The organism is Sinomonas susongensis (assembly GCF_005877005.1).
GTDB classification, from domain to species: Bacteria; Actinomycetota; Actinomycetes; order Actinomycetales; family Micrococcaceae; genus Sinomonas; species Sinomonas susongensis.
This window is the reverse complement of record NZ_SSNH01000008.1, coordinates 110,679-167,901: the sequence shown is the minus strand read 5'-3', so window position 1 is coordinate 167,901 and position 57,223 is coordinate 110,679. Positions and strand designations below refer to the sequence as shown.

The 57,223-nt window shown below is 67.9% G+C and carries 50 protein-coding genes and 1 tRNA gene (2 of these 51 only partly in view); 35 read left to right on the top strand and 16 right to left on the bottom strand.

Annotated elements, in window-relative coordinates:
• From acs to aroQ, 13 genes are all read left to right on the top strand, one after another.
• A protein-coding gene (acs, locus tag E6A21_RS12440; RefSeq protein ID WP_171041382.1) for an acetate--CoA ligase crosses the window boundary here: on the top strand, positions 1-463 show its end. It extends 1,505 nt beyond the left edge of the window; 463 of the gene's 1,968 nt are visible here — the last part of the coding sequence; its start codon lies beyond the left edge, outside the window; the stop codon is at positions 461-463.
• A 26-nt stretch (positions 464-489) separates the two neighbouring features.
• Positions 490-2,682: an alpha-galactosidase gene (locus E6A21_RS12435; protein WP_138444473.1), complete on the top strand. Its 2,193-nt coding sequence runs from the start codon at positions 490-492 to the stop codon at positions 2,680-2,682.
• Positions 2,683-2,932: 250 nt separating this feature from the next.
• Positions 2,933-3,067, top strand: a complete 135-nt coding sequence (locus E6A21_RS18305; RefSeq protein WP_281281578.1) for a hypothetical protein — start codon at positions 2,933-2,935, stop codon at positions 3,065-3,067.
• A gap of 30 nt (positions 3,068-3,097) precedes the next feature.
• The gene (locus tag E6A21_RS12430; protein ID WP_138444472.1) at positions 3,098-3,862 is read left to right on the top strand and encodes an SAM-dependent methyltransferase; all 765 of its coding nucleotides are present in this window, start codon (positions 3,098-3,100) and stop codon (positions 3,860-3,862) included.
• A gap of 773 nt (positions 3,863-4,635) precedes the next feature.
• Complete coding sequence (locus tag E6A21_RS12425) at positions 4,636-5,520, top strand: hypothetical protein (RefSeq protein ID WP_138444471.1); 885 nt, start codon at positions 4,636-4,638, stop codon at positions 5,518-5,520.
• The gene (locus tag E6A21_RS12420; protein WP_138444470.1) at positions 5,517-6,233 is read left to right on the top strand and encodes an ABC transporter ATP-binding protein; all 717 of its coding nucleotides are present in this window, start codon (positions 5,517-5,519) and stop codon (positions 6,231-6,233) included. The genes E6A21_RS12425 and E6A21_RS12420 overlap by 4 nt, the downstream gene beginning before the upstream one ends.
• Complete coding sequence (locus tag E6A21_RS12415) at positions 6,233-6,967, top strand: ABC transporter permease (protein WP_246036467.1); 735 nt, start codon at positions 6,233-6,235, stop codon at positions 6,965-6,967. Before E6A21_RS12420 ends, E6A21_RS12415 begins: the two co-directional genes overlap by 1 nt.
• Before the next feature lie 162 nt (positions 6,968-7,129).
• Positions 7,130-9,166: a beta-galactosidase gene (locus E6A21_RS12410; protein ID WP_138444468.1), complete on the top strand. Its 2,037-nt coding sequence runs from the start codon at positions 7,130-7,132 to the stop codon at positions 9,164-9,166.
• A gap of 208 nt (positions 9,167-9,374) precedes the next feature.
• Entirely contained in the window at positions 9,375-10,643 is a 1,269-nt protein-coding gene (locus E6A21_RS12405; protein ID WP_246036445.1) for an ABC transporter substrate-binding protein, read from the top strand.
• 79 nt (positions 10,644-10,722) lie between these two features.
• Positions 10,723-11,631 carry a carbohydrate ABC transporter permease gene (locus tag E6A21_RS12400; RefSeq protein WP_138444466.1) on the top strand — a complete coding sequence of 303 codons (909 nt, stop codon included), beginning with the start codon at positions 10,723-10,725 and terminating at the stop codon, positions 11,629-11,631.
• Positions 11,628-12,542 (top strand): carbohydrate ABC transporter permease, encoded by a 915-nt coding sequence (locus E6A21_RS12395; protein ID WP_138444465.1) that lies wholly within the window; start codon positions 11,628-11,630, stop codon positions 12,540-12,542. Before E6A21_RS12400 ends, E6A21_RS12395 begins: the two co-directional genes overlap by 4 nt.
• A 2-nt stretch (positions 12,543-12,544) precedes the next feature.
• Entirely contained in the window at positions 12,545-13,312 is a 768-nt protein-coding gene (locus E6A21_RS12390) for a DeoR/GlpR family DNA-binding transcription regulator (RefSeq protein WP_138444464.1), read from the top strand.
• 36 nt (positions 13,313-13,348) lie between these two features.
• A complete protein-coding gene (gene aroQ, locus E6A21_RS12385) occupies positions 13,349-13,828 on the top strand; it encodes a type II 3-dehydroquinate dehydratase (protein ID WP_138444463.1) in 480 nt (159 codons plus the stop codon).
• Between the two features lie 10 nt (positions 13,829-13,838).
• On the opposite strand, the gene E6A21_RS12380 is transcribed toward aroQ, so the two are convergent.
• Positions 13,839-15,023, bottom strand: a complete 1,185-nt coding sequence (locus tag E6A21_RS12380) for a MarP family serine protease (protein ID WP_138444462.1) — start codon at positions 15,021-15,023, stop codon at positions 13,839-13,841.
• A gap of 131 nt (positions 15,024-15,154) precedes the next feature.
• Here E6A21_RS12380 and E6A21_RS12375 point away from each other — a divergent pair, with 131 nt between their 5' ends.
• Positions 15,155-15,832 carry a Crp/Fnr family transcriptional regulator gene (locus tag E6A21_RS12375; RefSeq protein WP_043119506.1) on the top strand — a complete coding sequence of 226 codons (678 nt, stop codon included), beginning with the start codon at positions 15,155-15,157 and terminating at the stop codon, positions 15,830-15,832.
• 311 nt (positions 15,833-16,143) lie between these two features.
• On the opposite strand, the gene E6A21_RS12370 is transcribed toward E6A21_RS12375, so the two are convergent.
• From E6A21_RS12370 to sp36, 3 genes are read right to left on the bottom strand one after another with little or no spacing between them, the layout of a single operon-like run.
• The gene (locus tag E6A21_RS12370) at positions 16,144-17,100 is read right to left on the bottom strand and encodes an NUDIX hydrolase (RefSeq protein WP_246036443.1); all 957 of its coding nucleotides are present in this window, start codon (positions 17,098-17,100) and stop codon (positions 16,144-16,146) included.
• Positions 17,084-17,593, bottom strand: a complete 510-nt coding sequence (locus E6A21_RS12365) for a RidA family protein (RefSeq protein ID WP_138444461.1) — start codon at positions 17,591-17,593, stop codon at positions 17,084-17,086. Before E6A21_RS12365 ends, E6A21_RS12370 begins: the two co-directional genes overlap by 17 nt.
• Positions 17,590-17,748, bottom strand: coding sequence for a Sp36 family protein (gene sp36, locus E6A21_RS12360; RefSeq protein ID WP_138444460.1), 159 nt, complete (start codon positions 17,746-17,748; stop codon positions 17,590-17,592). The genes E6A21_RS12365 and sp36 overlap by 4 nt, the downstream gene beginning before the upstream one ends.
• Before the next feature lie 37 nt (positions 17,749-17,785).
• Here sp36 and E6A21_RS12355 point away from each other — a divergent pair, with 37 nt between their 5' ends.
• From E6A21_RS12355 to E6A21_RS12330, 6 genes are all read left to right on the top strand, one after another.
• The gene (locus tag E6A21_RS12355; RefSeq protein WP_138444459.1) at positions 17,786-20,128 is read left to right on the top strand and encodes a transglycosylase domain-containing protein; all 2,343 of its coding nucleotides are present in this window, start codon (positions 17,786-17,788) and stop codon (positions 20,126-20,128) included.
• Entirely contained in the window at positions 20,128-21,126 is a 999-nt protein-coding gene (locus tag E6A21_RS12350; protein ID WP_138444458.1) for a metallophosphoesterase, read from the top strand. Before E6A21_RS12355 ends, E6A21_RS12350 begins: the two co-directional genes overlap by 1 nt.
• A gap of 80 nt (positions 21,127-21,206) precedes the next feature.
• Positions 21,207-23,135, top strand: coding sequence for an ABC transporter ATP-binding protein (locus tag E6A21_RS12345; protein WP_138444457.1), 1,929 nt, complete (start codon positions 21,207-21,209; stop codon positions 23,133-23,135).
• The gene (locus tag E6A21_RS12340; RefSeq protein ID WP_138444456.1) at positions 23,132-24,979 is read left to right on the top strand and encodes an ABC transporter ATP-binding protein; all 1,848 of its coding nucleotides are present in this window, start codon (positions 23,132-23,134) and stop codon (positions 24,977-24,979) included. The genes E6A21_RS12345 and E6A21_RS12340 overlap by 4 nt, the downstream gene beginning before the upstream one ends.
• Positions 24,980-25,078: 99 nt before the next feature.
• A tRNA-Pro gene (locus tag E6A21_RS12335) sits at positions 25,079-25,155 on the top strand.
• A 194-nt stretch (positions 25,156-25,349) separates the two neighbouring features.
• A complete protein-coding gene (locus E6A21_RS12330; RefSeq protein ID WP_171041381.1) occupies positions 25,350-26,156 on the top strand; it encodes a metallophosphoesterase family protein in 807 nt (268 codons plus the stop codon).
• Between the two features lie 190 nt (positions 26,157-26,346).
• Here the strand turns inward: E6A21_RS12330 and E6A21_RS12325 are convergent, their stop codons facing one another.
• Positions 26,347-26,643, bottom strand: coding sequence for a hypothetical protein (locus tag E6A21_RS12325; RefSeq protein WP_212745933.1), 297 nt, complete (start codon positions 26,641-26,643; stop codon positions 26,347-26,349).
• Between the two features lie 153 nt (positions 26,644-26,796).
• On the opposite strand from E6A21_RS12325, the gene E6A21_RS12320 reads away from it, so the two are divergent.
• Entirely contained in the window at positions 26,797-28,053 is a 1,257-nt protein-coding gene (locus tag E6A21_RS12320; RefSeq protein ID WP_138444454.1) for a helix-turn-helix domain-containing protein, read from the top strand.
• Here the strand turns inward: E6A21_RS12320 and E6A21_RS12315 are convergent.
• A complete protein-coding gene (locus E6A21_RS12315; protein WP_138444453.1) occupies positions 28,050-29,003 on the bottom strand; it encodes a phosphoribosylaminoimidazolesuccinocarboxamide synthase in 954 nt (317 codons plus the stop codon). The genes E6A21_RS12320 and E6A21_RS12315 overlap by 4 nt on opposite strands.
• Positions 29,003-30,301, bottom strand: coding sequence for a phosphoribosylamine--glycine ligase (gene purD, locus E6A21_RS12310; RefSeq protein WP_138444452.1), 1,299 nt, complete (start codon positions 30,299-30,301; stop codon positions 29,003-29,005). The genes E6A21_RS12315 and purD overlap by 1 nt, the downstream gene beginning before the upstream one ends.
• A gap of 82 nt (positions 30,302-30,383) precedes the next feature.
• On the opposite strand from purD, the gene E6A21_RS12305 reads away from it, so the two are divergent.
• Together E6A21_RS12305 and E6A21_RS12300 are read left to right on the top strand one after the other, a co-directional pair.
• The gene (locus E6A21_RS12305) at positions 30,384-31,400 is read left to right on the top strand and encodes an asparaginase (protein ID WP_138444451.1); all 1,017 of its coding nucleotides are present in this window, start codon (positions 30,384-30,386) and stop codon (positions 31,398-31,400) included.
• 177 nt (positions 31,401-31,577) lie between these two features.
• Positions 31,578-31,979 (top strand): sterol carrier family protein, encoded by a 402-nt coding sequence (locus tag E6A21_RS12300; RefSeq protein ID WP_138444450.1) that lies wholly within the window; start codon positions 31,578-31,580, stop codon positions 31,977-31,979.
• Between the two features lies 1 nt (position 31,980).
• Here the strand turns inward: E6A21_RS12300 and E6A21_RS12295 are convergent, their stop codons facing one another.
• Complete coding sequence (locus E6A21_RS12295) at positions 31,981-32,748, bottom strand: SDR family oxidoreductase (RefSeq protein WP_138444449.1); 768 nt, start codon at positions 32,746-32,748, stop codon at positions 31,981-31,983.
• A 201-nt stretch (positions 32,749-32,949) separates the two neighbouring features.
• Here E6A21_RS12295 and aceE point away from each other — a divergent pair, with 201 nt between their 5' ends.
• Complete coding sequence (aceE, locus tag E6A21_RS12290) at positions 32,950-35,721, top strand: pyruvate dehydrogenase (acetyl-transferring), homodimeric type (protein ID WP_138444448.1); 2,772 nt, start codon at positions 32,950-32,952, stop codon at positions 35,719-35,721.
• Between the two features lie 118 nt (positions 35,722-35,839).
• On the opposite strand, the gene E6A21_RS17920 is transcribed toward aceE, so the two are convergent.
• The 7 genes from E6A21_RS17920 to E6A21_RS12260 all read right to left on the bottom strand — a co-directional run bounded on the left by E6A21_RS17920 (position 35,840) and on the right by E6A21_RS12260 (position 44,411).
• Positions 35,840-36,010: a hypothetical protein gene (locus tag E6A21_RS17920; protein ID WP_171041380.1), complete on the bottom strand. Its 171-nt coding sequence runs from the start codon at positions 36,008-36,010 to the stop codon at positions 35,840-35,842.
• Between the two features lie 198 nt (positions 36,011-36,208).
• Positions 36,209-39,064, bottom strand: a complete 2,856-nt coding sequence (locus tag E6A21_RS12285) for a molybdopterin-dependent oxidoreductase (protein ID WP_138444447.1) — start codon at positions 39,062-39,064, stop codon at positions 36,209-36,211.
• Between the two features lies 1 nt (position 39,065).
• Positions 39,066-39,947 carry an FAD binding domain-containing protein gene (locus tag E6A21_RS12280; protein WP_138444446.1) on the bottom strand — a complete coding sequence of 294 codons (882 nt, stop codon included), beginning with the start codon at positions 39,945-39,947 and terminating at the stop codon, positions 39,066-39,068.
• Positions 39,938-41,164 carry an XdhC family protein gene (locus tag E6A21_RS12275; protein ID WP_138444445.1) on the bottom strand — a complete coding sequence of 409 codons (1,227 nt, stop codon included), beginning with the start codon at positions 41,162-41,164 and terminating at the stop codon, positions 39,938-39,940. The genes E6A21_RS12280 and E6A21_RS12275 overlap by 10 nt, the downstream gene beginning before the upstream one ends.
• 127 nt (positions 41,165-41,291) lie before the next feature.
• Positions 41,292-42,839, bottom strand: coding sequence for an NCS2 family permease (locus tag E6A21_RS12270; RefSeq protein WP_138444444.1), 1,548 nt, complete (start codon positions 42,837-42,839; stop codon positions 41,292-41,294).
• Between the two features lie 9 nt (positions 42,840-42,848).
• Positions 42,849-43,352, bottom strand: a complete 504-nt coding sequence (locus E6A21_RS12265; RefSeq protein WP_138444443.1) for a nucleoside deaminase — start codon at positions 43,350-43,352, stop codon at positions 42,849-42,851.
• Positions 43,353-43,655: 303 nt separating this feature from the next.
• Complete coding sequence (locus tag E6A21_RS12260; RefSeq protein ID WP_138444442.1) at positions 43,656-44,411, bottom strand: IclR family transcriptional regulator; 756 nt, start codon at positions 44,409-44,411, stop codon at positions 43,656-43,658.
• Positions 44,412-44,605: 194 nt separating this feature from the next.
• Here E6A21_RS12260 and E6A21_RS12255 point away from each other — a divergent pair, with 194 nt between their 5' ends.
• The 5 genes from E6A21_RS12255 (at position 44,606) to E6A21_RS12235 (ending at position 50,592) form a co-directional block, all read left to right on the top strand.
• Complete coding sequence (locus tag E6A21_RS12255) at positions 44,606-45,988, top strand: NAD-dependent malic enzyme (protein ID WP_138444441.1); 1,383 nt, start codon at positions 44,606-44,608, stop codon at positions 45,986-45,988.
• A gap of 74 nt (positions 45,989-46,062) precedes the next feature.
• A complete protein-coding gene (gene aceB / locus E6A21_RS12250) occupies positions 46,063-47,661 on the top strand; it encodes a malate synthase A (protein WP_138444440.1) in 1,599 nt (532 codons plus the stop codon).
• Positions 47,658-49,067, top strand: coding sequence for a DUF6986 family protein (locus tag E6A21_RS12245; RefSeq protein WP_246036441.1), 1,410 nt, complete (start codon positions 47,658-47,660; stop codon positions 49,065-49,067). The genes aceB and E6A21_RS12245 overlap by 4 nt, the downstream gene beginning before the upstream one ends.
• Positions 49,064-49,873 (top strand): bifunctional allantoicase/(S)-ureidoglycine aminohydrolase, encoded by an 810-nt coding sequence (locus tag E6A21_RS12240; protein ID WP_138444439.1) that lies wholly within the window; start codon positions 49,064-49,066, stop codon positions 49,871-49,873. Before E6A21_RS12245 ends, E6A21_RS12240 begins: the two co-directional genes overlap by 4 nt.
• Before the next feature lie 236 nt (positions 49,874-50,109).
• Positions 50,110-50,592 (top strand): SRPBCC family protein, encoded by a 483-nt coding sequence (locus E6A21_RS12235; protein WP_138444438.1) that lies wholly within the window; start codon positions 50,110-50,112, stop codon positions 50,590-50,592.
• 4 nt (positions 50,593-50,596) lie between these two features.
• Here E6A21_RS12235 and E6A21_RS12230 read toward each other — a convergent pair whose 3' ends face one another.
• The gene (locus E6A21_RS12230; RefSeq protein ID WP_138444437.1) at positions 50,597-50,869 is read right to left on the bottom strand and encodes a hypothetical protein; all 273 of its coding nucleotides are present in this window, start codon (positions 50,867-50,869) and stop codon (positions 50,597-50,599) included.
• 157 nt (positions 50,870-51,026) lie between these two features.
• Here E6A21_RS12230 and E6A21_RS12225 point away from each other — a divergent pair, with 157 nt between their 5' ends.
• The 6 genes in view from E6A21_RS12225 to bcp are tightly spaced (at most 46 nt apart) and all read left to right on the top strand, a layout consistent with a single transcriptional unit that may run on beyond the window.
• Entirely contained in the window at positions 51,027-51,830 is an 804-nt protein-coding gene (locus E6A21_RS12225) for a hydroxypyruvate isomerase family protein (RefSeq protein WP_138444436.1), read from the top strand.
• A 46-nt stretch (positions 51,831-51,876) separates the two neighbouring features.
• A complete protein-coding gene (locus tag E6A21_RS12220; protein WP_138444435.1) occupies positions 51,877-52,809 on the top strand; it encodes a 2-hydroxy-3-oxopropionate reductase in 933 nt (310 codons plus the stop codon).
• Positions 52,810-52,822: 13 nt separating this feature from the next.
• Positions 52,823-54,613 carry a glyoxylate carboligase gene (gene gcl, locus E6A21_RS12215; RefSeq protein ID WP_138444434.1) on the top strand — a complete coding sequence of 597 codons (1,791 nt, stop codon included), beginning with the start codon at positions 52,823-52,825 and terminating at the stop codon, positions 54,611-54,613.
• 12 nt (positions 54,614-54,625) lie between these two features.
• The gene (locus E6A21_RS12210; RefSeq protein ID WP_138444433.1) at positions 54,626-55,831 is read left to right on the top strand and encodes a glycerate kinase; all 1,206 of its coding nucleotides are present in this window, start codon (positions 54,626-54,628) and stop codon (positions 55,829-55,831) included.
• Positions 55,828-57,171, top strand: coding sequence for an allantoinase AllB (gene allB, locus E6A21_RS12205; protein WP_138444432.1), 1,344 nt, complete (start codon positions 55,828-55,830; stop codon positions 57,169-57,171). Before E6A21_RS12210 ends, allB begins: the two co-directional genes overlap by 4 nt.
• Before the next feature lie 22 nt (positions 57,172-57,193).
• On the top strand, positions 57,194-57,223 hold the beginning of the coding sequence (bcp, locus tag E6A21_RS12200) for a thioredoxin-dependent thiol peroxidase (RefSeq protein WP_138444431.1). The gene runs 444 nt beyond the window's last position; 30 of the gene's 474 nt are visible here — the first part of the coding sequence; it begins with the start codon at positions 57,194-57,196; its stop codon lies off the right edge, out of view.

Genomic DNA, 57,223 nt, shown 5'->3' with positions numbered 1-57,223 from the left:
CATGTACTTCGCCGGCGACGGAGCGAAGAAGGACAACGACGGCGACATCTGGCTCCTCGGCCGGGTAGACGACGTCATGAATGTCTCCGGCCACCGCCTCTCCACCACCGAGATCGAATCGGCCCTCGTCTCCCACGAATGGGTCGCCGAGGCCGCCGTTGTCGGTGCCACGGACGAGACCACGGGACAGGCCGTCGTCGCGTTCGTGATCCTCCGGAGCGAGGTCGAAATCCCTGAGGGCGAGGACCCGTCAGCGGTCCTGCGCACGCATGTCGGGAAGGAGATCGGGCCTATCGCGAAGCCCAAGCACATCCTCGTTGTTCCGGAGCTTCCCAAGACCCGCTCCGGGAAGATCATGCGGCGCCTCCTCAAGGACGTCGCCGAGGGCCGCGACCCCGGTGACGCGACCACCCTCGCCGATCCGGCGGTCATGCAGCAGATCGCCGCTGACCTCCGGAAGTAGCCCGCGTCGACATCGGAGGCCAGCCCATGGATCCCCTGCATCTCCGTTCCGCGGGTGTCAGCGTCCTGCTGGCCTTCGATTCCGGCGAAGCCGAGGTCGTGCACTGGGGTGCCGACCTCGGCGAAGACCTCCCCGAACTCGGCCTCCTGCGCAACCCGGTCCCGCACTCGGCGCTCGACGTGCCCGTCGTCGCCGGCCTCCTCCCCCAGGCTTCGTCGGGCTGGCTCGGCCGTCCCGCGCTGCGAGGGCATAGGCCGGCGCCGACGGCGGCCGACGACGGGGACCCCGGCTCGGCGTTCTCCCCCGCCTTGCGGGTCGCTGCGGCAGAGGCGATCCGCGGCGGGCGCGGTGCGCGGATCGTCCACGCCGATGCGAAGGCCGGCCTGGAGGTGACGAGCGAGCTCGTACTCGGGGAGGGCGGCCTCCTCGAGATCACGCACGAGCTCGCCAACACCGGGGCCGGGCCATACTGCTTGGACGAGCTGGCCGCCGTCGTGCCCGTCCCCGGCGAGGCCTCGGAGCTCCTCGACCTCACGGGACGGTGGTGCCGCGAAAACCACCCGCAGCGCCATCACATCGGTCAGGGCACGTGGGTGCGCTCGGGTCGCCATGGCCGCACGGGCCACGATTCGTCCCTCCTCGTCGCGGCCGGCACCGCAGGCTTCTCGAACCGTTCGGGCCGTGTGTGGGCGATCCACTTCGGCTGGTCGGGAAACCACGAGCAGTACCTCGATTCGCTCGCCGACGGGCGCCGAAGCCTGGGCGCGGCCGAGCTGCTCGGCTCCGGGGAGATCGTCCTGGCCGCCGGCGAGAAGTACGCGACGCCCACGCTCTACGCGGCCTACTCCGATCGCGGCCTCGACGGAGTGACGGAGAGGTTCTACCGCTGGTTCCGCGCCCGGCCGCAGCACGTCACTTCCGAGGGACGGGCCGGCTACCGGCCTCGCCCGATAGTGCTCAACACTTGGGAGGCGGTCTATTTCGATCATCGTCTCGAGCCGCTCCTCGAGCTCGCGGAGTCGGCGGCGGAGCTCGGCGTCGAACGCTTCGTGCTCGACGACGGCTGGTTCCGGGGCCGCCGCAGCGACGGGGCTGGGCTGGGCGACTGGTACGTCGACGAGACGGTGTGGCCCGAGGGGCTCAAGCCGCTCATCGACGCCGTGACGTCCCACGGGATGGAGTTCGGACTGTGGGTCGAGCCCGAGATGGTCAACCTCGACTCGGACGTCGCCCGCGCTCACCCGGAATGGATCGTCCGGCCGTCCGCACCGTCACCGAAAGACGGCGGGCGTCTCCCGCTGGAATGGCGGCACCAGCACGTCCTGGACCTCGTGAATCCGGATGCGTGGCAGTACATCTACGACCGTCTCGACACCCTGCTCCGCGAGAACGACATCGCATACCTCAAGTGGGATCAGAACAGGGACCTCGCTGAGCACGGCCATGCGGGCAGGCCCTCGGTCCACGAGCAGACGCTCGCCGCGTACCGCCTGTTCGACGCGCTCAGGGCCGCGCACCTGACGGTTGAGATCGAGTCGTGTTCCTCGGGCGGGGCGCGCGTCGACCTCGGGATCCTCCAGCGCACTGACCGGGTGTGGGCCTCGGACTGCAACGACGCCCTCGAGCGCCAGACGATCCAGCGCTGGACTGAAGCCGTCCTCCCGCCCGAGCTCGTCGGCGCCCACGTCGGCCCAACCCATTCGCACACGACCGGCCGCGTCCACGACATCTCCTTCCGGGCGATCACGGCCCTGTTCGGCCACTTCGGCATCGAATGGGACATCCGCAAGGCAAGCCAGGCCGAACGCGAAACCCTTCGACGGGCCATCGCGCTCTACAAGGGGCACAGGCAGCTCCTGCACTCCGGGACGCGCGTCAACGCGGACATCGTCGAACCGAACCTCGCGCTCCATGGCGTCGTCTCGGACGACGGCGGCGAGGCCCTCTTCGCCGCCGTCTCCCTCGGCACGCTCGCTGCCGAGACACCCGGCCGTCTCGGCCTCCCGGGGCTGAATCCCGAGCGCACCTACCGGGTCGACGTCGTCCTTCCGACTCCGGACGACGGCGACTGGAACGACACGTTCATCCAGACCTCGCCTCCCGTCTGGCTCTCCTCGGGCGCCACGGCGAGCGGGCGCTTCCTGGCCGAGGTCGGCATCCCGCTCCCGATCCTGCGCCCGGAGCACGCGATCCTGCTGCGGACGCGCGCCATAAATTAGCTTGTGCTTCCCGGGAGCGGGTGTCACTTCAGTGCCGCTCCTCGACGCTCGAATGTGACGGGCCTTCCGGGCTGCCGGCCGCTCGCGAGTCAGGCATCCTCAGGACTCAGAAGGCAAGACGACGTGCCATGGTGCTCCAGACGCACAGATGGGTTGACAGTTAGCTTTTTTGAATCTTCACTGAATGGGGGCTTACCTCAGGTCCTCAACGGCCGCCAGGTCGGAATAGGCACACATCGAAAGGACAGACATGCTTGAGATCCAGAGCGTTGACTCCGTCGAGGCGGACCTCGAGTCCGCTGAAGAGCTCACCGTCATTCCCACCTACATCCCGACGATCGAGGAGACATTCACAGCTAGTGGAGGTCACCGCCAATTCATGTGACCATACTCACTCTTAGCTGCCGGAGGAAAATTGCGGAAGGTACGCGATGATCTTCGGGTCCCCGATGCCAAGGCCGACCTTTACCTGCTCGGCCTTGGCATCGGAGGATTCGACCAACGAAGTGTCGAAGCAGATGCCATCCTGCGGAATGCGGCCGTCGTCCTTCACCTCACCGCATTCGACAAAGAACTCAGGGAGATTTGCCACGGACGAGTTGAAGACCTGTCCACAATTTATTTCTCGGGAACAGATCCAGCGGAAATCTACGGCGCATTGGCCGACCAGGTCGCCCAGACTGCTATCGATAACCTGGTCCTAGGACACACCTGTTTCTTAAACTACGGCCATCCCCTATTTTTGGTCGATACCTCTTGGATGCTTCTCGACACCCCTGGCCTTCGAGTCAAGGCCGTGGCAGCCACTTCTTTTCTTGACCAACTCATCTGCGATCTCGGGTACAGATTTGACTTTGGTGCACAAATTTACGAAGCAAACTGGTTTCTCAGGACGACCCCCCGCCTGGACCCCACCTTCCCACTGATATTGTCTCAGGTCGGTCACCTCAACAGCGAGCGAATCGAAGTTCGCGACCGTAAACTTGAATGGTTGTCTCCATTATATGATCTGCTAGCACGGACGTTCCCGCCAGAACGGCGTTGTGATTTGATCTTCTCTTCCTATCGTTCCGACATGGCTCCCCAGATCGTTTCTTCGTCAATCAGGGATATCCAGACGATGACCTCATCCGTCCACTCGGGAACAACCCTGCTGGTCCATGGCTCCAGAAGCAAGTAGGCCGAAAATGCTCTGGCTCGACTTCTGGGGTGCCACGGTCCGCGTCGCAGTCCACAACCAGGCGGACTTTACTCATATAGCGTATTACTTCGGTGATCACTTGTCGCAGACCGTCGCATTTCCTGATGTGAGCGTGGAATTTCGCAGCAGAGAACGTTCCTTCTTCCAAAGCGAACCAGATGAACGTGAAATTCACCTTATCGAACACGGGACTGGGCGAGAATGGACGATCGAAGGCGACGATACAATGAATGCCCCTACGCCAATCCCACCCCTTGCCCTGCTTCCTTTGAGAAGTAGGGTACGGACGATCCATGGCGCTGCAGCCGTACATCCCACGGACCCGCAGCGGGCAGTGGTACTGCATGGCCCTTCGACGGCTGGAAAATCAACCTTGCTCCTCGCCCTATTGCGGCGTTCTTGGGCCTTTATGAGCGACGACATCATTCCTGTTTCAGAGGAAAATAGAATCCTACGCTTCACCCGTCCAATCGGGCTAAGAGCCAACTCTGCTGAAATATTGGGACTAGCCACATCCTCGTTTCCCGAGGCACCGCGCTTTGCAACGCCTACAGGCATAACCCGCGCAGTCCACCCGCGAGCGCTTGGCCTCAGCTTGGGGCCCATGTCGTCAGATTGGACGTGGACCGTGACCTTAGTACCCACTAATGAGACGTTCAGGGCGAAACGAACGTTGAGTAGGCATCTCCATCTATGCCTGAATATAGATCGAGACCTCGACCGCGCCGTGAAAGCAATCGAGGAGTTGGCGAATGGAACGTGAACACGGAGAGGCGGAATTCTTTTTGGATTTCTGGGGTGTTAAGGTGCGTGCCCTGTGCCACCCAAGCGACATAGAGGATTTGAAATTCTTCTACGGGAGCTTCGTATCCGCGGAATGCGGTACCCCCGATGTATCCCTACGGCTCCGCTGCAACGGATGGCCATCGCGGGGCTTTTTCGCCAGCACACTTGCGAATGACCGGCTGGAAAAGTCTATAGAGCTCGTGGACCATCATGCGTCTGTTTTCTCTATCGGGCACACGTTTCAAGAGTGGTCGGGGGTTCCATCACCGCTTCCCCCATTCGCCACCAGTCGCCTGCGTGAACGATTAGCGATCTACTCCGGGGCCGCCGTCCGTCTCACAGACGGTCGGATTGCAGCGATCGTGGGCCCCCATTACATAGGGAAAACTTCACTGGTGCTCGCCTTGTGCCAAGAGCATGGAGCGCAACTTGTTTCAGACAGCATAATCGTTATGGACACCAGAACGCAGTCCTGCTTGACATATCAAGTCCCGATCGGTTTCCGACACAGAAGCTTAGACATAATCATTCCGACTCTCGACGCGCTTGACTATAGGCTGACGGTCTCTCGCGACACTGGGCTAGTCGCTCTTGTTCGGCCGGAGGCAATACTCGGAAGGCACAATTCCGCGGGTGGCCCTATCAGTAAACTGATCGTCCTCAAGGCTTCGCAGAACCCGACGGTCGAGATCATGGAGATCGGTCGACCCAATCTAGGATGGTTTACACGGGCCTCGAATGAGGCTATTGAAACCTGCCTGCCAGAAACGGCTCTCGAAATCCACTGCGGCACTCAGACGTCGCCCGCCGAACGCGCAGCAGCGATCAGCGAGGGCGTGGAAACCTTATGAGTTGGCTCATCACCGCAACAGGCCTCACCAAGGAGTACCGGAAGGGGATCGCACCGGCGGTTGCCGACGTCTCCCTTGCGATCGGACCCGGAGAGGTGATCGCCGTCGTCGGCCACAACGGAGCCGGCAAATCGACTCTCTTCGACCTCCTCGGCGGACTCTCACGCCCGACAAGAGGATCAGTCGAGCTGAATGTCGCCCGCCAGGACATCGGCTGGTGTCCCCAACGGGAGATTGTCGACTGGTCGCTCACTGTGCGGCAGAACATCGCCCTCGGCGTAGAGCTTCGCAAGCCGGGGCGACGAAGGACTGCAGGCGCCGTCGAGGAGATAGCCGCATCCCTCGGGCTCGAGAGCCTCCTCGCGCGGACCGCCGAGACGCTCTCCGGCGGGGAATTGCGGAGGACTCAGATAGGGCGCGCTATGGCGGGAGACCCCCGGCTCATGATTCTGGACGAGCCGACGACCGGCCTTGACCCAGAAGGGATGTCCAAGGTGTTCGGGCATCTCGCCGCTCGACGCGCAGACGGGGCATCCGCCATCATCAGCACCCATGAAACCTCGAGATTCAGCAAGCACTGCACCAGAGTCATTGCCTTGGCTGAGGGGCAAGTGCTCGCCGACCTCCCGGTCGAGGAGTTTCTGCTTTCGGGAAAGGCAAGAACCGACGACCTCTGGGAGGCCTATATGCATATTCGCCAGGAGAGCCCGTGATGCGCCCGCTCGTCCTCACGAAGTACCACTTCGCGTCCCTGTGGAACTGGCGGACCTCGTATCTCGGGCGATTCATCGAGCCCGTCGCGTATCTCCTCTTCCTCACCGCTGGGCTGCGCTCACACCTGAGCGAATCGACCGACGGGTACGGCGGGTTCGCCCTCACCGGACTTACGTGCCTGTTGGCATTCCGGGCTTCGACTTCAGCGATGAGCGATGTGGCCAATGACCGAAAGTGGGGAGTCTTTGCCATCTACACGCTCCAAGGAGGAAGTGCACGAGGATACCTCCTCAGCATCGTCCTCTACGGCGGGGCGGTCTTCCTCGGACAATTCGTTCTGCTCGCAGGCTGCGCGCTCCTCGTCTTCGGCGCCGACGCGCCCAGCCTTTCCCGCATGGCCGTCTCCGGCGCCTTCGGCCTGCTGCTCATGATCGGCTGGACCGGGGTCGGCGCGGCCGTGGGCGGCAAAGTGCAGTCCTACGCGACGCGCGATTTCCTGGTGACCGTAACGTCCCTCCCTGTCGTCTTCACGGCGCCCCTCTTCTATCCCATCGACGGCACTTCGGGCTTCCTCAGGTACCTCGCCTCAGCCAAACCTCTGACCTATCAGGTCGCCGCGCTCCGAGACGTCAACGCCTTCACGGCGAGCGGTTCCGTCCTGTGGGCTGCAGCAGGAATCACTCTTGCGCTCGTCCTGCTGAAGCGGGCTGATCGGGTCAGCCGAGAGCGCTAGTCGCGCGCTGCGGGCCGGAAGCAAGCCGCGCCTGCAGGACCGAAAAATTTCGGTTTTGGTATCTTCTGTACGTTTTTGTGAGGAATGCCTAGGCTGGGACGACGGCCATCCCGTCTCGAGACGGCCCCCGGAAACCTGTCACCTCACTGCAGAGGAACCGCCATGGACCTCAACGACCTCACCCGTCGCCTCGGCAACGGAACTCCCCGCATCGCGTTCGGCGCGGACTACAACCCTGAGCAGTGGTCCAGGGAGGTGTGGAAGCACGACGTCGAACTCATGCGAGAAGCCGGCGTCAACCTCGTGAGTGTCGGCATCTTCAGCTGGGCCCTCCTCGAACCCGAGGAAGGACGGTACGAATTCGGCTGGCTGGACGAGGTCATGGATCTTCTTCATGCCAATGGGATCGCCGTCGACCTCGCCAACGCGAGCGCCTCTCCCCCGCCGTGGTTCACCGTGAAGTACCCTGACTCCGCTCCTGTCGACGAGAACGGCGTCCGCCAGACCCATGGCTCTCGCCAGGCGTTCGCGGCGTGCTCCCCGGACTACCGTCGCGCCGCGGCTGCCCTCACCACCGCCATTGCGGAACGCTATTCCCAGCACCCGGCGCTGGCGATGTGGCACATCCACAACGAGTACGGCTGCCACAACCAGCCCGATTTCGGCCCGCACGCGGAACGCGGCTTCCGGGAATGGCTCCGTGCCCGGTACGGCACGATCGACGCCCTGAACGAGGCCTGGGGAACCGCCTTCTGGTCGCAGCATTACTACGACTGGTCGGAAATCATGCCTCCTCGGCGCTCCGGAACCTGGGTCAATCCCAGCCAGCAGCTCGACTTCGCGCGCTTCTCCTCGGATTCGCTCCTCGAGTGCTTCGAGGCAGAGGCCGACATCATCCGGGCCCACTCGGACAAGCCGGTCACCACGAATTTCATGGGCACGAACATGGGCCTCGCTCGCCCCGTCGACTACTGGCGCTGGGCGCCGCGCATGGACATCGTCTCGAACGACCATTACCTCATCGCCGAAGATCCCCGGAATCATCAGGACCTCGCACTCGTCGCGGACCTCACCCGCGGCTGGGCCCAGACCAAGCCCTGGCTGCTGATGGAGCACTCCACCTCGGCGGTGAACTGGCAGCCCCGGAACATCGCGAAGAGCCCCGGGCAGATGCTGCGGAACTCGTTCCAGCACCTCGCCCGAGGTGCGGACGGAATCCTCTTCTTCCAGTGGCGTGCTTCCAGGGCGGGAGCGGAGAAATTCCACTCGGGCATGGTTCCGCATGCCGGGCGGGACACGAAGGTGTGGCGCGAGGTCGTCGAGCTCGGGGCGGCCCTCGAGAAGGCCTCGGAAGTGGCCGGCTCTAGGGTCGTGGCCGACGCGGCGCTCCTGTTCGACACGGATGCGCGGTGGGCGGCAGAGCTGGATTCGCATCCGAGCATGGAAGCCCAGCCTGTACGCGAGCTCCGGGAGTGGCACGATGCCCTCTTCCGCGCCGGAATCACGACCGACGTCCGCCAGAGCACGGACGACCTCTCCGCCTACCCGCTCGTCGTCGCGCCGATGCTCTACCTCGTCACGGACGACGGCGCCGCGAACCTCCGGCGTTACGTCGAGGGCGGTGGCACTCTCGTTCTGACGTACTTCTCGGGCATTGTCGACGAACACGACCGCATCATCATGGATCCGCTGAACGGCGGCGGCTACCCGGGCGCCTTCAGAGAGCTCCTGGGCATCGAAATCGAGGAGTTCTTCCCGCTCCACGCCGCCGAAACCGTGCCGCTCACCGAGGGTTCGGGCGAGCGCTGGAGCGAGCTCGGGCGGACGACGACGGCGGAGGCCGTCTCCCGCTACGAGGCGGGCCCGACGGCGGGCTCCCCTGCCGTCACGCGGAACGCCGCCGGACGGGGCCACGCGTACTACGTCGGCACCACTCCGGACGCCGAGGCGCTAGCAGGGCTCCTCCCCCGCGTCCTGGCTGACGCCGGAATCGAGCCGCCGCGGCATGCCGCCGAGCATCCTGACCTCGAGGTCGTCACGCGAGCGTCGGAGGAGGGGTCGTGGGTATTCGCGATCAACCACGGCACAGAGGACGCCCGCTTGCCCGTCGACGGCGTCGAGCTGGTCTCGGGGAGTGCGACGGAAGGCGAACTGAGGGTGCCCGCTGGGGGAGTCGCCGTCGTGCGCGTCGCAGGCTGAGACCGAGAGCGGGAGGAGGAAGGGGAGTCCGCGCGGAGGAGGACCAACGGAACGAAATACTTTCGTTCCTGATCTTTTCCGATCGTTTTTGAACGACTACCATAGGTGATGTGACGCAGATCACAGGAGATCGCGCACTACTCCAGGAGACACCATGGACACTCATAGCAGCCGTTCCTCCTTCTCCCCCTCCCGGACGCTCCCATCCATGGACCGCCGAACCCTCCTGAAAACCCTCGGCGTCGGTGCCGTGGGTTTGGCGAGCGTTCCGATCCTCTCGGGCTGCACAGGAGGGTCGGGGCCCGCCGGAGGCTCCGGCAAGTCGATGACCTTCGGATCGTCGGCCTCGGACGACGTTCCCAAGCGCGCCTATCAGGCCGTCGTGGACGCCTTCCAGAAGAAGGAGAGCGCGACGGTCACCGTCAACACCGTTTCCCACAACGACTTCCAGAACAAGATCAACTCGTACCTAGAGGGCAGCCCCGACGACGCGTTCACCTGGTTCGCCGGCTACCGAATGCAGTACTACGCGGGCAAAGGCCTCCTCGCACCGATCGACGACGTGTGGCAGCAGATCGGGGCGAACTACTCGGACGCCCTCAAGAAGGCCTCCACCGGGCCCGACGGCAAGATGTACTTTGTCCCGAACTACAACTATCCGTGGGGCTTCTTCTACCGGAAGAGCTTCTGGGCCGAGAAGGGCTACACGGTTCCCACGACCTTCGACGAGCTCAAATCCCTCGCGGCCAAGATGAAGGGCGACGGGATCATCCCCATCGGCTTCGCCGACAAGGACGGCTGGCCGGCCATGGGAACGTTCGACTACATCAACATGCGCCTCAACGGCTATCAATTCCATGTGGACCTGTGTGCCCACAAGGAATCATGGAACCAGCCCAAGGTGCAGGCCGTGTTCGACACCTGGAAGGCCCTCCTCCCCTACCAGGATCCCGGTGCGCTTGGCCAGACCTGGCAGGATGCGGCCCAGTTCCTCGGCCAGAAGAAGACGGGCATGTACCTTCTGGGGTCGTTCGTCACGCAGCAGTTCACGGACAAGACCGTCCTCGACGATATTGACTTCTTCCCCTTCCCCGCCATCGCGGTCGAGGGCCAGGACGCGATCGAGGCGCCTATCGACGGGCTCCTGCTTTCGAAGAAGGGCGGCCAGAACCAGGTCGCGAAGGACTTCCTGCAATATGTGGGCACTCCCGATGCCCAGAACGTCTACTACTCGATCGACAATTCGAACATCGCGACGGCCAAGGGCGCCGACACCTCGAAATTCACTCCGCTGAACAAGAAGTGCGCCGACGCGATCGCGAACGCCAAGCACATCAGCCAGTTCTTCGACCGGGATGCCCTCCCGGCCATGGCGAACAATGTGATGATCCCGGCGCTCCAGTCCTTCATCAAGGACGGGACCGTCGACATCAAGAACCTCGAGTCCCAGGCTGCCTCCCTCTACGCGGCCCAGTAGCCGCGGCTGAAGCCAAGCGACTGCCGGCGCGGGCGGATTCCATCCCCGCCCGTGCCGACCCAACCCTGCAGGAAGCACGATGCCAAGAATCCGCAAGGTTCGCCGCCTCTCGACCCGAGACAAGATCGTCCTGACAGCCATGGTGGCTGTTCCCACGCTCATCGAACTCATCTTCGTCTGGCTGCCCACCCTCTTCTCCATCGGCCTCAGCCTCACCCGCTGGAATGGCCTCGATCTCAGCGACATCCATCCGGCCGGAATGGCCAACTACCAATACGTGGCCCAGGACTACCCGCCATTCTGGCCCGCGGTGCAGCACAACATCCTGTGGCTCGTCTTCCTCGGGGTCGTCGCGACTCCTCTAGGCCTGCTGCTCGCCGTGCTGCTTGACCAGAGGATCCGCGGGAGCAGGATCTACCAGAGCATCTTCTTCGCTCCCGTCATGCTCTCGCTCGCCCTTGTCGGCGTCATCTGGCAGCTGTTCTACCAGCGCGACCACGGGCTCCTGAACTTCCTCCTCGGAACGGCAGGCACGCCCGCGGCGGTCGACTGGTTCGGCGACAGCAAAGTCAACATCTGGGCCGCCCTCATCGCGGCGACCTGGCGTCATTCCGGCTACGTCATGCTCCTTTACCTCGCGGGCCTCAAGGGGGTCGACCCCACCCTCAAAGAGGCCGCGGCGATCGACGGCGCAAACGCGTACCAGACCTTCTTCCGCGTGGTCTTCCCGGCCATGCGGCCGATCAACATCGTCATCGTCGTCATCACGATCATCGAATCCCTCCGGGCATTCGACATCGTCTACGTCATCAACCGTGGGACGAACGGCCTCGAACTCATCTCGGCGCTCGTCATCCAGAACCTCGTCGGCGAAGGGCAGGTCATCGGGGTCGGCTCCGCCCTCGCGACCATCCTGCTCGTCATCTCCCTCGTGCCGATCATCTTCTACCTGACCCGAACGTTCGGGAAGGAGGCGAAAGAGCAATGACTGTCATCGCAGCGCCTCCCGTCAAGGAGGCTCCCACGGACACGGGGGGCGACGGATCCCGGCCCAAGCGGCATTTCGCGACCCACCTCGTCCTCATCGTCCTGGCGATAATGTGGCTCCTGCCGCTGGGCTGGTCCGTCTACACCGCTCTGAGGCCCATCGCCTCGACCAACCAATACGGGTACTTCAGCATCGCGGGACCGTACAACTTCGACAATTTCGTCGCTGCCTGGAATCAGGGCGGTTTCTCGAAGTACTTCATGAACTCCGCCCTCATCACCGTCCCGTCTGTCGTCCTCACGCTGTTCCTGTCATCGCTCATGGCGTTCGCAGTGAGCCGGGTGAACTGGAAGTTCAACATCACGCTGCTCATCCTGTTCACGGCGGGAAACCTGCTGCCCCCACAGGTCCTCGCCGCCCCGCTCTTCCAGATGTTCAAGCACCTGAATCTCCCCTATTGGTTCAGCGACTCGGGCACCCTCCTCAATACGTACATTTCGGTCATCGCCGTGGACACGGCATTCCAGATCGGCTTCTGCACGTTCGTCCTCTCCAACTACATGAAGGCCCTCTCCTCCGATCTGACCGAAGCCGCCCTCGTGGACGGCGCCGGCATCTGGCGGCAGTACTGGTCGGTCATCATGCCGTTGTGCCGCCCCGCCTTCGCTGCCCTCGCAACGCTGGAGGTCATCTTCATCTACAACGACTTCTTCTGGCCGCTCCTCTTTATACAGAGCGGTGACCGCCTCCCCGTCACGACCGCCATCAACAACCTGCAAGGCGTCTTCCTCAGCAACTACAACCTGCTCGCTGCCGGGGCCACCATCACCGTCATTCCGACCCTCGTCATCTACCTCGTCCTCCAGCGTCAGTTCGTCGCGGGCCTGACGCTCGGCTCGAGCAAGGGGTAGGCATGCTTGCCGCCGCGAGACAGTCCGCCATCCTCGACGCTGTCCAGAAGGAAGGCGTCGTCAAAGTCGCCGACCTGGCGTATCGACTCGGAGTCTCTGCCGTCACGGTCCGCAGGGACATCGACGCCATGAGCGACTCGGGGCTGCTCACGCGCGTCCACGGCGGCGTCATGATCCAAGGCGAGGTAGGCACCCATGAGCCCGGATTCGCACTCAAGTCGACCCAGCGCATCGAAGAGAAGACGGCGATCGCACGGGAGGCCGTGACCCTCGTGTCGGAGGGAATGGCCGTGGGCATCACGGCCGGCTCGACGACATGGATGCTCGCTCAAGCGCTCTCCGGGGGCCCGAACATCACCGTGCTGACGAACTCGGTGCGCGTCATGGAGGCGTTCGACACGTCGTCGTCGGGGTCAACCGTTCTGCTCACCGGCGGCGAGCGCACGCCGTCGGACGCACTCGTGGGCCCGCTCGCGACGTCGTCCATTCGCCGGCTGCATCTCGATCTGCTCTTCCTCGGGGTTCACGGAATGGACGAGCGCGCTGGCTTCACCACCCCCAATCTGCTCGAGGCCGAGACGAACCAGGCGTTCGCGGCGTCGTCACGGCGCCTCGTCGTCGTCGCGGACCACAGCAAGTGGGGCGTCCAGGGAATCGGCAGCATCTGCGGCTTCGACGAGGCAGATTGCCTCGTGACGGACCGCGGGCTCCCCGCCCACGCCCTCGGCTACCTCCGCGAGCGCATCCCTTCAGTCCGCATTGCATCCTGATCCGTTCAAACCTTGGTCCGGCTTAGGATCGGAACCATGACCGAGGCCACTGTCCCCCCTGCCCCCGCCCGCTCGAGCATCCTTGTGGTCAACGGACCGAACCTGAACCTCCTTGGGACCCGCGAGCCCGAGAAGTACGGGACCGCCACCCTCGGGGACATCGAGCGGCTGTGCGCCGGGGCCGCCGACGCGCACGGGCTCGAGTGCGACTTCGTGCAGTCGAATCACGAGGGCGCACTCGTCGATGCCATCCACGAGGCTCGGCAGAAGTCTCTCGGAATCGTCATCAACGCGGGGGCCTACACGCATACCTCCGTGGCCATCCGGGACGCGATCTCGGCCGTGGAGCTGCCAGCGGTCGAGGTGCACATCACGAACGTCCACGCACGCGAGCCGTTTCGGCACCACTCCTACCTGAGCGACGTCTGCCGCGCCGTGATCGCCGGGGCCGGCCCGCTCGGCTACCGCTTCGCGATCGACTACCTCGCGGAGCTCACCCGCGACCGCAACGTCTGAGGCGACTCGCCTACTTGCGCGTGCACTGACCCGGCTGGACCGGCTGGGAGAGTGAAGGCGCCTGGTCGGCCACCGGTTTCACCTCGTTCATGGTGATCGCGTAGCCCACGTTCGACGTGTTGTCCGACTTCGCGAAGACGATGCCGGTCACCGAGCCGTCGAGCGTCAGGAGCGGGCCTCCCGAGTTGCCCTGCTGGACGTCGCCGGCGATCTGGTACACGAGCTTCGGCACCGCGTTGGCACCGTAGATATCCGGGGCGAGCACCGTCGTCGTGCCCTGGATCGCGGCTGGCCGCATCTGGAAGGGGCCGCCGAGGGGATAGCCGCCGAACGCCGCGGACGTGCCCGCCTGGCTGTTGCCGATGAGGTGCAGTGCCGGGAGCGAGAGGTTGTCCACCGCCAGCACGGCCAGGTCGTGGACGCTGTCGAAGTAGACGACGCGGGCGGTGCGGGCGCCCCCGCTCTGCAGCTCCACGACCGGCTCCTGCACGCCGGCGACGACGTGCGCGTTCGTGACGACCCGGTTCGGGGCCACCACGAAACCGCTCCCCGTCTGGTTCTGGCCGCATTGGTACGCCGTGCCGGTGATCCGCACGATCGAGGTCGACGCCGTCCTCAGCGCCGTCGAATCCGTGTTCTCCTGCGGGATCGGCACGGGCTGGAGCGGGCCAATCCCCTCGATGATCCGAGGGAGGGTGTCCCCGAGCACGAACGCGCGCAACTGCGCGGCCTCGGCCTTCAATGGGTCCGGGGTCAGCCCGTCGATCGTGGTGATGACGCGTGAGGATGCGAGCTGCTGCGAGAGGACCGGCACGCCGACGCTCGAAACCGTGAAGGCCAGCATCGACATGACAATCGCGGCAACCGCGACGTTCGCCAACCCGCCGAGCACGCGGTCCAGCACACCGAACGACTTCCACCGGATCTGACGCCGGGCCTTCCGCCCCAGGGTGGTCCCCACCGCGTTGCCCGCGACCATGAGCAGGATCGCGGTGACGACGACGGCGGCGGCGCGCCACGAGCTGTCGGAGAGCCATTGGCTCACAAGAGGCACGGCAAAGAACGCCGCGGCGCCTCCCACGAGGAAGCCGATGATGCCGCCGAGGCTTACGAGGAATCCCGCCCGTACCCCGTACACGAGGTAGCCGATCAGGACCACCACGAGTACGAGGTCTAGGAAGGCCGTATCGAACATTGTGCCCAGTCTATCGGCGGCCGCTGGGGTCAAGCTGGGCGCCGCGGCGGTGGTGCGTTCGTCACAAAGCCTTGCAAAGTCTGGAAGAATGAGGCTCAGCGCTAGCACTGGCTATTGACTAGGAGACTGAATTGGATATCGAGGTACTTCGCCGCGCGCCGCTCTTCGCCACTCTCGACGACGAGGCTTTCCGCCTTCTGACCGATGAGCTCACGGAGGTCGACCTTTCCCGCGGTGCCTCGGTGTTCCGCGAGGGCGATCAGGGCGATCAGATGTACTTCATCGTCTCCGGCAAGATCAAGCTCGGCCGCACCTCTCCTGATGGGCGCGAGTCGCTCCTCGCGATCCTCGGGCCCGGGGAGCTGTTCGGCGAAATGGCCCTCTTCGATCCCGCGCCCCGCACCGCGACCGCGACCGCCGTTTCCGAGACGCGCCTGGCGGGCCTCAAGAACGACGCGCTCGTCGCCCTGCTCCGCGCCCGTCCCGAGGTGTCGGCCCAGCTGCTCCAGGCTCTGGCCCGTCGCCTCCGCCGCACGAACGACTCGCTCTCCGACCTCGTGTTCAGCGATGTTCCCGGCCGCGTCGCGAAGGCGCTCCTCGACCTCGCCGACCGCTTCGGACGCCCCGCCACTGACGGTGTCCTCGTGGCCCACGAGCTCACGCAGGAGGAGCTTGCGCAGCTCGTCGGCGCCTCGCGCGAAACCGTGAACAAGGCCCTCGCCGAGTTCGTGCAGCGCGGCTGGATCCGCCTCGAGGCGCGCGCCGTCGTCATCCTCGATATGCCGCGCCTGCGCCAGCGCTCGCGCTGACCCGTCTCGGGTACACCAACCCACCCCTGGGGGGCATCTCGGGTACACCAAACCCACCCCCTAGGGGCATCTCGGGTACACCAACCCACCCCCTTGGGGCATCTCGGGTACGGAAACTCGTGCTCTAGATCGAACTCGGGTGCGGAAACTCAACGGCCGGCGCCTTCCAAGCGGAAGGCGCCGGCCGTCGTCGTTGGTTACCTGTACCCGAAACGCTCTGTGGCGCGAGTAGCCGTACCCGAGATATCTCAGCGGCTGGTTAGCTGTACCCGAAACGCTCTGTGGCACGAGTAGCCGTACCCGAGACTCGCTCAGGGCTGGTTATCTGTACCCGAAACGGTGGGGGTGGGGTGGGGGATGGCGGAGAGTGCTGCCGTTGCGGGGGCCGTACTCGGCGCCTCGACGCGGAGCCATAGCTTCCCGTCCTCCTGCTCGAGCTGCGCCTGATAGGTGTGCGTGGAGCGCTTGAGGTTGAGGTACGCGATGCAGCCCTTGGCCTTCATGATCTTCTCGAGGATGATCTCGCTCGCCGGGACCAGGAGCTCGGCAAGGGGCAGTCCCTTGGTCTCGTCCTCGCCGATGGAGTCCCCGAAGGCGGACGTGTCGCGGTCCTTGAGGAGCCGAGCAGGCAGCACCCAGTCGCCCCAGACGCCTCGGCTGGGCAGCAGCATCGGGGTCTGGCCGACCGGAAGCGTAGCGGCGAAGTAGCGGGTATCGAAGCGGCGATGGGCGAAGTCGGGCGAGACCCAGTGCACGAGCGGCCGCAGGAGATCGGTCCTCAGCCCGAGGCCCCGCTTCGCCATGAGGTCTGCGAAGCTGATTTCCTCGTTGGCGACGGCCTCCCGTGCCCGCATCCAGTCAGCGGTCCCGGTGCCCTCCACCACGGTCGTCGCGTCCGACCCAGCGAGGAGCACTCCGGTCTCCTCGAAGAGCTCGCGGATGGCCCCGACGACGTGGGCCCGTGCCTTGGAGAACTCCTCGAGCCCGAGCATCTCCGCCCACTGGCCGACCGAGGGGCCGAACCAGTCGAACGTGTCGTGGTCGGCGTTCTGAACCGAGCCGCCGGGGAAGGCGACGACCCCCAGGGGCGAATCCCCAGGGCGATAGGCGAGCCATGTCTCGGTGCCCTCGGCCGAATCCCGGACCAGGACCACCGAGGAAGCCAGCCGGGCGTTCCGCGGCGGACGGTCCGCCTCCTCAAGCCAGCTGCGCGCCGCCCCCTGAAGTCGCTTGGGGACGATGAAACGGCGGCTATGCAAATTCTGCAATCAACTCCACCTCGACCGGTGCGTCAAGCGGCAGGACCGCGACGCCGACGGCGGATCGGGCGTGCGCGCCCGCGTCTCCGAACACTTTGCCGAGCAGTTCAGAGGCGCCGTTGACGACGCCGGGCTGCCCGGTGAACGACGGGTCGGAGGCCACGAAGCCCACGACCTTCACGATGCGCGTCACGCGGTCGAGGTCGCCGATCTGCGCCTTGACCGCTGCGAGCGCGTTGATGACGCAAAGCTCTGCCAAGCGCTTTGCATCGTCGGCGCCGACCTCGGCACCGACCTTGCCCGTCGCGGGCAGTTCGCCCTTGACGAACGGAAGCTGGCCAGACGTGTAGACGAATCCCCCGGCCACAGCGGCGGGTACATACGCGGCCACGGGTGCGGCCACCTCGGGGAGCACGAGGCCGAGGTCGGCGAGGCGCCGCTCGACTGCGCTCGCCGCTCCGAGACCTGCGTCCTGAGCCGCGCTGGCCTGCGCCTCGCTCATGCCTGCTTCTCCCTCTTCATGTACGCCACCAGTCCGTTCCCACCGGGGCCAGGAACAACCTGCACGAGCTCCCAGCCGTCATCGCCCCACTGGTCGAGGATCTGCTTGGTCGCATGGACGATCAGCGGTACGGTCGCGTACTCCCACCTGGTCATAAAGTCCAGAGTAATCGGTCCCGGTAGACTGCCCTACATGGCGTCTGGCAAGAACCCGCTCTTCGACACTGCCACAACGCTCGGCAAGATCCTCGCTTTCCTTGGCGTCAGCGCGATCTGCGGAGTGCTCGTGGCAGGCCTCATGGTGCCCGCTGCGGCGGTCACGGGGAGCGCTGCAAACGGCTCGGTACAGTTCTTCAACAGCCTGCCGAGCGAACTCACGGTGACCCCTCCAGGGCAGGTGACGAAGATCCTCGCCTCCGACGGCTCGCAGATTGGCACGCTTTTCAGCGAGAACCGCACTCAGGTCCCCCTCGACCAGATGTCCCCGAACATCAAGAACGCGATCGTGGCGATCGAGGACTATCGCTTCTACCAGCACGGCGGCGTCGACATGACGGGCATCCTGCGCGCGCTCGTCTCGAACTTCCGCGGCGACAAGCAGGGTGCCTCGACGCTCACGCAGCAGTATGTGACCAACGTCATCAACGAGAACCTTGTCTCGGAGGGCAAGCAGGCCCAGGTCGTGCTCAACGGCCAGAAGGGCGTGGGGGACAAGCTGCGCGAGATGAAGCTCGCAATCGCGCTTGAGAAGCAGTACTCGAAGGACCAGATCCTTCAGGGCTACCTGAACATCGTGTTCTTCAACAGCAACGCCTACGGGATTCAGGCGGCCAGCCAGTACTTCTTCTCAGAAGACGCCAAGGACCTCTCGCTGCCGCAGGCAGCCCTCCTGGCGGGGCTGGTCAACAGCCCCTCGGGATATGACCCGACGCTGCACCCGGACGCCTCCAAGCAGCGCCGCGACCTCGTGCTCGACGCGATGCTCCAGCACGGGTACATCAACCAGAAGCAGCACGACGACGCCGTCAACACGCCGATTCAGCTCAAGCTGAATCCGCCGAAGCAGGGCTGTGCGTACGCGTCCCAGGCGCAGTACTTCTGCGATTACGTGGTCCATCAGATCGAGAACGATCCTGCCTTCGGCGCTACCGTGGACGATCGGGACCAGAAGCTCACTCGCGGTGGGCTCACCATCAAGACGACGCTCGACCCGCGCCTCCAGGGCCCGGCCCAGCAGCAGGTCGACGCGACCGCGGGCGCCAACCCCGACAAGTGGTCGTCCTCCCTCGTGACGGTCCAGCCGGGCACCGGGAAGGTCCTTGCGATGGCTCAGAATACGAGGATCCTCGCGGGCCAGGGCACAGACTTCCTCACGTCGTACAACTTCAACGTGGACAGCGGGGACGCCAACGGCAATCCCCTCGGAGGGATCGGAGGCATGCAGCCCGGCTCGACGATGAAGCCGATCACCCTGGCCGCGTGGCTCAACGAGGGCAAGCCGACCAACCAGATCGTGGACGCGTCCCAGCGCCGGTACCCCGCCAACTTCCCGTGGAAGACGACCTGCCAGAAGGTCACGGGATTCTATGACTCCACGGTGAGCGGATCGGACGACCTGCAGAACGACGAGCCGAACTGGTACCGGCCGATGTCTGTGCGAGAGGGCATCTACCAGTCGATCAACACCGCGACCTTCGCATCCGCGGCTGCGCTCAACGACTTCTGCGACATCCAGCGGGCCTCCGACGCGATCGGCATGCACCTCGGCAGCGGAAAGAACGAGAAGCTCGACATGTCGACGCTGGGCAACCTGCTCGGCGGCTCGAACGTCTCGCCGATGACCATGGCCAACGCGTTCGCGACGTTCGCCAGCAACGGCACCCTGTGCCAGCCCATGTCCATCACGGACGTGCTCGACTCCCAGGGCAAGAGGATCGGCGGGCAGAGCCAGAACTGCCAGGCGAACGCCCTCAAGCCGGATGTTGCCAAGGCCGTCACGAACGTCCTCCAGGACGTGTTGACAAGGGGTTCGGGCTACAACATCAAGGACGCCAACGGCCAGACCATCAAGCTCGGCGTCCCGGATGCCGCGAAGACCGGTACGAACCAGTACAACGGCCAGACCTGGGTCGTCGGCTACACGAAGGGCCTCTCGACGGCCTCGTTCTTCGGTGACGCCTTCAAGCCTCAGGGCCATATCGGCCAGAACGTCACGATCAACGGGCGCTTCTACACCAGCGTCGACGGCGCCTACATCGCGGGTCCGCAGTGGGCGTACTACATGCAGAAGGCCGCGCCCCTCTACGACCACGGCGACTTCGATGCGCCGCCGCAGAACCTGATCACGGGCACTTCGTCGCAGCAGTTCCAGACTCCGAGCACGGACACGACAAGCCAGGGCGCCTCGAACCAGGACACGACCGGCGGCACGACGGTTCAGAACCCGACGGTCCCGCTCCCGACCGCCTTCCCGCTGCCGACCAACTTCCCGCAGCCGACCGTCCCCGCACGGCCCACCCCGAGCAAGAAGGGCTGATGGCCGCGACCGAAGGGCTCGTCCCGGGGGCGGGGGCGCCCCTCGCCCGAGCGGCGCAGCGTACGACGGCGGCCCTCGCGACAGGTGCCAGACGGGCTGGCTTCCTCGCTGGCGTGGCAGCCTCGGCAGGGGCCGCGGCCGCAGCGTACGGCTGGTGGGAGAAGGACCAGTTCCGTCTCCGCGAGGAGACGGTTCCGGTGCTCCCCAAGGGCTCCTCCCCGATCCGCGTCCTGCACCTGAGCGACATCCACTTCGTCCCCGGCCAGACCAAGAAGGCGGCGTGGCTCGCAGGCCTTGCCGAGCTCTACCCGGATCTCGTGGTGAATACGGGCGACAACCTGAGCCACGTCGACGGCGTCGCGCCGCTGCTCGAGGCATTGGGTCCTCTTCTGCGCTTCCCTGGAGTCTTCGTGCCCGGCTCGAACGACTACTACGCTCCGATTGCGAGGAACCCGGCGTCGTACCTGCTGGGCCCCTCCAACCGCCGCCCCCTGCCGGACCGGGTCGAGCTCGACTGGCGGGGACTCTTCGGCGGCTTCGGAGCGGCGGGCTGGATCAGCCTGACGAATCGGTCCCAGTCGGTGGTCTTCGACGGTGTGCGCTTCGACTTCTCCGGGGTCGACGATCCGCACCTCAAGCGGGAGCAGTACGCCGACTGGCCCCGCGGCTCGTCCGGCCATGACCGCGAGCCCCACGTGAAGGTCGCGGTGATCCACGCGCCGTACCAGCGGGTGCTCGACTACTTCACCGACACGGGCGCCGACCTGATCCTCGCCGGCCACACGCATGGCGGCCAGATCTGCCTGCCCGGCTACGGTGCGCTCGTCTCGAACTGCGATCTGCCCACGTGGCGCGCCAAGGGCCTCACGAAGTGGGAGCATGCCGGCAATTGGGCGTCGCTCAACGTGTCCGGCGGGATCGGGACGTCCCGTTTCGCGCCCATCCGCATCGCCTGCCGTCCGGAAGCAGTTCTGCTCACACTGACAGCCCGGGCCTGAGCGCGCTCCCCCGCTCGCCCGACATGGCGTAGGGTAGTTGCCACAGCTAACTACTTCTAGCCGGAGGTGTGAGCGCCGGCATGCCCGCAAAGGCACCCACCACGAATCAGACTTCCTTCCGCAGCAGCCTTGCCCGGCTCGCCCCGGAGGCCCGCCCGATCGTCCCGAGGCTCATCGCGGGCCTCGGCGTCGGGCTCTCGGCCTCTGTCCTCGCAGTGCTCGTCCCCCAGGTGTTCCGCGCCGTCATCGATGCGCTGCTCCGCCCGGGTGCGGGCCCGTCGGCGGTCGTCTTGGCGGCCGCCGTCGTGCTCGTCATGGGCGTCTTCGAGGCAGTCCTGACGTTCCTGCGGCGACTCTTCGTGCTCGACCCGGCCACGAACGTCGAAGCGTCGCTGCGCGTCAAGCTCTACCGCCACCTGCAGCTGCTCCCCGTCTCGTTCCACGACGGCTGGGGCTCGGGCCAGCTGCTCTCGCGGGCCATGACGGACCTCAACCTGCTGCGCCGCTGGCTTGCGTTCGGGGCCATCTACCTCGTCATTTCGTTCGCGACGGTGATCGTCGGCATCTCCATGCTGTTCACCATCTCGTGGCAGCTCGCGCTGATCTTCCTCGCGGCCGCCGTCCCGATCAGCATCTACAGCTTCCGGTTCCGCCGCCAGTACGTCGCCGCGTCCCGGCGGAGCCAGGACCAGGCTGGCGACCTCGCGACCGCAGTCGAGGAGTCCGTGCACGGCATCCGCGTGCTCAAGGCCTTCGGCCGCAGCCGCGAGGCCCTCGAGAACTTCGCCCTCCAAGCCGAGGGGCTCCGGGAGACTGAGGTGACGAAGGCCCGCCACCTCGCGGTGTTCAGCATGGTCGTGACACTCCTTCCCGAGCTTGCCCTCGGCACCGGGCTCATGGTCGGACTCTGGCTCGCGGCCACGGGCCAGATCACGGTCGGGGCGCTCGCGGCATTCTTCGCCACTGCCGCCGCCGTGGCGAACCCGGTTGAGATGTCGGGTGCGCTCGTGGGCATGGCGCTCACGGCCAAGACCGCGATCGACCGCCACTACGAGGTCATGGATGAGCCTGTCGCCATCACCGACCCCGTCGAGCCGACCCGTGTCAGCTCGCAGCCGTCGGGCGCCCAGCGCGCCGCACTCGCCTTCCGGGACGTGCTCTTCGCCTACGAGCCGCCGAGGCCCGGCGGCGTGCCCTCGGACCGTGCGAAGGCCCCTCAGACGCCGGGCCCGGCACTGGCAAGCGACGGCTGCGGCCGCCCGGTGCTGCGCGGAGTCAACCTCGAGCTTGCCCCGGGCGAGACGATGGCCCTCGTGGGCGTCACGGGATCAGGCAAGAGCACGCTCCTCCAGCTCGTACCCCGCCTCTACGAGGTGAGCGGCGGTGCCGTCGAGATCGACGGCGTCGACGTGCGCCGCCTCCCGCTCGCGGAGCTCCGGAGCCTCGTCTCGGTCGCGTTCGAGGATTCGACCCTTTTCTCGAACTCGATCCGGGACAACGTGCTCCTCGGCGCCCCGGTCCGCGAGGGCCCCGACGCCGACGCCATCCTCGAGGAGGCGCTCGACGTCGCGCAGGCGCAGTTCGCCTACTCGCTCCCCGAGGGCGTCGACACCCGCATCGGCGAGGAGGGGCTGAGCCTCTCCGGCGGCCAGCGGCAGCGCATAGCGCTCGCGCGGGCCATCGCGGCGAAGCCGTCGGTCCTGGTCCTCGACGACCCGCTCTCCGCCCTCGACGTCGCGACCGAGGAGCGGGTCGAGGCCCGGCTCCGCGAGGTGCTGGCGGAGACGACGACGCTCATCGTCGCCCACCGCCCCTCGACGGTGGCGCTCGCGGACCGCGTGGCCCTCCTCCGGGACGGCGTGATCGACGACGTCGGAACCCACTCCGAGCTGCTCGCGAGGAACCCGCACTACCGATACGTCATCGCGAGCCTCGACACCGAGCCCCGGGATCTCGATTCCGAGCTCGATGCAGATGACAGCATGGACGATCTCGAGGAGGCCCGATGACCGCCGCCCCCCGCACGGTTGCCACCCCGCGCGGCGGCGCGCCGAGGGACCACGCTGAAGACTCCGTCGACCTCACCCGCGAGGACTCGCGGGCCGTCAGACGGCGCTCGCTCCGCCTGCTGAAGGACCTCATCCACCCCGTGCGGGTGCGCTTCTGGGCGACGCTCGGAATGGTCGTCGTCTCGCAGGCGACGAAGGCCGCCGGGCCGGCGATCATCGCGTTCGGCATCGACAGCGCCCTGCCCGCGCTCATCCACGGGCGCTCGCTCCTCGTCTGGCTCGCTGGCGCGATGTACCTCGCCGCCGCCCTCACGACGGCACTCCTGACGGCCGGCTACGTGACCTCTACCGCAAAGCTGAGCCAGACGATGCTCCTCGACCTGCGTGTCCGGGTGTTCCGGCATACGCAGCGGCTCAGCCTCGACTTCCACGAGCACTACACGTCCGGGCGGATCATCAGCCGCCAGACATCCGATCTCGAGGCGCTGCGCGACCTCCTCGATTCCGGCGTCAGCTCGCTCGCCTCAGGCGTCCTCTTCATGCTGTTCACGGCCAGCACGGTGTTCCTCCTCGACTGGATGTCCGGCGTCATCATGCTCGCCGCCGCGGTTCCGATGCTCGCCCTGGCCCGCTGGTACCAGATCCGCTCGCAGATCGCCTACCGCGCCTCCCGCGTCGCGTCGGCGCGGCTCATCGTCCATTTCGTCGAGTCGATGACGGGAATCCGGGCTGTGAAGGCGTTCCGGAAGGAGCCCGAGAACAACGAGGAGTTCGGGGCTCTCACGGAGGACTACCGGAAGGTCACAGCGCGCTCGATCCAGCTCAATGGGATCCTGCAGCCGGGCCTCGTCCTCATCGGCAACATCACGGTCTCCGTCGTGCTCCTGGTGGCAGGCCTTCGCGTGCTGGACGGCGGCCTCGCCGTCGGCGTGCTCCTCGCCCTCGTGCTGTCGGTGAAGCGCTTCTACCAGCCGATCGCAGACATGGCGATGTTCTACAACTCGTTCCAGAGCGCACAGGCTGCCCTCGAGAAGGTGTCCGGCCTGCTGGAGGAGGTCCCGACGGTCGTCCCGCCGAAGGACCCCGAGCCGCTCCCCGACCCGCGCGGCCACATCCGTTTCGACCGGGTCGAGTTCCGCTACGGCGACGGGCCGCTCGTCCTTCCCGAGTTCAGCCTCGACATCCCTGCGGGCCAGACCGTCGCCCTCGTCGGCGCCACGGGCGCGGGAAAGTCGACGCTCGCAAAGCTCGTGGCGAGGTTCTACGACGTCTCTGCCGGCGCGCTGACGCTCGACGGCGTCGACCTCCGGCGCCTTTCGACGCCGGACCTGCGCCGCGCCGTCGTCATGGTCACCCAGGAGGCGTTCCTCTTCAGCGGCTCGGTGGCAGACAACATCGCCTTGGGGCGTCCGACGGCGGCGCGCGAGGAAATCGAGGCCGCCGCCAAGGCGGTGGGCGCCCACGAGTTCATCTCTGCGCTCCCGGACGGCTACGACACGGACGTGAACAAGCGCGGCGGCCGCGTCTCGGCGGGCCAGCGCCAGCTCATCTCGTTCGCCCGCGCCTTCCTCGCTGCTCCTGCCGTGCTCATCCTCGACGAGGCGACTTCTTCCCTGGACATCCCCTCCGAGCGTCTCGTGCAGGCGGGCCTCTCGAGCCTGCTGGCCCGGCGAGGCAGGACGGCGATCATCATCGCCCACCGCCTCTCGACGGTCGAGATCGCCGATCGGGTACTCGTCATGGACGCGGGACGGATCATCGAGGACGGCACTCCGGAGGAGCTCATTCGCGGTGGCGGGCGCTTTGCAGCGCTTCATGGCGCGTGGCGGGAGTCCCTGGTGTGAGCGTCGTCGGATTGGGCCTGGAGAGACCAACCGATTTCGCCTGAGGGACCCGCATCGGGTACTCTGTATGAGTTGCATCGGGGAAACTCGGCAGCGGATCGGGATGTAGCGCAGCTTGGTAGCGCGCTTCGTTCGGGACGAAGAGGTCGCAGGTTCAAATCCTGTCATCCCGACCAATAGAACAGGAATGGCGCCGAGGAATCGGCGCCATTCCTGTTTCCTGCATGGGCTTTCTTGGATCGGCCGCCCTGGTTGCCAACGGTCCTCCCCAGCCGCTCCCCGCCCGCGTGCTTTTCCACATAGAGAACCTCGCCCCGCCCTCGGTCACCTGTCCGTGGAAGAATCGAAGGCGACGGGTCAGGAGGGCACCATGAAGATTCTGATCGCCGGGGACTGGCACAGGGACGCCCACTGGGCGGTCGAGACGATCAAGGCGGCCCGCCAGCAGGGGTTGCGGCACGTCATCCACCTCGGAGACCTCGGCGCCTTCTGGCCCTCCGACTATCCGGAGCCCCCGAGCCGCACGAATTCCCTCGGGAAGGCGTACGGCTTCACCCGCTCGCTCTCGGATGCCGTCCGCGACGCGAACATCAAGTTCATGTTCATCGACGGGAACAACGACAACCACGAGTTCCTCGCCCAGCTGCCTCGACGCCGCCGCCGTGCCCGGATGATGGGCCTGACCTACCTGCCGAGAGGGACTCGATTCCGTCTCGGCGGCCGCCGCTTCGGCGCCCTCGGCGGGGCCTACTCCCTGGACCGGGGGCAACGGCGCCACCACGTGGACTGGTGGCCGGAGGAAGAGCCGACGGCAGAGGATGTCCGCCGGCTCGGGGACAGGCGGCTCGATGTCCTGCTCGCCCACGAGGTGCCCGCGAGCGTCGAACTGCCCGCATCGTTCCCGGTCCGCCCCGAGACAGAGGCGGAAGCGAATCGCACGCGGGAGCTCGTACAGGCGGCTGTCGAAGCCACGCGGCCTGCTCAGCTGTTCGCCGGCCACTGGCACCAGCGCCTCACGGTGCCCGTTCCGGGAAGCGACACCGTCCTCCAGGTCCTCGACATGCAGCGGCGCCTCGGCAATTCCGTAGTGCTCGACACGAAGACTCTGACCGTCGAGCCGTTCGTCCAAGTCCCCGCCCGAAGAGACGGCCCAGCCCAGCAGGAACGGCCCGCCTGAACCGAGGGTTGACAGGACATGTCAAACCGAGCAGTAAAAATACTGGGACTCAACGGCGAAAATGCGGGGCCCAGACACAGGAATAGCCCCGCCTGTCCTGGGACGGGCGGGGCTTTCCTGGCACTTCTCTGGACCCGCCAGACAACAGCGGATCATCGACGAGGGCTTGTGGCCCTCAGCTGAGGTCGACTCAGATCTTCGACTTCATGGGGTCGGGCCAGTTGCCGATGGCGGTAGCCTTCATCGGGTCGGGCCAGTTGCCGATGGCGGTAGCCTTCATCGGGTCAGGCCAGTTGCCGATCGCCGTGCTCTTCATGGGGTCAGGCCAGTTGCCGATGGCGGTAGCCTTCATGGGATCGGGCCAGTTGCCGATCGCCGTGGTCTTCATGGGGTCAGGCCAGTTGCCGATGGCGCTCGGGGCAACCGAGACGCCTCCGACTGCCAGCGCGCCGAGGAGGGCGAGTGACGCAGTCAGCTTCTTGAGCATGTCGTGTCCTTAGTTGTAGCGGGTGCAATCGGGCAGAGCGTGCTTTGTCGTGATTGACACCCCAAGTAAAATAACATCCACAGCAGGTGTCAAGCCGCTAGTCTATCGCCTTACCCCCAGCCACTGGGTGGGGGGCCAGTCGAGGAGGATGTTGTGGGGAGCGGATTCGGCGAGAAGTTGCGGGCCGAGCGTCTCGAGCGTGGGCTCACGCAGGCGGAACTGGGAAAGGACCTGTACTCCCCGAGCTACATTTCCCTCCTTGAGACCGGCCGCCGCGAGCCGACCCCCGAGGTCATCCAGGAGCTGGCCCGCCGGCTCGAGCTTGCGCCCAAGGCGCTCGAGGCGTGGAGCCAGCCGGTCACGGCGAACGACGCCGAATACGTCCTCGCCGGGCTCTACGCCCGGCAGGCCTGGGACATGCGCGACTACGCCCAGGCGGCGAGCCACGCCGCGACAGCGGCCCAGTTCGCCCTCGAGGCGAGGAACAACAGCGCGTGGTGGAACATGACCTACATGCAGGCCGAGTGCCTCATGAAGCAGGGCCAACTCGCCGAGTGCCAGCGCATCGTCCAGCACCTCCTGGAACACCCCATCATCGCCGAGTCGGACGGCCTCGCGGTGCGCGCGCACCAGATGCTGGCGGCCGTGTGCCACGGCCTCGGCCAGCTCGGCACCGCCGTCGAACACGCGCGGGAGGCAGTACGGCTGGGGGCGCAGCTCCCCGCCGGGTCGACGATCTACATCGGCGCACTCCGCGCCCTCATCGGGGCCCTCGCCGAAAGCGGCCGCCTCGACGAGGCGTGGGACTACTGCCGCATCCTCGGCACACTCGTCGACGAGGAGTCGATGGGGCAGCTCTCGGGCGAGGTCGAGTGGGTCATCGGCAACGTCGCGTTCATGCGCGCCGACTACGAGGAAGGAGTCAAGCACCACGAACGGGCTGCCAAGCTCCTCTCCCCCGCCAACGACATCGAGCTCTGGGCCCGTTTCAACAAGGCGTCCGCCGCCGTCCGCCTCTCGGGCGGCATCGTCGAACCCGAGACCCTCGCAGCGATCGAGCGCGCCGAGCTCGCCCTCTCGATCGTGGGCGGCTCCCGGCCGGAACAGCTGGAAGTCGCGTTCATCCGTGCCCGGTGGCTCTACCTCAACGGCCAGATCCCCGAGGCCATCGAGCGGCTCAAGGAAATCCACTCCGAGAAGAACGTCCTGGGGCGCCACACCGCCGGCGAGGTCGCCCTGCTCTACGGCCGCGCGCTCAAGGCGCTCGGACGCAACGACGAGGCGCTCGAGCTCCTCAAGGACGCCCGCGAGCAGTTCAGCTATGCGGGAGCCTCCGAGAAGGTCCAGCAGACCATGGACGCCATCCTCGAGATCCGGCTGGCCCAGCAGAGGGCCGGGGACCCGGACTAGGCGAAGCTGCGGCCCGTGAGCCTTTCGTAGGCCTCGACGTACCTTTCGCGGGTTCGTTCGACGACGTCGGCTGGCAGAGCCGGGGGCTCCTCGCCCGAGTGCCGGTCCCAGCCCGAGGCCGACGACGTGAGCCAGTCGCGGACGAACTGCTTGTCGAACGACGGCTGAGCCTTCCCGGGCTCCCACGTCGACGCGTCCCAGAACCGGGACGAGTCCGGCGTCAGCACCTCGTCGCCGAGTGTGATGTCGCCGGTCAGGGGATCCACGCCGAACTCGACCTTCGTGTCTGCGAGGATGATGCCGCGCCCGCGGGCGATCCGCTCCGCCTCGCGGTACACCTCGAGGGTGAGGTCGCGGAGCCGAGCTGCGGCGTCGTCCCCCACCATTCCGGTGACGTCCTCGTACGTGATGTTCTCGTCGTGCTCACCGATCTCTGCCTTCGCCGAAGGCGTGAAGACCGCCTCCGGAAGGCGCGAGCCGTCCACCAGGCCCGGCGGAAGCGGGATCTCGCACACGGTGCCATGCTCGCGGTACTCCGCGAGGCCTGATCCCGTGAGGTAGCCGCGGGCGATGCACTCGACCGGGTACATCTCGAGGCGCCGGCAGATCATGGCGCGGCCCACCACGTCGGCGGGGACGCCGTCGTCGGCCGTCGATCCCACCACGTGGTTCGGCACGTTGAGCTGCTCGAACCACCAGAGGCTGAGCTGGGTCAGCACCCGTCCCTTGTCCGGGATCTCGCTCGAGAGGACGTAGTCGTAGGCACTGATGCGGTCGCTCGCGACCACGAGCACCACGTCGGAAGGATGTGAAAGGCCAGAGCCCTCGGCCGGCTCGTAGAGGTCGCGGACCTTGCCCGAGTAGATGTGCTTCCAGCCCTCGAGCTGGGGGGCGTCCGCGTCGTAGCCGCGCTTGGTCCCCGCCCCGGTCGTCCCGTCGAACTCGGTCATCACACGCCTGCCTTCCCGGCCCGCTCCGGAACCCTGATCTCGCCGCGTGCGGCCTTCGCCGCGATGTCCTTGCGGAACTGGCCGCCGTCGAGGCGGATGAGTCCCATGCCCTCGTAGGCGCGTTCCCGTGCCTCCTGGAGATCCTCACCGAGCGCGACGACCGCGAGGACACGTCCGCCCGCGCTCGTGACGTTGCCCGCGTCGTCGACCTTCGTGCCCGCATGCAGGACGTGCACGCCCTCGACCGCCGCAGCCTTCTTCAGGCCCCGGATGCGGTCCCCGGTGCGGGGCTTGTCCGGATAGTTCTCGGAGGCGAGGACGACCGCGACAGCACTCTCCGGCGACCAGCGCAGCTCCCTCGCCTCGGCGAGCCGCCCCTTTGCCGCTGCGAGCAGGAGCCCGCCCAGCGGGGTCTTGAGGCGTGCCAGGACTGCCTGCGTCTCGGGGTCGCCGAATCGGGCGTTGAATTCGATGACCCGGGTGCCGCGGGACGTGAGCGCGAGGCCGCAGTAGAGGACGCCGACGAACGGGGTGCCACGCTTGGCCATCTCGTCGATGGTCGGCTGGGCGATGCGCCGCACGACCTCGTCCACGAGGCCCTCCGGCGCCCAGTCGAGCGGCGTGTAGGCCCCCATGCCGCCGGTGTTGGGGCCCTCGTCGTCGTCGAAGATGCGCTTGAAGTCCTGTGCCGGGGAGAGCGGGACCACGGTGCGGCCGTCGCTGAGGACGAACAGCGAGACCTCGGGACCGTCGAGGAACTCCTCGATGACCACGGAGCCGCCCGCGTCGAAGCACGCCTGGGCGTGGGCGAGCGCGGCTTCGCGGTCCTCGGTCACGACGACGCCCTTGCCGGCCGCGAGCCCGTCGTCCTTGACCACGAACGGGGCGCCGAACGCGTCGAGCGCGTCAGCGGCCTCCTCCGGCGTCGTCGCGACGCGCGCCATCGCCGTCGGCACACCCGCCTCCGCCATGACCTGCTTCGCGAAGGCCTTGGACGCCTCGAGCTGAGCCGCCTCCCGGCCCGGTCCGAACACGGCGATCCCCGCCGCTCGCACCGCGTCCGCGACCCCCGCCGCGAGCGGCGCCTCCGGGCCGACGACGACGAGGTCGACGTCGAGCTTCTGCGCGAGTTCGGTCACGGCAGCCGGATCGTTGGCGTCGATCCGGTGGGTCGGCACGACCTGGGCGATGCCCGCGTTGCCCGGGGCCGCGTGCACCTCGGTCACAGTGGGATCGGCAAGGAGGGAACGGACAAGAGCGTGTTCGCGGCCGCCCGGGCCGATCACGAGAACCTTCACCCGACAAGGGTATCCGGCGCCCCGAAGTCGCTGCACAGCGAGCCCGCGCATGACGGACTCCCACGCCGCATAGACTGCGCACATGGCCTCCCATGCAACCTTCACGGCGGAAGACGCCGTCGAACTCGCTGTGATCGAACGCAGCGGATTCGTCGAGTCCCGGCACATCGGCTCCGCCGTTGTGATTGCCGGCGACGGTACTGTCGTGACCTCGCTGGGAGACGTCACGAGCCCCGTGTTCGCGCGCTCCGCCCTCAAGCCGTTCCAGGCGCTGGCCTCGATGCGGAGCGGCGTTCCCCTCCGCGGCACCCAGGTCGCGCTCGCGTGTGCCTCGCACGTCGGCTCGCTCGACCACATGGACGTCGTCGAGAGCATGCTCAAGGCGGCAGGCCTCCGCGAGGCCGATCTGCTCTGCCCGCCCGACTGGCCCAAAGACGAGGAGGCGCGTGCGTGGCTCGTGCGCACTGAGATCGGCCGGCGGCGCCTCGCGCACAACTGCTCGGGCAAGCATGCGGCGTTCCTGTGGGCCTGCACCGTGAACGGATGGGACCGGAAGAGCTACCTCGAGCCGAACCACCCGTTGCAGGAGCGCGTCCGGGAGACGATCGAGGAGTACACCGAGGAGAGCATCGCCCATCTCGGCATCGACGGCTGCGGTGCGCCCGTCGCGGCGGTCTCCCTCACAGGACTCGCCCGCGCCTTCTCGCGCCTCTCGAAGGCGCCCGGTGCGCGCGGCGCGACAGGGGACGCGCGCGCCGCCACCATCGCCACCTCGATGCTCGACTACCCGTGGGCCGTTCAAGGCCGCGGGCGCGAGAACACGGTGGTCATGGAGGAGCTCGGGGTTCTTGCAAAGATCGGGGCCGAGGGGATTCTCGTCCTCGCGACCCCGCAGGGGGCCACTGCCGCAGTCAAGGTCCTCGACGGGAGCGTCCGAGCGACGACCCTCGTGGGGCTCACGATGCTCGCCGCCGCAGACGCCGTCGACATCCCCGATGTGGCCCGAGTCCTGGAGACGGTCGTCGAACCGGTCATGGGAGGCGGCCGTGCCGTCGGGCGGATCCGTCTCGGGCGGGCGGTCTCGGCCCTGCTGGGCTAGGCGGCGCCCCTAGGCTGGTGGGCGTGCCCCACCCCGTGCCCCTCGCCTTCCCGCCCGGTTGTCTGTTCCCGATCGGTCCAGACCGCGGCGTGTCGCACCGATACACGGAGTGCGAGCGGCCAGAAGTGGGCGGGACGGCGTAGCGCGTGGGCCGCCAGACGGAAGAGGAGAGAACGAATGCCTCCAAGACGGAGAATTGCGGCCGACGACGGGCGGGCGGCTGTGGCCGCTTGGCTTGCCGCCCGAGCGGAGGACGGCGCGGAAGCCGGCTCGGGCAAGGTGGAAGCGGGACTCCCCCGCCCGCTGCTCGCGACTGCCGTCCGCTACACCCTCGAGGAGCTCGCGTCCCGGGCACCGGGCAACTCCGTCGAGGTTCGCGTTCCACCGTTCGGCGTCGCCCAGTGCGTCGAGGGGCCCCGACACACGCGCGGCACGCCGCCGAACGTCGTCGAGTCGGACGCCGAGACCTGGCTTGCCCTCGCCACCGGCAGGATGCGCTGGGCGGAAGCACTCGGGTCGGGGCGGCTCAGCGCCTCCGGAACCCGCACGGACCTGAGCGGGCTCCTGCCGCTGGCGTGATCTAGCCGCGCCCCACGAGCGGCATGCCCGACGCCGTGATGAGCAGTGAGCCGACGGTCGCGGACGGGGGCAGGGATGCCATGAGGAACACGGCATTCGCGGCCTCCTCGACGGCGAAGGTCGGCTCGACGCGTCGGGAGCCGTCGGCCTGCAACGCGCCTTCCCCGGCTTCGGGCCCCCTGTTGAGCTGCTCGATGAGCTCGGTCCGGGTGTTGCCGATGTCGATCTGCCCGCATGTGATGCCGTAGGGCCGTCCGTCGAGCTCGATGCTCTTCGTGAGGCCCGTGATGGCGTGCTTCGTCGCGGTGTAGGCGACGGATTTCGGGCGCGGGCTGTGCGCCGAGACCGAGCCGTTGTTGATGATGCGCCCGCCCTGCGGACTCTGCGCCTTCATAGCCCGGAAGGCCGCCGCGGCGCAGAGGAAGCTGCCGGTGAGGTTCACCGCAACGACCGCGTTCCAGTCCTCCGGAGAGATCTCGCCGGGGTCGCCGCTCGGCCCGAACATGCCCGCGTTGTTGAAGAGCACGTCGACCCGTCCCCAGCGGAGGGTCACCTGGGCGAAGAGGCGTTCGACGGCGTCGGCCTCGGTGACGTCGGCGACCACAGGAAGCGCGGACTCGCCGAAGCCTCCGGCGGTCTCCTCGAGCGGTTCCCGCCGCCGCCCTGCGAGGGCAACATTCCACCCCTCCCTCAGGAGCTTCCGTGCCACAGCGCGTCCGATGCCCGACCCGGCTCCCGTCACGACGGCGGTCTGGGGCTTCCCGTTCATAGAGTCTCCTGGTTCATACAGCCTCCTCGAAGGACGTGGGCTTGACGCGCATCACGCCGCCACGTCACTCTTAATCCACATTGCAATAAATCGTTTCCATTATACGGAATCAGGAAGCGATGCAGCCCAAGCCATCCTCGCGGGGATAACGAAGTCCCCCGGACGAGCGCGCGCAACCCGCGCGCAGGAAAGAGGTTCGACGTGTTGACTGGAGAGCATACCCAGCATCTTTTCGGCGGTCTCGGCGCCCAGCTCCCCGACCACGATCCGGAGGAGACCGCCGAGTGGATCGAGTCCTTCGACTCGCTCGTGCAGGAGCGGGGTACGGAGCGGGCACAGTTCGTAGTCCGGAACATCCTCCAGCGGGCCGGGGCGCAGAGCGTCGGCGTCCCGATGGTGACCACAACGGACTACGTCAACACGATCGCCGCCGATCAGGAGGCCGAATTCCCCGGGGACGAGGAGGTCGAGCGCCGGTACCGCGCGTGGATGCGCTGGAACGCCGCGGTCCTCGTCCACCGGGCGCAGCGCCCCGGCATCGGCGTCGGCGGTCACATCTCGACGTACGCGGGAGCCGCCACCCTCTACGAGGTCGGCTTCAACCACTTCTTCCGTGGCAAGGACCACCCCGGAGGCGGGGACCAGGTCTTCTTCCAGGGCCACGCCTCGCCGGGCATGTACGCCCGCGCCTTCATGGAGGGGCGCCTCACCGAACAGGACCTCGACGGTTTCCGACAGGAGAAGTCCCACGAGGGCCACGCCCTCTCCTCCTACCCGCACCCCCGGCTCATGCCCTCCTTCTGGGAGTTCCCCACCGTGTCCATGGGCATCGGCCCCATGAACGCGATCTACCAGGCGCAGTCGAACCGGTACCTGCAGCTGCGCGGGATCAAGGACACCTCTGACCAGCACGTCTGGGCGTTCCTCGGAGACGGCGAGATGGACGAGCCGGAGAGCCGCGGCCTCCTCCAGCTCGCCGCCAACGAAAACCTCGACAACCTCACCTTCGTGGTGAACTGCAACCTGCAGCGGCTCGACGGCCCAGTGCGCGGCAACGGCAAGATCATCCAGGAGCTCGAGGCGTTCTTCCACGGAGCAGGCTGGAACGTCATCAAGGTCATCTGGGGCCGCGAGTGGGACGCCCTCTTGGGCAAGGACCGCGAGGGGCACCTCGTGCGCGTCATGAACGAGACGCCCGACGGCGACTACCAGACGTACAAGGCCGAGGACGGCGGGTTCGTGCGCGAGCACTTCTTCGGCAAGACGCCGGAGACGAAGGAACTGGTCGCCGACCTGACCGACGAGCAGATCTGGAACCTCAAGCGCGGCGGCCACGACTACCACAAGGTGTATGCCGCCTATAAGGCTGCCACCGAGTTCAAGGGCAAGCCGACCGTCGTTCTCGTGAAGACCGTCAAGGGCTACGGGCTGGGTTCCCACTTCGAGGGCCGCAACGCGACCCACCAGATGAAGAAGCTCACCCTCCAGGACCTCAAGGACTTCCGCGACCACCTGCGCATCCCGATCACGGACGAGCAGCTCGAGGCCGACCCCTACCGCCCGCCCTACTACCACCCGGGGCCCGACGCGCCCGAGATCCAGTACCTCCTCGACCGCCGCCGCTCACTCGGCGGCCCGGTCCCCGAGCGCCGCAGCCGGCACGCCGAGGTGAGCCTCCCGCCGTCGTCCGCGTACGCCGTCGCCGGCCGCGGCTCCGGGAAGCAGCAGGCAGCGACGACCATGGCGTTCGTCCGCCTGCTCAAGGACCTCATGCGGGACAAGGAATTCGGACGGCGGGTGGTCCCGATCGTGCCGGACGAGAGCCGCACGTTCGGCATGGACGCGTTCTTCCCGACCGCCAAGATCTACAACCCGAAGGGCCAGAACTACCTCTCGGTAGACCGCGACCTCGTCCTCGCATACAAGGAATCGCCAGGCGGGCAGCTCATCCACCCCGGCATCAACGAAGCCGGGGCGGTCGCGGCATTCACCGCCGCCGGGACCTCGTATGCGACGCACGGCGAGACGCTCGTCCCGGTCTACGTCTTCTACTCGATGTTCGGCTTCCAGCGCACGGGCGACTCGTTCTGGGCGGCCGCCGACCAGATGGCGCGCGGCTTCATCATCGGCGCCACGGCCGGTCGGACCACCCTGACCGGGGAAGGCCTCCAGCACGCGGACGGCCACTCGCCGCTCCTTGCCTCGACCAACCCCGCGGTCGTCACCTACGACCCGGCGTACGGATACGAGATCGGGCACATTGTGAGGGCGGGCCTCGAGCGCATGTACGGCGGAACCCATCCGGACCCGAACGTCATGTACTACCTCACCGTCTACAACGAGCCCATCGTCCAGCCTGCTGAGCCCGAGGGGCTCGACGTCGACGGGCTGCTGCGCGGGATGTACCGGCTGCCGCTCGACGGCGTGGGCAGTGCGGACGACGCCGCCCAGCGCCTCCCGGACGACGCACCCCGCACGCAGCTGCTCGCGTCGGGGGTCGCGGTGCCGTGGGCGGTCGAGGCGAGACGTCTCCTGGCCGAAGATTGGGGCGTGGCCGCGGACGTGTGGAGTGTGACCTCGTGGACCGAGCTCCGGCGCGACGGCCTCGCCGCCGACGAACAGGCCTTCCTCCATCCCGAGATCGAAGCGCCCGTCCCGTTCGTCACCCAGCAGCTCTCTGGGACCCGGGGGCCGGTCGTGGCCGTGTCCGACTACATGAAGGCCGTCCCGGATCAGATCCGCCAGTTCGTGCCCGGCGACTACGCCGTCCTCGGGGCTGACGGCTTCGGGTTCTCGGACACCCGCGCCGCGGCGCGGCGGTTCTTCAAGATCGACTCGACGTCCGTCGTCGTCCGCGCGCTCCAGGAGCTCGCGCGCCGAGGCGAGGTCCCGGCAGAGGCGCCGCAGCAGGCCATCGAGAAGTACCGCCTGCTGGACGTCAACGCCGGGCCGGAGGCGAGCAGCGAGGACTGAGAGGCCGCGACAACAGTGCCCCGCAGGCTTCTGCCTGCGGGGCACTGTTGTGGCATTCGCCGTCTGGTGTTGCCTTCACCCTTCCGTGTTCAATCACGGCCCAGGTGAGGCGCTGGGCTCATCTCGAGGCGACCGCACCGAGCAGGCGCGTGAGCCAGCTCCGCCTGAGGTCGTGCCGGTCGGAGTTCACGGAGAAATCGGGGTCGGTGGTCCACTCGCGGGGAATGTAGCGCTCGACGGCGGGCGCCTCCTGCTCGGCGGCGGGCTGGACGGTCTCCTTGGTGGGCATCTTCCTCCCCTTTCTGGACGTAAGTTTCGCTATGTGAAAACTTTTTTCTGTTATATGAAATGGTATGCGGCTGTTCCAACTTGGGTCAAGAGACGATTGACCTTCCGGCCCGGTTCTGGGCCCGACACCCGACAACAACGGACAACGCGCCGCGATCCAGACCGATCGGGAAACCACAATCGGGCGGTGAGCGCCGGGTCACACCCGTGCGGTCGCCGGAGCCGGCCGGGCGGGAAGGGCCAGTCCTGCCGCCTTGAGGGCGAGATAGATCCTGTCGCGAGTGAACGGAGGCTCGGTGAAGCGGAGGCCCGTAGCCGCCTTGAGCGCGTTCGCGAGGGCCGGCGTGACGGGGTTGAAAGGGCTCTCGCTCATCGACTTGGCGCCGAGCGGCCCCAGCGCGTCCGAGGTCTCGGCGAAGTAGAGCTCGCTGCGGGGAACGTCGGCGAAGGTCGGAATGTGGTACTGCCGCAGGATGTCGGTCGTGACAACGCCGGCGTCGTCGATCCGCACCTCTTCCCACAGTGCTGACCCGAGCGCCTGGGCGATTCCGCCCTCGACCTGCCCGCGGCACTGCCGAGGATTGACCACGACACCCGCATCCGCCGCCTGGACGCTCTGCAGGATCTGGAGCTCGCCCGTCCCTCGGTGGACGGCGACGCGGAACCCGTGCACGTTGAACGCGACCGACCGGGGCGTACCGCCCCAACGCCCCTCGGCGGAGAGGAGGAGGCCGCGTTCGGCCGCAGCGGCCGCCAATTCCGCGAGCGGCATCTCCCTGCCCGAGCAGACGACGGCGCCCCTCGCCAAGGTGCAGGCCTCGGCGGGGACGGCGGCAAGCTCGGCCGTGAAGGCACGGATCCGCGCCGCGAGGCCCTCCGCCGCAGCGAGGGTGGCCTTCCCCGCGACCACAGTTCCGGTCGAGCCGAAGGCGCCCGTGTCGTGCTCGGTGAGTCCCGTGTCCGCGTTGCGCAGCACGATGTCCGCGGCTCCCGCCGAGAGCGCGGTCGCGGCGAGCTGCGCGTGCACGGTGCTCGTGCCGTTGCCGAATTCGGCCGTCCCGACGTCGAGACCGAAGCGTCCGTCGGGCATGAGGGCGATGCGGGAATGGGCGAAGTGCCCGCGCGGCGGGACGGTGTCGATCATGGAGAGCGCCGTGCCCTCCCCCACGAGCCACTCGGGACCGAGATCGCCGGCTGCGGGCTTCCCATCGGTGCCGAGCCGCCCCCGGAACAGCCGCTCCCGCTCCCTGCCGCGTTTGAGCGCCTTCCCCACAAGCCGAACACACTGGTCCAGGCCGTAGCTGCCGTAGAGGACGTCGGGCTCCGGCTCGGGGTGCGATGCGAGCATCGGATCGTCGCGACGGACCATGTTGCGCCGCCGGAATTGGAGCGGGTCCATGCCGATCCCGGCTGCGAGCTCGTCCACCGCGGACTCGACCGCGAAGACCATCTGGCTCAGGCCGTAGCCGCGAAACGCGCCGGCGGGCACTGTGTGCGTGTAGACGGCACGGGCGTCGATCTTCTTGTTCGCGCACCGGTAGACGCTGACCGACTCGTTGCAGCCGTGGAACATGACGCCGGGCCCGTGGTTCCCGTAAGCGCCCGTGTTCGTGACGACGTCGACCGCGAGCGCCGTGAGCGTGCCGTCCCGCTTGGCCCCTGCGCGGAGCCGGATCGTGAAGGGGTGACGGGTGGTGGTGGCGCGGAACTGCTCGGATCGTGTGAGCTCGAGCTGGACCGGCTGGCCGAGGCGGAGCGCGGCAAGCGCCACGACGTCCTCCGTGAGGACCTCCTGCTTGCCCCCGAATCCGCCGCCCACCCGCCCAGTCACGACGCGGATCCGATCGGGTGCGAGCCCGAGGACGCGCGCGAGCGAGCGGCGCGCGAGGAAGGGCACCTGGGTCGATGACCGGACGACGAGCGTGCCGTCGCCGCCGAGCACGTCGCCGTCGGTCCAGGCGATCGAGCAGTGCGTCTCGAGGGCGACATGCTGGACCCGCTGAGTCCGGAACGTGTCCTCGTAGACGAAGTCGGCGGCGGCGAGGCCGGCCTCCACGTCGCCGATCTCGGAATGCAGTTCGGCCACGACGTTCCGTCCCGGATCCGCGATCCGCGCCGTCCCGGCATCCTTCTCGCCGTGCACGAGGGGCGCCCCCGGGGCGAGGGCGGCTTCAGGAGTCAGGGCTGCGGGCAGCGGTTCGTAGCCGACTGCGACCGCCCTCACTCCCGCTTCCGCTGCGGCCACGGTTTCGGCGACTACCGCAGCCACGCGCTGCCCGTGGTACCGGACGACGGTGTCGAAGAGCCGGGTGTCGTCCGGATCGTCCTCGACGAGTTCGTGCTGCGCGGTTGAGTAGAGGAGGTCGGGCGCGTCGTCGGGCGTGAAGACGGCGACTACGCCCGGGATGGCGAGGGCGGCGGAGGCATCGATCGAGGTGATGCGCGCGTGGGCGTGGGGCGCCCGCACGAGCTTGAGGTGCAGGAGCGCGGCCTGGCCGCCCGGCACCTCGTCGTCCGTGACGTCGAGGGTGTACCTTTCCGTACCCGAGACGATGCGCCGCCCGGCAGGAGCGGGGACGTCCTCGCCCATCCGCCCGTCGCTCGGACCGCCTTGGCCGGCGCCGGAGACGGCGGCTTCGACCGCCGCGTAGCCGGTGCACCGGCAGAGGTTCCCCTTGAGGCTTCTCGGCAGGTCGGCGAGCTGGGCGCCGTCGAACGTCGCCGCCGTCATCACCATGCCCGCGGTGCAGAAGCCGCATTGGAAGCCCTGTGCCTCGACGAACTGGCGCTGCATCGGGTGGAGTCCATCCGGGCTGTCCCCGCACGTCGCGGCGAGACCCTCGACCGTGGTGACCGAGTGGCCCTCCGCCCGCTGGGCAGGGAAGAGGCACGAGTGGACTGGGGTGCCGTCGACGTGGACGGTGCACGCGCCGCAGTCCCCGGCATCGCAGCCCTTCTTGACGCCGAGCGCGCCCTGTTCCCGGAGGAACGTCCGCAGGCATTGGCCCGGGCGGGGGGCCGCATCGGTGGGCTCCCCGTTGATCTCGATGGCCATGTCAGGCTCCTTCTCCGTGGTCGAGGGCGGGGTCTCCGTGGTCTCCCCCGGCGCGCTCTCCGCCGAGCAGCTCGAGCCGCAGCTCCTCGCCGAGCCGGTAGGTCATGTCGCGGCGCCACGCGGGCAGGCCGTGGATGTCGTCGTGGTAGAGGGCCGCGGGGATCGCGTCGTCGAGCGCAGCCGCGAGGTTCCGGGCGTCCGGGAGCGCCCCGGCCGCGAACCGGAGCTGGACCGGCCGCCTGGTGGAGGCGGTCACCGTCAGGACGAAAGCGCCGTCGACGTCGCGCCGGCCGATGAGCAGGACCCCCGAGCGGCCGAGGTTGCTGAGCGAGAGGCGCCGGAACGCTGTACGGGACTCCAGCGCGTGCGCTGGCAGGCGGATGGAACGGATGAGTTCGCCGGGCACGAGCGCGTTCCGCCCGTCTCCGGTTACGAGGTCCGCGACCGCGACCTCGCGCACCCCCGCAGCGCCCCACAGGGTGGCGACGCCGTCGAGCCCGGCGCACAGCGACGTCATCGGGCCGGCCGGGAGGGAGGTCGCGATGTTGCCGCCGACCGTCGAGAGGTTCCAGATCTTGAACGACGCGACGAACGCGTCGCAGCACGTCCGGACGACGCCGAGGCCCGGCCACCGGGCAACCATCGCCCCGGACGGGTCCCCGGCCTGCCACAGCCTCGCGATGGTGCACGTCGCAGCGATGGTGATGCCGTCGTCGTCCTCCTCGATCGGCTCCCAGCCCGCGGAGGTGAGGTCCAGCAGGCGGCGCAGCGTCTGGCTGCCGTACGAGAAGAGGACCGTACCGCCTCCGAGCCAGGCGTCACCCTCGCGCCATTCCGCGGGATCCGCGGTCGGGACGAGGGCTTCGATGGTGTTCAGGTCCACTGTGCCTCGCCTTCCCGCGCGTGGGCTGCAGGCCGCCCCCGACCGGGCGTCGCGTGGATCGGTCCGCGGCGGTCCGTCAGGGGTGCGGCGCTCGCGCCGGGGTGCCGCGACGCGACCAGATCGGCGAGGATCGAGACGGCCACCTCGCTGGGCGTCACGGCGCCGAGGTCGAGACCGATCGGCGAATGCAGCCGTGCGAGGTCCAGCGGTCCGTGCCCTGCCTCGAGGAGGGACACCATGCGCTGTTCGTGACTTCGGCGCGAGCCCATGGCCCCGACGTATGCGAGGTCGAGGCGGAGCGCGGCATCGAGGAGGGGTATGTCGAACTTCGGGTCGTGGCTCAGGACGCACAGGACGGTGCGCGGGTCGAGCCGGCCCGCGCGGGACTCGCCCGCGAGGTACTCGTGCGGCCAGGCCACGGCAACCTCGTCGGCGGCCGCGAACCGCTCCTGCCCCGCGAACGCCGGGCGGGCGTCGACGAGGGTCACGTGGTACCCGAGGAGCTTCGCTGCGGGCACGAGGGCGGCGCCGAAGTCGTTGGCGCCGACCACGAGGAGCCGCGGGGCCGGCAGCCGGCCCTCGACGAGGAGACGGACCGGCCCGGCCTCCGGAGCGGTCAGGCAGCCGCCTTCCGGCTCAAGGGGCACGACGGCGGGCACGTCCTGCGCGAGGACGGGCGCCACGAGCGCCGCAGCCCGGATCGCCGTCCCGGGCTCCCCGGAGAACAGCGGGCGGAGTCCCGCAGCCAGTTCGGCCTGGCTCCTCGGAGCGGCGGCGAAGACCACGGGCCGGGCGGCGTCGTCGTCTGCCCTCTGCCCGGCTGCCGCGAGGCGACGGATGACGGCGGACGGCTGCGTGGCCACGAGCCCCGCCAGCGCACCCGCCGGCAGGGGCTGGAGGTGGACCTCGAGCTCGCCGCCGCACGTGAGGCCCGCGGCGAACGGGTCGTCGGCGCTGTACCCGAAGCGTTCGACCCGTGCGACGCCGTCTCCGAGGGCGTCGAGCGCGGCAGCCACAACCGCGCCCTCGACACACCCGCCCGAGAGGCTGCCGAGGACCGCCGGCGAAAGCCCGAGGCCGTCAGGCGCGGCGACAAGCATGGATGTCCCGACCGGGCGCGGAACCGATCCGCTCGCGGAGACGACGGTCGCGACGGCGCACCGCGCACCGCTCCTAGCCTGCGGCCAGCGGGGCAGCGCGTTCAGGAGCTCGATCATGGCTCCCCCTTCTCCCGTGGGTGCTCCCATGGGTGCGTCACATGGTTGAGTCAATGGTGCGCCCGCGGGGCGTCGGAGCGTCACTTCCGAGGCCCCGCGGGCGCGGTCTGGATGGGTTGTCCTCCGGCTACGCCCCGATGAGGTGGCCCAGGGGCCCGCGCACGAAGTACACGACGAAGCCTGCCGCGACCACCCACATGAGCGGGTGGATCTTCCTCGCCTTGCCGCTCGCGGAGCGCACGAGGACCCACGTCACGAATCCGGCGCCGATGCCGTTCGCGATCGAGTAGGTGAGGGGCATCGTCACGATCGTGAGGAACGAGGGCAGCGCGACCGAGAACTTGCGGAAGTCGATCTCGCGGATCTGGCCGGCCATCATCGTGCCGACGACGACGAGCGCCGACGAGGCGACCTCGAGCGGAACGACGCTCGTGAGCGGCGTGAGGAACATCGAACCCAGGAACAGGGCGCCCGTCACGACCGAGGCGAGACCCGTGCGGGCGCCCTCGCCGATTCCCGACGCCGAGTCGACGTAGACCGTGTTCGAGGAGCCGGAGTTCACGCCGCCCAGAACCGCCCCGAAGCCCTCGATGATGAACGCGGCCTTGAGTCGGGGGAACGTCCCGTCCTTCTGGGCCAGACCAGCGCCCTTCGCGAGCCCGGTCATGGTGCCCATCGCGTCGAAGAAGTTCGTGAACACGAGCGTGAAGACGAGGGTCAGGCCCGCGAGGAGGCCGATCCGGCTGAACGCACCGAAGAGGTCGAAGTGGCCCACGAGGCTGAGGTCCGGGATCGACACGAGCCGGCCCGAGAGGACGGGCGTGTTGAGGTGCCAGCCGCCCGGGTTCTTGGGCCCTGACGGGCCGATGTGCCAGATGGCCTCGACGAGCATGGCGAGAGCCGTCGTCGCGACAATGCCGATGAGGAGGCCGCCCTGGATCTTCCGCGCAACGAGAATACCCATGAGGACCAGCCCGATCACGAACACGAGGGTCGGGAGTGTAGTGATGGAACCGTTGTCGCCCAGCTGCACGGGTGGTCCGGCCTGAGTCCCTCGGACGAAGCCCGAGTCGACGAAGCCGATGAACGCGATGAACAGGCCGATCCCGACGGTGATGGCGGCCTTGAGCTCGCGCGGGACCGCCCTGAAGATCGCCGTCCGGGCACCGGTCACCCCGAAGAGGACGATGAGGACGCCGTTGATCACCACGAGCCCCATGGCCTCTGGCCACGAGACGTCCTTGACGACGGCGACGGCGAGGAACGAGTTGATGCCGAGCCCTGCCGCGAGGCCGAACGGGAGGTTGGCGAAGATGCCGAACAGGATCGTCAGCACTCCGGCCGTGAGGCCCGTGACGGCGCCGACCTGCGCCGCGGGCAGGAACGCGCCCGTGACGTCCAGGGGTGCGCTCGAGGCGTTGAAGCCGCCCAGGATGAGCGGGTTGAGGATCACGATGTAGGCCATCGTGAAGAAGGTGACGAGGCCGCCGCGGATCTCGCGGGAGACTGTGGAGCCGCGCAGCGTGATGCTGAAGATCCGGTCGAGGAATACCTTCGCCCCGCTCGCTCGGGTGGCGGGCGACGCCGTCGTCAGCTCGGTTGCCCCGGTGCGCTGGGCGCCCGGCCCGGGCTCGAACTCGTCGGTGCTTGTCTCGGAGCTGGTTCCGATGCTCATGGCGGCGCCTCAGTATTCGACGCGCTGCGCGAAGGCCGCCCACTGCTCGAAGGGGGCCATGCGGCTGACTCCCTCGGGCTCGGTGTGCAGCACGGGCATCGACCGCTCTTCGACAGGGGTGTCGAAGTAGTCGTAGAAGACGGCGTCGTCGAAGCCGGCGCTCGCGGCATCGTGCCGGTCCGCTGCGAACTGGACGCAGGCGATCCGGGCCCACAGCGCGGACGCGAGGCACATCGGGCAGGGCTCGCAGCTCGAATACAGCGTCGCGCCAGTGAGGTCGAAGGTCCCGAGCTCCCTACAGGCGGTGCGGATGGCGGTGACTTCGGCGTGGGCGGTCGGGTCGTTGCTCGCGGTGACGCGGTTGACGCCGTCGAAGGCCCGGCCGTCTGCCGTGACGACGACGGCGCCGAAGGGGCCACCGTGGTCGAGGACATTCTGCGCAGCCAGCTCTACTGCCCGGCTCAGGAAGAGTCTGTCGGCTTGGGCGGACGTGCGGCTGGGGGTGGTGGTCATGGGAGACTCCCTCGCTTGGGGGAAGTCTGGCCTCGCCGAGTAGCCGGGATATCCGTGCAGTCCAGGCCTGACCAGACTTCGAAAGCTCTGAATTGAGGTTGCCTGGTAGATAGCCCTCGGGGATCTGCTCCCAGATCGCCCGGCGGCCCGCCGTGACCCTTCAACGGTAGCGGCAGATGGTGATGCGCACCATAGTTTCCGACATATTTTTGGAATTCGACTTCCGCCACTCGGAAGGAATTCCCACTTTCTCGGCATCGGAAGCCGGTCGCGGGCCGACCGGAGCGGTTCGGCCCGTGGCGGCTACGCCCTGTTGAGCTCGGCCGAGATGCGCTCCGCCGCGGCACGGAGCGCCGGCACGGCGCGCTCCCCGAAGGTCTCGTCGACCCGGGAGACGGGGCCCGAGACGGAGATCGCCGAGGGCGTCGGCGCGTTCGGGACGGCCATGGAGAAGCACCGGACGCCGATCTCCTGCTCCTGCTCGTCGATCGCATATCCGCGCGCGCGGATCTTGTCGAGGTCGGCGAGGAGGGTCTCCACATCGCCGATGCTGTACGTCGTGGGGGTCGGCATTCCCTGCCGGGCGACGATCGCCCGAACCTGCTCGTCGTCGAGTTGGGCAAGGATCGCCTTGCCGACGCCGGTGTCGTGCATGTGGGCCCGGCGGCCGACCTCGGTGAACATGCGCATCGAGTGCAGCGAAGGGACCTGGGCAACGTAGATGACCATGTCCGAATCGAGCACGGCCATGTTCGCCGTCTCGCCGAGGGTCTCGACGAGGGTCTTGAGCTCGGGCTGCGCGAGGGCGCCGAGCTGCTTGTTGGCACCCTCGCCCAGGCGGATGAGCCGGGGGCCGAGCGCATAGCGGCGGTTGGGCAGCTGCCGGACGTAGCCCAAGGCGACGAGTGTCCGCAGCAGCCGGTGGATGGTGGGGAGCGGGAGCTCGGTCGACGCCGACAGCTCGCTCAGCGTCACGTCCCCGCCCGCGTCCGTGATGAGTTCGAGGAGTTCGAAAACCCGCTCGACCGACTGGACGCCGCCTGAGGCCTTCTCGGCCATGTCTCCTCCGTGGGGTAGCCGCCGGTGATCTCCGGCAAATATTATCCGCATCCCGGAAACTCTGCGGCTATCTCACGATACCGTGCCCGTCAAGGCAAGCCAGCGGGACTTGTTTTTCCAAGATACAGACAATAATATCCGTACTACGGAAAACGAACCGAGGCTGATGCCTCCCCCGACCGAAGGACGATTCAATGGCGAGTCCCAGCCCCGGCAACTCCATCACACTTCGCATCGACGCACCGTCCCGCATCAGCATCACGAGCGAACTCGCCGCCGCCGTCGCGGCGGTCGGCGCTCCGGTCACTGCCCTCGACGTGAGCGACTCGCACCACGACCACCTCGTCGTCGATGTCACGTGCAACACGACCTCCGAGCAGCATGCCGAGCAGGTTGCCGCGGCGCTCGAGGCCCTCGACGGCGTGAGCGTCCGGAAGGTCTCGGACCGGACCTTCCTCATGCACCTCGGGGGCAAGCTCGAGGTCGTCCCCAAGGTCCCGCTCCGCAACCGCGACGACCTCTCACGGGCCTACACGCCCGGCGTCGCCCGCGTCTGCCGCGCGATCGCCGAGAACCCGGAGGACGCCCGCCGCCTCACCGTCAAGCGGAACACTGTCGCCGTCGTCACCGACGGTTCCGCCGTGCTCGGCCTCGGCAACATCGGCCCCGCCGCAGCCCTCCCCGTCATGGAGGGCAAGGCCGCCCTCTTCAAGCAGTTCGCGAACGTCGACGCGTGGCCGGTCTGCCTCGACACCCAGGACACCGAAGAGATCATCAGGATCGTCAAGGCCATCGCACCCGTCTACGGCGGCGTGAACCTCGAGGACATCGCCGCTCCGCGATGCTTCGAGATCGAGGCCCGCCTGCGCGAGGAGCTCGACATCCCCGTGTTCCACGACGACCAGCACGGCACCGCCATCGTGACCCTCGCCGCCCTCGTCAACGCGCTCAAGCTCGTCGAGAAGAAGATCGAGGACGTCCGCATCGTCGTCTCCGGCGTCGGCGCCGCGGGGAACGCGATCATCCAGCTCCTCCTCGCCCAGGGCGCGCGGAACATCGTCGCGTGCGACCGGAGGGGAGCGATCCACAAGGGCCAGCAGCTCACCGACGCGCACCGCATCTGGATCGCGGAGAACACGAACCCCGAGGCCTTCTCGGGCACCCTCCACGACGCGCTGAAGGGGGCCGACGTCTTCATCGGCGTCTCCGCCCCGAACCTCTTCGGCCCCGAGCAGGTGGCCACGATGGCCGAGGACGCCATCGTCTTCGCCATGGCGAACCCGGACCCCGAGACGGATCCGATCGCCGCGGCCGAGCACGCAGCCGTGGTCGCGACCGGACGGAGCGACTTCCCGAACCAGATCAACAACGTGCTCGCGTTCCCCGGCGTCTTCCGAGGCCTCCTCGACGCTGGCGTGTCCGACATCACGCCTGCCATGCTGGTCGCGGCCGCACAGGCCATCGCGACGCGCGTCTCCGATGAAGAGCTCAACGCGAGCTTCATCATTCCGAGCGTGTTCGACCCCCACGTCGCGCAGGATGTGGCTGCGGCGATCGTCGCCGCCGTGACCGCCTGACTCTTCGAGGCCCGCGCCCTCCGGGGCCAGGGCTCCAGGCCAAGACTTCAGACCAGGGAGAAGGAAAGTACGCAATGGCCATCACTGTGACCGACAACCACCCCGTCGACCGCGCCGAGGAGGTCCTCACCGACGAGGCACTCGCCTTCGTCGAGGAACTGCACCGCCGCTTCGCCGGCGAGCGCAGGGCCCGCCTCGAGGCACGCAAGGCACGACGCGCGGAGGCGGCCTCCACGGGCAGGCTCGACTTCCTGCCGGAGACGGCGGAGATCCGGGCGGCCGACTGGAAGGTCGCGGAGGCGCCGGCGCCGCTCCAGGACCGTCGCGTCGAGATGACCGGGCCCGCGAGCCCGGCCAAGATGGCCATCAACGCCCTCAACTCGGGTGCGAAGGTCTGGCTTGCCGACATGGAGGACGCCTCGAGCCCCCACTGGAGCAACGTCGTCGACTCAGTCCTGAACCTGCGCGACGCGGCCAGGGGGACCCTCTCCTACACCTCGCCCGAGGGCAAGGAGTACCGCCTCCGCACCGATGCCCCGCTGGCCGTCGTCGTCACCCGACCGCGCGGGTGGCACATGGATGAGCGGCACGTCCTCGTCGACGGCGAACCCGCCTCGGGTGCGCTCGTGGACTTCGGCCTGCACTTCTTCCACGTGGCCAAGCTCCTCCTCGACTCCGGCCGCGGGCCGTACTACTACCTCCCCAAGATGGAGAGCCACCTCGAGGCGCGCCTCTGGAACGAGATCTTCGTGTTCGCCCAGGACTACCTGGGGATCGCGCAGGGCACGATCCGGGCGACTGTGCTCATCGAGACGATCCCGGCCGCGTTCGAGATGGACGAGATCCTGTACGAGCTCCGCGACCACGCGTCGGGCCTCAACGCTGGCCGTTGGGACTACCTCTTCAGCATCATCAAGTACTTCCGGGACGCGGGCGAGCAGTTCACCCTTCCGGACCGCGCGTCGGTCGTGATGACGGCGCCGTTCATGCGGGCCTACACGGAGCTCCTCGTCCAGACGTGCCACAAGCGCGGCGCCTTCGCGATGGGCGGGATGGCGGCGTTCATCCCGAACCGCAGGGAGCCCGAGACCACAGCCGCCGCCATCGAGAAGGTCCGCGCCGACAAGACCCGCGAGGCCACCGACGGCTTCGACGGTTCGTGGGTCGCGCACCCCGACCTCGTCGGGACGTGCCAGGAGGTCTTCGACCGGGTCCTCGGCGACAAGCCGAACCAGGTGGGCCGCCAGCGTCCCGAAGTCCACGTGACCGCGGAGCAGCTGCTCGACATCGCATCGACCGAGGGGGTCGCGACGGAGGAGGGCCTGCACCTCAACCTCTACGTCGCCATCGCCTACACGGCCGTGTGGCTCTCGGGCAACGGCGCCGTGGCGATCCACAACCTCATGGAAGACGCGGCCACCGCGGAGATCTCCCGCTCGCAGGTGTGGCAGCAGATCCGCAACAAGGTCGTCCTCGCCGACACCGGGAACACCGTGACGCGCGAGCTCGTCGAGCGCATCCTCGCAGAGGAGACGGAGCGCCTGCGCGGCGAGGTGGCTCCGCGGCAGTTCGCCGACTTCTACGAGCCGGCGAGCCGCCTCATCGCGGACATCTGCCTTTCCGAGGACTACACGGACTTCCTGACCACCCCCGCCTACGAGCTGGTGGGATGATGAGCCTCCCCTCCAACCCGCCCGAACTGCCGCCGCGGGTGTTCGACGACGGCGACTACGAGCGGATCGACGCAGGCCTCGCCGACACCGACCGGCTCCTCGCCGACAGCTACCCCGGAGACGCCGGCACCCGCCAGCCCGTGCACACGGTGTACGTGCCCGCGGACCGCTACTCGCCGTCGCTCGCCGCGGATTGGGGCCAGCAGGCTCTCGCCGCGGCGGCCGAGGCGGGCGGGATCCGGCGTCTGGCCGAACTCGTCGGCCTCGCCCCCGGGCTAGCCGCGGAGATCGCCCCGCGCGTCGAGGCGAAGCTGAGGGACGAGCCGATCGAGGACCTGCGGATCGACTTCGAGGATGGCTATCTCGCCGCGGGCAGGTCCCAGGATCCCGACGCGACGGAGGACGCCGAGGCCATCCGGGCGGCGGACCAAGTCACCGCCGCGATCGCGTCCGGGACGGCGACGCCGTTCATCGGCATCCGCTTCAAGTGCCTCGAGGAGGCCACCCGCCGGCGCGGGCTCCGGACGCTCGAGCTGTTCGTCTCGCGGCTCGTGCAGTCGGGCGGCGTGCCTGAGGGGCTCGTCCTCACGCTGCCCAAGGTGAGCACGGTCGACCAGGTCAAGGCGATGGTCTACGCCGTCGAACGCCTTGAATCTTCGCTAGGCCTCCGACCGGGGCGCCTCGGCTTCGAGGTCCAAGTGGAGACGCCGCAGATCATCATCGGCGCGGACGGCAGCCACCCCGTGGCCCAGCTCCCCCATCAGGCCGACGGCCGGATCACGGCGCTCCACTACGGCACGTACGACTATTCGGCCTCGCTCCAGATCGCCGCCGCGTACCAGTCGATGGAACACCCTGCGGCGGACTTCGCCAAGGAGGTCATGCAGCTCGCAGTCGCGGGGACGGGGATCCGCCTCTCCGACGGCTCGACCAACGTCCTTCCCGTGGGCGACGCCGACCAACGCGAGGAGGCGTGGAAGCTCCACGCTCGGCTCGTTCGCCGTTCCCTCGAGCGCGGCTTCTACCAGGGCTGGGACCTCCACGCCCACCAGCTCCCCACGCGCTACATCGCGACGTATGCGTTCTACCGGGAAGGCCTGCCGAAGGCCGCCGAGCGGCTTGGCAACTACGTCCGGCAGACGGCGGGGGCCGTCCTCGACGAGCCCGCGACCGCCCGCGCCCTCGCGGCCTTCGTGCTCCGGGGAGTCCAGTGCGGCGCGGTGGGAGCCGACGAGGTCCACGCCTCGACCGGCCTGTCCGAGCTCGACCTCACCCACCTCGCACACCCCCGCCTGGCCCAACCCCGCCTGGCCCAACCACGCCCGGCCCACTCGCGCGCGGCGGAACAGACCCCTGCGAGCACCGTTGCGGCTCCGGCTGCAGAACCCCAAGGAGCGTCACGATGAGCTACTTCTACCCCGAGGGCGGCCTGCCTCCGCAGACGCAGCTCCTCACGGACCGCGCGATCGTCAAGGAGGCCTACACGGTCATCCCCAAGGGCGTGCTGCGCGACATCGTCACGAGCCGGCTCCCGGGCTGGGAGAACACGCGCTCGTGGATCCTCGCGCGGCCCATCGCGGGCTTCGCGACAACCTTCTCGCAGCTCATCGTCGAGGTCGGCCCCGGCGGCGGCTCGAAGAAGCCGGAGCCGGAGGCTGGCGTCGAGGGCGTCGTCTTCCTGACGAAGGGGAAGATCACGCTCACGCTCGACGGCGAGACCCACCATCTCGAGGAGGGCGGCTACGCCTACCTAGCGGCGGGGGCGGACTGGTCGCTCGCCAACGAATCAACCGACATCGCCTCGTTCCAGTGGATCCGCAAGGCGTACGAGCGGCTCGAGGGCTACGAGGCCAAGAGCTTCGTGACGAGCGACAAGGACGTCGCGCCCACCCCTATGCCCAATGTGAACGGCGTCTGGTCCACGACGCGCTTCGCCGACCCGGACGATCTCGCGCACGACATGCACGTCAACATCGTGACGTTCGAGCCCGGGGGCGTGATCCCGTTCGCCGAGACCCACGTCATGGAGCACGGGCTCTTCGTCCTCGAGGGCAAGGCCGTGTACCGCCTGAACGACGACTGGGTCGAGGTCGAGGCCGGCGATTTCATGTGGCTCCGCGCGTTCTGCCCCCAGGCGTGCTACGCGGGCGGCCCCGGCCGCTTCCGCTATCTCCTCTACAAGGACGTCAACCGGCAGATCCGCCTCACCTGACGCCCCGCCCCAACCGCATCCCTCCTCTGCTGGGCGGGGCTGGCGTTGCGGGCCCCCAAGCACGACGGCGCGGGGCCGGACTGGCGCTGAGCCGCTCCGCGCCGTCGTACCCACCTGCCGCGCGCCTGTGCTGCAGCTCCCCTGCTGCCGCAAGCGGGCCCGCGCGGCCGAGCCCCTCCGCCCCCGGTCGCGCAACGCCGGGGGCGGAGGTCTGTCGGCGGGTGTAAAGTCCCGGCATGGCTGAAACCTATTCGGCTCAGGTCTCCGTTGCGATCGAGGCTCCGGCGGAGCGGGTCTGGGACGCCCTCGTGGTCCCCGAACTCGTCGCCCAGTACCTCCACGGAACGACAGTTGAGGCAGACTGGCGCCCTGGTGGACAGATCACTTGGTCAGGCGAATGGAAAGGGCAGCGGTACGTCGACAAGGGGACGGTGTTGGCCTACGAACCGGGCAGGCTCCTCAAGACGACCCACTGGAGTCCGATGGCGGGTACCGCGGACAGCCCGGAGAACTACCACCACGTCACCTACGAGCTCTCTGAAGTCGGCGGAGCGACGAACCTCACGCTGACCCACGGCAACAGTCCGACCCGGTCCGAGGCCGAGAGCATGGCCAAGAAGTCGTGGATGCCAATTCTGGAAGATATCAAACGACTCGTCGAGGAAGGTCAGTCCGGGGCCCGTACCGAAGTGTCCGACGGCGGCCCCGCAACAGGCTAGGGGTTCAGCTGGCGAGCTTCTCCTTCTCGCCGCCGTCCTGCTCGCCGCCGTTCTGCTCGCCGCCGTCCTCGGGGACCCACCGAACCGTGACCTTGGCGCCGTCGCCGTCCTCTTCGATCCGGAGTACGAGGTCCACCCCGCACAGATGCTCGTGCTGCGCGTAGCGTCCGTCGAGTCGTGCTGCTTCCAGAAGCCGCTCGAGAGCGACCGCGAGAGCCCTGCCCCAGTCACGGGGGTCTGTACTTGAAGCGCGTTCCGCGCCAACGTAACTGGCCATGTGGCCATTGTTCACCGCGCTTGACCAGAAACGCCAGTGGCCCGGGGCCCGGCGGGACCCGCAGGCCTGGGTTGACCGCGGTCAGAGCGCGGCCCTACACTTTCATCAAGAGGAATTCTTATTCCACATTGCGAAAGCAAAGCAGGAAGGTCCGACAATGACGTACACGGTGAACTGCTCCATCCTCCTTACCGAGCTGCCGCTGCTCGAGCGCCCGGCCGCGGCCAAGGCTGCGGGCTTCGACGCCGTCGAGTTCTGGTGGCCCTTCCCCGAGTCCGTCCCCGCGGACAAGGACGTCGACGCGTTCGTCGCGGCCGTCCGTGACGCCGGGGTGCAGCTGAGCGGACTGAACTTCTTCGCCGGCGACATGCCCGGCGGCGACCGCGGCCTGGTCTCGTGGACCGGCCGAGAGAGCGAGTTCAAGGCCAACATCGCCGTGGTCGCCGCTATCGGCGAGCGCCTCGGCACCCGGGCCTTCAACGCCCTCTACGGCAATCGGCTCGAAGGCGCCAGCCCCGAGGCCCAGGACGAGCTGGCCGTTGAGAACCTCGCGGCCGCAGCCAAGGGAATCGCCGAGATCGGCGGCACCGTCCTGCTCGAGCCCGTCTCCGGCACCCCGGCCTACCCCCTCAAGACTGCCGCCGATGCTCTGGCCGTCATCGCCAAGACCGCAGAGTATGCAGGAGCAGGCGTCGAGAACCTCAAGCTCCTGGCCGACTTCTATCACCTCGCCGTGAACGGCGACGACGTCCCCGCGGTCATCGAGGACCACGCCAAGGACTTCGGGCACATCCAGATCGCGGACAACCCCGGGCGCGGGGCCCCCGGCACCGGCAGCCTTCCCCTGGGCGAATGGATCACCCGCTCCCGCGAACTCGGCTACGACGGCTACATCGGCCTCGAATACAAAGCCCCCCAAGAAGAGGCCTTCACCTGGGCCATCCGCCCCGTCGCCGGCTGACCCTCGCCCTCAGCGACCCGCACAGGCTTTCGAAGGAGACACAGCAATGAGCAACGCAGAGAAGAAGACCGAGATCGCGGTCATCGGCCTCGGCATCATGGGCCTCCCCATGGCCGTCAACCTCGTCAAGGCCGGATTCCACGTCACCGGCTACAACCGCAGCCCTGACAAGGCCGCCAAGCTCGCAAGCAACGGGGGCAAGGCCGCTGCCAGCGTCGCAGAGGCTGTCAGGGACGCGGACGTCGTCATCACGATGGTCCCGGACTCCCCGGACGTGGAGGCCGTCACGACAGGCGAGGACGGCGTCTTCGCGAACGCGAGGAAGGGCGCCCTCTGGATCGACGCCTCCTCCATCCGTCCCGACGTCGCGGCCCGCCTCGCCGAGGATGCCCGCACCGCGGGCCTCCGCCCCCTCGACGCCCCGGTCTCCGGCGGCGAGCAGGGAGCGATCGACGGCGTCCTGTCCATCATGGTCGGCGGCGCACCCGAGGACTTCGAAGCGGCCCAGCCGGTCCTGGAAGCCGTCGGGAAGACCATCGTGCATGTCGGGCCTTCCGGCTCCGGCCAGACGGTCAAGGCCGCCAACCAGCTCATCGTCGCGGTCAACATCCAGGCCCTCTCCGAGGCGATCGTCTTCCTCGAGGCCTACGGTGTCGACACCGACGCGGCCCTGAAGGTCCTCGGCGGCGGCCTCGCCGGTTCCAAGGTCCTGGACCAGAAGGGCCAGAAGATGCTCAGCCGCAACTTCGACCCCGGCTTCCGGCTCGCCCTCCACAACAAGGACCTCGGCATCGTCACCTCCGCAGCCCGGGAGGCCGGCGTCGTCGTCCCTCTGGGTGCGGCAGTCGCCCAACTCGTCTCCGCCCTCGTCGCCCGCGGCGACGGCGGCCTGGACCACTCGGGCCTCTTCAAGCTAACCGCCGAGCTCTCCGGCAAAGACCGGCTCTCCGGCAAAGACCAACTCTCAGGCAAGAAGTAAAGGAGCACCGACAATGGCGAAGATGCGCACTGTCGACGTGATCGTGGCCATCCTGGAGAAGGAGGGCGCCACGGAGGCGTTCGGCCTGCCAGGTGCCGCAATCAACCCGCTGTACTCGGCGATGAAGGCCCACGGGGGCATCCGCCACACGCTGGCCCGCCACGTGGAGGGCGCCTCGCACATGGCCGACGGCTATTCCCGCGCGAAGGCCGGCAACATCGGGGTCTGCCTCGGGACGTCGGGCCCGGCCGGAACCGACATGATCACAGGCCTCTACGCCGCGCAGGCCGACTCAGTCCCGATCCTGTGCTTCACGGGCCAGGCACCGGTGGCGAAGCTGCACAAGGAGGACTTCCAGGCAGTCGACATCGAGTCGATCGCGAAGCCGCTCACCAAGATGGCCATGACCATCCTCGAGCCGGGGCAGGTGCCCGGCGCCGTGCAGAAGGCGTTTCAGCTCATGCGCACAGGCCGTCCCGGCCCGGTGCTGCTCGACCTGCCGTTCGACGTGCAGATGGCGCAGATCGAGTTCGACGTCGACGCCTACGAGCCGCTCTCCGTCGAGAAGCCGCGCGCCACGCGCAAGCAGGCCGAGAAGGCGCTCGACATGCTGGTCGCAGCAGAGAAGCCACTCATTGTCGCCGGCGGCGGCATCATCAACGCCGACGCGTCGGCGAAGCTCGTCGAGTTCGCGGAACTGCTGAACGTCCCCGTGGTGCCGACGCTCATGGGCTGGGGAGCCATCCCGGACGACCACCGCCTCGCCGCCGGCATGGTGGGCCTCCAGACGAGCCACAAGTACGGCAACGCGACGTTCCTCGAGTCCGACTTCGTGATCGGCATCGGCAACCGCTGGGCCAACCGCCACACTGGCTCGATCGAGAAGTACACCGCGGGCCGGAAGTTCGTGCACGTGGACATCGAGCCGACCCAGATCGGCCGCGTCTTCTCCCCCGACTTCGGCATCGTCTCCGACGCCGGCCTCGCCCTCGACGCCCTCATCGAGGTCGCGGAGGAGCGCAGGGCCCAGGGCACGCTGCCCGACTACTCGGCGTGGGCTGCGTCGGCTCAGGAGAAGCGCGGCCGGATGCAGCGCAAGACGCACTACGACAACGTGCCGATGAAGCCGTTCCGCGTCTACGAGGAGATGAACAAGGCGTTCGGCCCCGAGACGACGTACGTGACGACGATCGGCCTCTCCCAGATCGCCGGAGCACAGATGCTGCATGTCTTCGGCCCCCGCAGGTGGATCAACGCCGGCCAGGCCGGGCCCCTCGGCTGGACCGGCCCCGCGGCTCTCGGCGTCGTGCGCGGGAAGCCGGGCGAGACGGTTGTAGCACTCTCGGGCGACTACGACTTCCAGTTCATGGTCGAGGAACTCGCCGTGGGCGCGCAGCACCAGCTGCCGTACATCCACGTCGTCGTGAACAACTCCTACCTCGGCCTCATCCGCCAGTCGCAGCGGGGCTTCGAGATGGACTACCACGTCTCCCTCGCGTTCGAGAACGTGAACTCCGCGGGCCTCTCCGAGACGACCCAGGGCTACGGCGTCGACCATGTCAAGGTCGCCGAGGGCCTGGGCTGCAAGGCGATCCGCGTCGAGCACCCGGACGATCTCGCCCCCGCCTTCGAGAAGGCCCGGGCCCTCATGGCCGAGTACAAGGTGCCTGTGGTCGTCGAGGCCATCCTCGAGCGCGTGACGAACATCGCGATGGGCACGGAGCTGGACAACGTCGTGGAGTTCGAGGCCCTTGCGGAGCGCCGCGAGGACGCCCCGACCGCCGTCGTGGCACTCCTCGACTAGGCGATCCGTCCCATGAAGCCCACCAGGATCGTCCTCGCCCCGGACAAGTTCAAGGGCACGCTCACGGCGCCCGAGGTGGCGGCAGCACTCGCTGAAGGCATCCGCGAAGTGCTGCCGGAGTCGGAACTGGTCCTCGTCCCGGTGGCGGACGGCGGCGAGGGCACTGTGGCTGCAGCGCTCGGCGCGGGGTTCTCCCCGCGCCGAGCGGCCGTCTCGGGCCCCACCGGCCAGTCGCTGACGGCCGAGTTCGCCCTCGACCCGGCGAGCGGACGCGCCGTCGTCGAGATGGCTGCCGCCTCCGGCCTCGACGTCCTCCCGGGCGGCGTCAAGGACCCCCGCAACGCCTCGAGCCTCGGCACGGGCGAGCTCGTCCGGGCCGCGCTCGACGCCGGCGCCCGGGAGGTCGTCCTCGGCGTCGGCGGCAGCGCGTGCACGGACGGCGGCGCGGGCATGCTCCAAGGCCTGGGCGCGCGCTTCACGGACGACGCCGGCAACGAGCTTCCGCTCGGCGGCGCGGCCCTCGCTCGCATCGCCGAGGCTGATCTGGGCGGGCTCGACGCGCGCCTGGACCACGTCGCCCTCGTCCTCGCCGCCGACGTCGACAACCCCCTCCTCGGCGAACGCGGCGCTGCTGCCGTGTTCGGCCCCCAGAAGGGGGCGACGCCGTCGGACGTCGCCGTGCTCGACGCCGCCCTGGCGCGGTTCGCCGAAGTCCTCGGGGGCACCATGGGGCGCGGCGCCGCGGTCGCCAAGGACGCCCCGGGGGCGGGCGCCGCCGGCGGCGTCGGATACGCGGCCCTGGCCCTCGGCGCCCGCCGGCGGCGGGGCATCGACGTCGTCGTCGAATTCACGGGGCTCCGTTCCAAGCTCGAAGGCGCGGACCTCGTCGTCACGGGCGAGGGCAGCCTCGACGCCCAGTCGCTCTCGGGCAAGGCGCCCGTGGGCGTCGCGGCGGAGGCCCGCGCACAGGGGATTCAGGTCGTCGCCGTCTGCGGCCGCAACCAGCTCGACGACCCGACCCGGCGCGCGGCCGGGTTCGCAGCCGTGCACGCCCTCACGGACCTCGAGGACGACGTCGACGTCTGCCTCCGCGACGCCCGGCGCCTGGTGCGCGAGACGGGACGCATCATCGCGACGGACCTCGCGAAGGACCTCGCGGGAACGTCGGAGGGCCCCACCATCGTTGACACTGACAGCAGGAAGGAATCTGTGCGATGACTGACACCGGATTCGATCTGGTCATCCGCGGGCAGCGTGTCCTCACGACGGCGGGGATCGCGCCGCGCGAAGTGGGCATCACGGACGGGCGCATCGTCGCGCTCGAGCCGCTCGGCAATGCGCTCTCGGGGCGGGAGGTCATCGATCTCGCCGACGACGAGACGCTCATCCCGGGCCTCGTGGACAGCCACGTGCACGTGAACGAGCCCGGCCGGACCGAGTGGGAGGGCTTCGCCTCGGCGACCCGCGCGGCCGCTGCGGGCGGAGTCACGACCATCATCGACATGCCGCTCAACAGCATCCCGCCGACCGTCAATGTCGACGCGCTCCGGATCAAGCGGTCTGCTGCCGAGACGCAGTCGTTCGTCGACGTCGGATTCTGGGGCGGAGCGATCCCGGGCAACACGGGCGACCTGCGCGCGCTCCACGACGAGGGCGTGTTCGGGTTCAAGTGCTTCCTGCTGCACTCGGGAGTCGACGAGTTCCCGCACCTGGACGTGGACGAGCTCGAGAAGGACCTCGCGGAAATCGCCTCGTTCGACGGGCTCATGATCGTCCACGCCGAGGACTCGCGGGCCATCGACCATGCGCCCAACCCAGAAGGCGACGTGTACGAGAGCTTCCTCCACTCGCGTCCGCGCGGCGCGGAGAATGTCGCCATCGCCGAGGTCATCGAACGGGCCCGCTGGACGGGTGCGCGCGCCCACATCCTGCACCTCTCGTCGTCGGACGCCCTCGCGATGATCGCGACGGCGAAGCGCGACGGCGTCAGGCTGACGGTCGAGACGTGCCCGCACTACCTGACGCTGCTCGCGGAGGAGATCCCCAACGGCGCGACGGCCTTCAAGTGCTGCCCGCCCATCCGCGAGGCCTCCAACCGCGAACTGCTGTGGCAGGGCCTCGAAAGCGGAGTCATCGACTGCATCGTCTCGGACCACTCCCCGAGCACGGTGGACCTCAAGGATCTCGAGAACGGCGACTTCGGGGTTGCCTGGGGCGGCGTAGCATCGCTCCAGCTCGGCCTCCCGATCATCTGGACCGAGGCCCGGCGCCGTGGCATCCCCCTCGACCGCGTGGTCGAATGGATGGGCCGCAAGCCGGCCGAGCTCGCCCGGCTCCAGCGCAAGGGGACCCTCGCCCCGGGGTACGATGCTGACCTTGCGATCTTCGCGGCGGACGAGGCGTTCGTCGTCGATGCGGACAAGCTGTACCACAAGAACCACATCACGCCGTATCAGGGAAAGACCCTGTCCGGAGTGGTACGCCGCACGTTCGTGCGCGGCACCGAGGTGGACTTCAGCGAGCCTAGGGGCCAGCTGATCCGCCGAGGAACGGCCTGACCGAACTCCCTCAGGAGGAACCATGACAACCACCACGAAGCTCAGCCCGGGC

Bases quoted from the DNA above. Each gene is read 5' to 3' on its own strand.
- E6A21_RS12435 (WP_138444473.1), top strand. From the start codon at position 490: ATGGATCCCCTGCATCTCCGTTCCGCGGGTGTCAGCGTCCTGCTGGCC.
- E6A21_RS18305 (WP_281281578.1), top strand. From the start codon at position 2,933: ATGCTTGAGATCCAGAGCGTTGACTCCGTCGAGGCGGACCTCGAGTCC.
- E6A21_RS12425 (WP_138444471.1), top strand. From the start codon at position 4,636: ATGGAACGTGAACACGGAGAGGCGGAATTCTTTTTGGATTTCTGGGGT.
- E6A21_RS12420 (WP_138444470.1), top strand. From the start codon at position 5,517: ATGAGTTGGCTCATCACCGCAACAGGCCTCACCAAGGAGTACCGGAAG.
- E6A21_RS12415 (WP_246036467.1), top strand. From the start codon at position 6,233: ATGCGCCCGCTCGTCCTCACGAAGTACCACTTCGCGTCCCTGTGGAAC.
- E6A21_RS12410 (WP_138444468.1), top strand. From the start codon at position 7,130: ATGGACCTCAACGACCTCACCCGTCGCCTCGGCAACGGAACTCCCCGC.
- E6A21_RS12405 (WP_246036445.1), top strand. From the start codon at position 9,375: ATGGACCGCCGAACCCTCCTGAAAACCCTCGGCGTCGGTGCCGTGGGT.
- E6A21_RS12400 (WP_138444466.1), top strand. From the start codon at position 10,723: ATGCCAAGAATCCGCAAGGTTCGCCGCCTCTCGACCCGAGACAAGATC.
- E6A21_RS12395 (WP_138444465.1), top strand. From the start codon at position 11,628: ATGACTGTCATCGCAGCGCCTCCCGTCAAGGAGGCTCCCACGGACACG.
- E6A21_RS12390 (WP_138444464.1), top strand. From the start codon at position 12,545: ATGCTTGCCGCCGCGAGACAGTCCGCCATCCTCGACGCTGTCCAGAAG.
- aroQ (WP_138444463.1), top strand. From the start codon at position 13,349: ATGACCGAGGCCACTGTCCCCCCTGCCCCCGCCCGCTCGAGCATCCTT.
- E6A21_RS12380 (WP_138444462.1), bottom strand. From the start codon at position 15,023: ATGTTCGATACGGCCTTCCTAGACCTCGTACTCGTGGTGGTCCTGATC.
- E6A21_RS12365 (WP_138444461.1), bottom strand. From the start codon at position 17,593: ATGAGCGAGGCGCAGGCCAGCGCGGCTCAGGACGCAGGTCTCGGAGCG.
- sp36 (WP_138444460.1), bottom strand. From the start codon at position 17,748: ATGACCAGGTGGGAGTACGCGACCGTACCGCTGATCGTCCATGCGACC.
- E6A21_RS12355 (WP_138444459.1), top strand. From the start codon at position 17,786: ATGGCGTCTGGCAAGAACCCGCTCTTCGACACTGCCACAACGCTCGGC.
- E6A21_RS12350 (WP_138444458.1), top strand. From the start codon at position 20,128: ATGGCCGCGACCGAAGGGCTCGTCCCGGGGGCGGGGGCGCCCCTCGCC.
- E6A21_RS12345 (WP_138444457.1), top strand. From the start codon at position 21,207: ATGCCCGCAAAGGCACCCACCACGAATCAGACTTCCTTCCGCAGCAGC.
- E6A21_RS12340 (WP_138444456.1), top strand. From the start codon at position 23,132: ATGACCGCCGCCCCCCGCACGGTTGCCACCCCGCGCGGCGGCGCGCCG.
- E6A21_RS12330 (WP_171041381.1), top strand. From the start codon at position 25,350: ATGAAGATTCTGATCGCCGGGGACTGGCACAGGGACGCCCACTGGGCG.
- E6A21_RS12325 (WP_212745933.1), bottom strand. From the start codon at position 26,643: ATGCTCAAGAAGCTGACTGCGTCACTCGCCCTCCTCGGCGCGCTGGCA.
- E6A21_RS12315 (WP_138444453.1), bottom strand. From the start codon at position 29,003: ATGACCGAGTTCGACGGGACGACCGGGGCGGGGACCAAGCGCGGCTAC.
- E6A21_RS12305 (WP_138444451.1), top strand. From the start codon at position 30,384: ATGGCCTCCCATGCAACCTTCACGGCGGAAGACGCCGTCGAACTCGCT.
- E6A21_RS12300 (WP_138444450.1), top strand. From the start codon at position 31,578: ATGCCTCCAAGACGGAGAATTGCGGCCGACGACGGGCGGGCGGCTGTG.
- E6A21_RS12295 (WP_138444449.1), bottom strand. From the start codon at position 32,748: ATGAACGGGAAGCCCCAGACCGCCGTCGTGACGGGAGCCGGGTCGGGC.
- E6A21_RS17920 (WP_171041380.1), bottom strand. From the start codon at position 36,010: ATGCCCACCAAGGAGACCGTCCAGCCCGCCGCCGAGCAGGAGGCGCCC.
- E6A21_RS12285 (WP_138444447.1), bottom strand. From the start codon at position 39,064: ATGGCCATCGAGATCAACGGGGAGCCCACCGATGCGGCCCCCCGCCCG.
- E6A21_RS12275 (WP_138444445.1), bottom strand. From the start codon at position 41,164: ATGATCGAGCTCCTGAACGCGCTGCCCCGCTGGCCGCAGGCTAGGAGC.
- E6A21_RS12270 (WP_138444444.1), bottom strand. From the start codon at position 42,839: ATGAGCATCGGAACCAGCTCCGAGACAAGCACCGACGAGTTCGAGCCC.
- E6A21_RS12265 (WP_138444443.1), bottom strand. From the start codon at position 43,352: ATGACCACCACCCCCAGCCGCACGTCCGCCCAAGCCGACAGACTCTTC.
- E6A21_RS12260 (WP_138444442.1), bottom strand. From the start codon at position 44,411: ATGGCCGAGAAGGCCTCAGGCGGCGTCCAGTCGGTCGAGCGGGTTTTC.
- E6A21_RS12255 (WP_138444441.1), top strand. From the start codon at position 44,606: ATGGCGAGTCCCAGCCCCGGCAACTCCATCACACTTCGCATCGACGCA.
- aceB (WP_138444440.1), top strand. From the start codon at position 46,063: ATGGCCATCACTGTGACCGACAACCACCCCGTCGACCGCGCCGAGGAG.
- E6A21_RS12245 (WP_246036441.1), top strand. From the start codon at position 47,658: ATGATGAGCCTCCCCTCCAACCCGCCCGAACTGCCGCCGCGGGTGTTC.
- E6A21_RS12240 (WP_138444439.1), top strand. From the start codon at position 49,064: ATGAGCTACTTCTACCCCGAGGGCGGCCTGCCTCCGCAGACGCAGCTC.
- E6A21_RS12235 (WP_138444438.1), top strand. From the start codon at position 50,110: ATGGCTGAAACCTATTCGGCTCAGGTCTCCGTTGCGATCGAGGCTCCG.
- E6A21_RS12230 (WP_138444437.1), bottom strand. From the start codon at position 50,869: ATGGCCAGTTACGTTGGCGCGGAACGCGCTTCAAGTACAGACCCCCGT.
- E6A21_RS12225 (WP_138444436.1), top strand. From the start codon at position 51,027: ATGACGTACACGGTGAACTGCTCCATCCTCCTTACCGAGCTGCCGCTG.
- E6A21_RS12220 (WP_138444435.1), top strand. From the start codon at position 51,877: ATGAGCAACGCAGAGAAGAAGACCGAGATCGCGGTCATCGGCCTCGGC.
- gcl (WP_138444434.1), top strand. From the start codon at position 52,823: ATGGCGAAGATGCGCACTGTCGACGTGATCGTGGCCATCCTGGAGAAG.
- E6A21_RS12210 (WP_138444433.1), top strand. From the start codon at position 54,626: ATGAAGCCCACCAGGATCGTCCTCGCCCCGGACAAGTTCAAGGGCACG.
- allB (WP_138444432.1), top strand. From the start codon at position 55,828: ATGACTGACACCGGATTCGATCTGGTCATCCGCGGGCAGCGTGTCCTC.